Annotated in this window: 58 protein-coding genes and 2 pseudogenes (1 of these 60 running past the window's edge); 43 read left to right on the forward strand and 17 right to left on the reverse strand. The window is 63.0% G+C overall.

All coding sequences use genetic code 11. The annotated features are described in order from the left end of the window. Nucleotides 1–1779, reverse strand: partial view of an FdhF/YdeP family oxidoreductase gene (locus X265_RS16490; protein WP_128965750.1) — the 5' portion only. 516 nt of this gene lie to the left of the window's left edge; 1779 of the gene's 2295 nt are visible here — the first part of the coding sequence; the start codon lies at nucleotides 1777–1779; the stop codon falls past the left edge of the window. A 294-nt stretch (nucleotides 1780–2073) separates the two neighbouring features. Between X265_RS16490 and fdhD the strand changes: the two genes are divergently transcribed. Beyond that, nucleotides 2074–2901: a formate dehydrogenase accessory sulfurtransferase FdhD gene (gene fdhD / locus X265_RS16495; protein ID WP_128965751.1), complete on the forward strand. Its 828-nt coding sequence runs from the start codon at nucleotides 2074–2076 to the stop codon at nucleotides 2899–2901. Nucleotides 2902–3521: 620 nt separating this feature from the next. Next, nucleotides 3522–4423: pseudogene (locus X265_RS16500) on the forward strand (HNH endonuclease). Nucleotides 4424–4541: 118 nt separating this feature from the next. Here X265_RS16500 and X265_RS16505 read toward each other — a convergent pair. The 3 genes from X265_RS16505 to X265_RS16515 form a co-directional block, all read right to left on the reverse strand. Further along, entirely contained in the window at nucleotides 4542–4895 is a 354-nt protein-coding gene (locus tag X265_RS16505; RefSeq protein WP_128965752.1) for a hypothetical protein, read from the reverse strand. A 233-nt stretch (nucleotides 4896–5128) separates the two neighbouring features. Then, a complete protein-coding gene (locus tag X265_RS16510; protein WP_128965753.1) occupies nucleotides 5129–6052 on the reverse strand; it encodes a response regulator transcription factor in 924 nt (307 codons plus the stop codon). Next, nucleotides 6042–9410 (reverse strand): hybrid sensor histidine kinase/response regulator, encoded by a 3369-nt coding sequence (locus X265_RS16515; RefSeq protein ID WP_128965754.1) that lies wholly within the window; start codon nucleotides 9408–9410, stop codon nucleotides 6042–6044. Before X265_RS16515 ends, X265_RS16510 begins: the two co-directional genes overlap by 11 nt. A gap of 170 nt (nucleotides 9411–9580) precedes the next feature. Here X265_RS16515 and urtA point away from each other — a divergent pair, with 170 nt between their 5' ends. The 10 genes from urtA to X265_RS16565 all read left to right on the forward strand — a co-directional run bounded on the left by urtA (nucleotide 9581) and on the right by X265_RS16565 (nucleotide 18557). Further along, a complete protein-coding gene (gene urtA / locus X265_RS16520; protein ID WP_128965755.1) occupies nucleotides 9581–10840 on the forward strand; it encodes an urea ABC transporter substrate-binding protein in 1260 nt (419 codons plus the stop codon). Nucleotides 10841–10979: 139 nt separating this feature from the next. After that, complete coding sequence (gene urtB / locus X265_RS16525) at nucleotides 10980–11906, forward strand: urea ABC transporter permease subunit UrtB (RefSeq protein WP_128965756.1); 927 nt, start codon at nucleotides 10980–10982, stop codon at nucleotides 11904–11906. Between the two features lie 22 nt (nucleotides 11907–11928). After that, nucleotides 11929–13068: an urea ABC transporter permease subunit UrtC gene (gene urtC, locus X265_RS16530; RefSeq protein ID WP_128965757.1), complete on the forward strand. Its 1140-nt coding sequence runs from the start codon at nucleotides 11929–11931 to the stop codon at nucleotides 13066–13068. A 172-nt stretch (nucleotides 13069–13240) separates the two neighbouring features. Then, entirely contained in the window at nucleotides 13241–13996 is a 756-nt protein-coding gene (gene urtD / locus X265_RS16535) for an urea ABC transporter ATP-binding protein UrtD (RefSeq protein WP_128965758.1), read from the forward strand. An 11-nt stretch (nucleotides 13997–14007) separates the two neighbouring features. Further along, nucleotides 14008–14697: an urea ABC transporter ATP-binding subunit UrtE gene (gene urtE, locus X265_RS16540; protein WP_128965759.1), complete on the forward strand. Its 690-nt coding sequence runs from the start codon at nucleotides 14008–14010 to the stop codon at nucleotides 14695–14697. Between the two features lie 24 nt (nucleotides 14698–14721). Further along, nucleotides 14722–15951 carry a formamidase gene (gene fmdA, locus X265_RS16545; RefSeq protein WP_128965760.1) on the forward strand — a complete coding sequence of 410 codons (1230 nt, stop codon included), beginning with the start codon at nucleotides 14722–14724 and terminating at the stop codon, nucleotides 15949–15951. Nucleotides 15952–16008: 57 nt separating this feature from the next. After that, nucleotides 16009–16359, forward strand: a complete 351-nt coding sequence (locus X265_RS16550) for an FmdB family zinc ribbon protein (protein WP_128965761.1) — start codon at nucleotides 16009–16011, stop codon at nucleotides 16357–16359. Nucleotides 16360–16405: 46 nt separating this feature from the next. Continuing rightward, a complete protein-coding gene (locus X265_RS16555) occupies nucleotides 16406–17446 on the forward strand; it encodes an aliphatic amidase (protein WP_128965762.1) in 1041 nt (346 codons plus the stop codon). A 327-nt stretch (nucleotides 17447–17773) separates the two neighbouring features. Next, nucleotides 17774–18037, forward strand: a complete 264-nt coding sequence (locus X265_RS16560) for a hypothetical protein (protein WP_128965763.1) — start codon at nucleotides 17774–17776, stop codon at nucleotides 18035–18037. A 223-nt stretch (nucleotides 18038–18260) separates the two neighbouring features. After that, nucleotides 18261–18557 carry a hypothetical protein gene (locus X265_RS16565; protein WP_128965764.1) on the forward strand — a complete coding sequence of 99 codons (297 nt, stop codon included), beginning with the start codon at nucleotides 18261–18263 and terminating at the stop codon, nucleotides 18555–18557. A 200-nt stretch (nucleotides 18558–18757) separates the two neighbouring features. Here the strand turns inward: X265_RS16565 and X265_RS16570 are convergent, their stop codons facing one another. Continuing rightward, a complete protein-coding gene (locus X265_RS16570; protein ID WP_128965765.1) occupies nucleotides 18758–19723 on the reverse strand; it encodes a LysR family transcriptional regulator in 966 nt (321 codons plus the stop codon). A 127-nt stretch (nucleotides 19724–19850) separates the two neighbouring features. Here X265_RS16570 and X265_RS16575 point away from each other — a divergent pair, with 127 nt between their 5' ends. Together X265_RS16575 and X265_RS16580 are read left to right on the forward strand one after the other, a co-directional pair. Then, complete coding sequence (locus X265_RS16575) at nucleotides 19851–20258, forward strand: DUF1330 domain-containing protein (RefSeq protein WP_164938624.1); 408 nt, start codon at nucleotides 19851–19853, stop codon at nucleotides 20256–20258. 84 nt (nucleotides 20259–20342) lie between these two features. Beyond that, nucleotides 20343–20882 carry a carboxymuconolactone decarboxylase family protein gene (locus X265_RS16580; RefSeq protein WP_128965767.1) on the forward strand — a complete coding sequence of 180 codons (540 nt, stop codon included), beginning with the start codon at nucleotides 20343–20345 and terminating at the stop codon, nucleotides 20880–20882. A gap of 204 nt (nucleotides 20883–21086) precedes the next feature. On the opposite strand, the gene X265_RS16585 is transcribed toward X265_RS16580, so the two are convergent. After that, nucleotides 21087–21779, reverse strand: coding sequence for an imm11 family protein (locus X265_RS16585; RefSeq protein ID WP_208764284.1), 693 nt, complete (start codon nucleotides 21777–21779; stop codon nucleotides 21087–21089). A 403-nt stretch (nucleotides 21780–22182) separates the two neighbouring features. On the opposite strand from X265_RS16585, the gene X265_RS16590 reads away from it, so the two are divergent. The 5 genes from X265_RS16590 to X265_RS16610 all read left to right on the forward strand — a co-directional run bounded on the left by X265_RS16590 (nucleotide 22183) and on the right by X265_RS16610 (nucleotide 25099). Next, nucleotides 22183–22470 carry a hypothetical protein gene (locus X265_RS16590; RefSeq protein ID WP_128965769.1) on the forward strand — a complete coding sequence of 96 codons (288 nt, stop codon included), beginning with the start codon at nucleotides 22183–22185 and terminating at the stop codon, nucleotides 22468–22470. Continuing rightward, the gene (locus X265_RS16595; RefSeq protein ID WP_128965770.1) at nucleotides 22467–22904 is read left to right on the forward strand and encodes a PIN domain-containing protein; all 438 of its coding nucleotides are present in this window, start codon (nucleotides 22467–22469) and stop codon (nucleotides 22902–22904) included. The genes X265_RS16590 and X265_RS16595 overlap by 4 nt, the downstream gene beginning before the upstream one ends. A 100-nt stretch (nucleotides 22905–23004) precedes the next feature. Then, complete coding sequence (locus X265_RS16600) at nucleotides 23005–23886, forward strand: AraC family transcriptional regulator (RefSeq protein WP_128965771.1); 882 nt, start codon at nucleotides 23005–23007, stop codon at nucleotides 23884–23886. A gap of 188 nt (nucleotides 23887–24074) precedes the next feature. Then, nucleotides 24075–24737, forward strand: a complete 663-nt coding sequence (locus tag X265_RS16605; protein ID WP_128965772.1) for an SRPBCC family protein — start codon at nucleotides 24075–24077, stop codon at nucleotides 24735–24737. After that, entirely contained in the window at nucleotides 24737–25099 is a 363-nt protein-coding gene (locus X265_RS16610; RefSeq protein WP_128965773.1) for an ArsR/SmtB family transcription factor, read from the forward strand. The genes X265_RS16605 and X265_RS16610 overlap by 1 nt, the downstream gene beginning before the upstream one ends. A 20-nt stretch (nucleotides 25100–25119) precedes the next feature. Here X265_RS16610 and X265_RS16615 read toward each other — a convergent pair whose 3' ends face one another. Continuing rightward, nucleotides 25120–25617, reverse strand: coding sequence for a peptide deformylase (locus tag X265_RS16615; RefSeq protein ID WP_128965774.1), 498 nt, complete (start codon nucleotides 25615–25617; stop codon nucleotides 25120–25122). A 266-nt stretch (nucleotides 25618–25883) separates the two neighbouring features. On the opposite strand from X265_RS16615, the gene X265_RS16620 reads away from it, so the two are divergent. Further along, nucleotides 25884–26900, forward strand: coding sequence for an alpha/beta hydrolase (locus X265_RS16620; protein WP_128965775.1), 1017 nt, complete (start codon nucleotides 25884–25886; stop codon nucleotides 26898–26900). 310 nt (nucleotides 26901–27210) lie between these two features. Then, nucleotides 27211–28437, forward strand: coding sequence for an MFS transporter (locus X265_RS16625; protein ID WP_128965776.1), 1227 nt, complete (start codon nucleotides 27211–27213; stop codon nucleotides 28435–28437). Between the two features lie 19 nt (nucleotides 28438–28456). On the opposite strand, the gene X265_RS16630 is transcribed toward X265_RS16625, so the two are convergent. Genes X265_RS16630 through X265_RS16640 form a run of 3 tightly spaced genes read right to left on the reverse strand, consistent with a single transcriptional unit; the run spans nucleotide 28457 to nucleotide 30022 of the window. After that, nucleotides 28457–28843: an ester cyclase gene (locus X265_RS16630; protein ID WP_128965777.1), complete on the reverse strand. Its 387-nt coding sequence runs from the start codon at nucleotides 28841–28843 to the stop codon at nucleotides 28457–28459. Nucleotides 28844–28899: 56 nt separating this feature from the next. Continuing rightward, nucleotides 28900–29772, reverse strand: coding sequence for a bifunctional helix-turn-helix transcriptional regulator/GNAT family N-acetyltransferase (locus X265_RS16635; RefSeq protein WP_128965778.1), 873 nt, complete (start codon nucleotides 29770–29772; stop codon nucleotides 28900–28902). Nucleotides 29773–29809: 37 nt separating this feature from the next. Beyond that, nucleotides 29810–30022 (reverse strand): tautomerase family protein, encoded by a 213-nt coding sequence (locus X265_RS16640; RefSeq protein ID WP_128965779.1) that lies wholly within the window; start codon nucleotides 30020–30022, stop codon nucleotides 29810–29812. Between the two features lie 126 nt (nucleotides 30023–30148). Between X265_RS16640 and X265_RS16645 the strand changes: the two genes are divergently transcribed. Continuing rightward, nucleotides 30149–31042: a LysR family transcriptional regulator gene (locus X265_RS16645; protein ID WP_128965780.1), complete on the forward strand. Its 894-nt coding sequence runs from the start codon at nucleotides 30149–30151 to the stop codon at nucleotides 31040–31042. On the opposite strand, the gene X265_RS16650 is transcribed toward X265_RS16645, so the two are convergent. Next, nucleotides 31039–31392 carry an MmcQ/YjbR family DNA-binding protein gene (locus X265_RS16650; protein ID WP_128965781.1) on the reverse strand — a complete coding sequence of 118 codons (354 nt, stop codon included), beginning with the start codon at nucleotides 31390–31392 and terminating at the stop codon, nucleotides 31039–31041. The genes X265_RS16645 and X265_RS16650 overlap by 4 nt on opposite strands. 207 nt (nucleotides 31393–31599) lie before the next feature. Between X265_RS16650 and X265_RS16655 the strand changes: the two genes are divergently transcribed. From X265_RS16655 to X265_RS16670, 4 genes are all read left to right on the forward strand, one after another. After that, nucleotides 31600–33255, forward strand: coding sequence for an acetolactate synthase large subunit (locus X265_RS16655; protein ID WP_128965782.1), 1656 nt, complete (start codon nucleotides 31600–31602; stop codon nucleotides 33253–33255). 106 nt (nucleotides 33256–33361) lie between these two features. After that, nucleotides 33362–35188, forward strand: a complete 1827-nt coding sequence (locus tag X265_RS16660) for a chloride channel protein (RefSeq protein WP_128965783.1) — start codon at nucleotides 33362–33364, stop codon at nucleotides 35186–35188. A gap of 24 nt (nucleotides 35189–35212) precedes the next feature. After that, nucleotides 35213–35560, forward strand: a complete 348-nt coding sequence (locus X265_RS16665; protein WP_128965784.1) for a Lin0512 family protein — start codon at nucleotides 35213–35215, stop codon at nucleotides 35558–35560. 4 nt (nucleotides 35561–35564) lie between these two features. Further along, nucleotides 35565–36257, forward strand: a complete 693-nt coding sequence (locus X265_RS16670) for a GNAT family N-acetyltransferase (protein ID WP_128965785.1) — start codon at nucleotides 35565–35567, stop codon at nucleotides 36255–36257. A gap of 31 nt (nucleotides 36258–36288) precedes the next feature. Here X265_RS16670 and X265_RS16675 read toward each other — a convergent pair whose 3' ends face one another. Continuing rightward, a complete protein-coding gene (locus tag X265_RS16675; RefSeq protein WP_128965786.1) occupies nucleotides 36289–36837 on the reverse strand; it encodes a hypothetical protein in 549 nt (182 codons plus the stop codon). Nucleotides 36838–37084: 247 nt separating this feature from the next. On the opposite strand from X265_RS16675, the gene X265_RS16680 reads away from it, so the two are divergent. The 5 genes and pseudogenes from X265_RS16680 (at nucleotide 37085) to X265_RS16690 (ending at nucleotide 40152) form a co-directional block, all read left to right on the forward strand. Then, nucleotides 37085–38269 carry a serine hydrolase domain-containing protein gene (locus X265_RS16680; protein WP_128965787.1) on the forward strand — a complete coding sequence of 395 codons (1185 nt, stop codon included), beginning with the start codon at nucleotides 37085–37087 and terminating at the stop codon, nucleotides 38267–38269. Nucleotides 38270–38282: 13 nt separating this feature from the next. Then, nucleotides 38283–38379 (forward strand): annotated as a pseudogene (locus X265_RS42310) (carboxymuconolactone decarboxylase family protein); the annotation flags it as partial. Nucleotides 38380–38410: 31 nt separating this feature from the next. After that, nucleotides 38411–39076 carry a DUF429 domain-containing protein gene (locus X265_RS16685; RefSeq protein WP_128965788.1) on the forward strand — a complete coding sequence of 222 codons (666 nt, stop codon included), beginning with the start codon at nucleotides 38411–38413 and terminating at the stop codon, nucleotides 39074–39076. A gap of 125 nt (nucleotides 39077–39201) precedes the next feature. Continuing rightward, nucleotides 39202–39345, forward strand: a complete 144-nt coding sequence (locus tag X265_RS40505; protein ID WP_164938625.1) for a hypothetical protein — start codon at nucleotides 39202–39204, stop codon at nucleotides 39343–39345. A 102-nt stretch (nucleotides 39346–39447) separates the two neighbouring features. Continuing rightward, a complete protein-coding gene (locus X265_RS16690; protein ID WP_128965789.1) occupies nucleotides 39448–40152 on the forward strand; it encodes a glutathione S-transferase family protein in 705 nt (234 codons plus the stop codon). A gap of 1 nt (nucleotide 40153) precedes the next feature. On the opposite strand, the gene X265_RS16695 is transcribed toward X265_RS16690, so the two are convergent. From X265_RS16695 to X265_RS16705, 3 genes are all read right to left on the reverse strand, one after another. After that, complete coding sequence (locus X265_RS16695; RefSeq protein ID WP_128965790.1) at nucleotides 40154–40930, reverse strand: sulfite exporter TauE/SafE family protein; 777 nt, start codon at nucleotides 40928–40930, stop codon at nucleotides 40154–40156. 3 nt (nucleotides 40931–40933) lie between these two features. Continuing rightward, entirely contained in the window at nucleotides 40934–41566 is a 633-nt protein-coding gene (locus tag X265_RS16700) for a TetR/AcrR family transcriptional regulator (protein WP_128965791.1), read from the reverse strand. A gap of 189 nt (nucleotides 41567–41755) precedes the next feature. After that, nucleotides 41756–42127 (reverse strand): tRNA-binding protein, encoded by a 372-nt coding sequence (locus tag X265_RS16705; RefSeq protein ID WP_128965792.1) that lies wholly within the window; start codon nucleotides 42125–42127, stop codon nucleotides 41756–41758. A gap of 108 nt (nucleotides 42128–42235) precedes the next feature. Here X265_RS16705 and X265_RS16710 point away from each other — a divergent pair, with 108 nt between their 5' ends. Next, nucleotides 42236–42601 carry an ArsC family reductase gene (locus X265_RS16710; protein WP_128965793.1) on the forward strand — a complete coding sequence of 122 codons (366 nt, stop codon included), beginning with the start codon at nucleotides 42236–42238 and terminating at the stop codon, nucleotides 42599–42601. A gap of 56 nt (nucleotides 42602–42657) precedes the next feature. On the opposite strand, the gene X265_RS16715 is transcribed toward X265_RS16710, so the two are convergent. Next, on the reverse strand, nucleotides 42658–43305 hold the full coding sequence (locus tag X265_RS16715) for a PAS domain-containing protein (protein WP_128965794.1): 648 nt from the start codon (nucleotides 43303–43305) through the stop codon (nucleotides 42658–42660). A 342-nt stretch (nucleotides 43306–43647) separates the two neighbouring features. Between X265_RS16715 and X265_RS16720 the strand changes: the two genes are divergently transcribed. From X265_RS16720 to X265_RS16750, 7 genes are all read left to right on the forward strand, one after another. Further along, nucleotides 43648–44403 carry an ABC transporter ATP-binding protein gene (locus X265_RS16720; protein WP_063983735.1) on the forward strand — a complete coding sequence of 252 codons (756 nt, stop codon included), beginning with the start codon at nucleotides 43648–43650 and terminating at the stop codon, nucleotides 44401–44403. Next, complete coding sequence (locus X265_RS16725) at nucleotides 44396–45142, forward strand: ABC transporter ATP-binding protein (protein WP_128965795.1); 747 nt, start codon at nucleotides 44396–44398, stop codon at nucleotides 45140–45142. Before X265_RS16720 ends, X265_RS16725 begins: the two co-directional genes overlap by 8 nt. 36 nt (nucleotides 45143–45178) lie before the next feature. Beyond that, nucleotides 45179–46402 (forward strand): ABC transporter substrate-binding protein, encoded by a 1224-nt coding sequence (locus tag X265_RS16730; protein ID WP_128965796.1) that lies wholly within the window; start codon nucleotides 45179–45181, stop codon nucleotides 46400–46402. A 170-nt stretch (nucleotides 46403–46572) separates the two neighbouring features. Continuing rightward, nucleotides 46573–47436, forward strand: coding sequence for a branched-chain amino acid ABC transporter permease (locus tag X265_RS16735; RefSeq protein ID WP_128965797.1), 864 nt, complete (start codon nucleotides 46573–46575; stop codon nucleotides 47434–47436). Between the two features lies 1 nt (nucleotide 47437). Beyond that, nucleotides 47438–48406: a branched-chain amino acid ABC transporter permease gene (locus tag X265_RS16740; RefSeq protein ID WP_128965798.1), complete on the forward strand. Its 969-nt coding sequence runs from the start codon at nucleotides 47438–47440 to the stop codon at nucleotides 48404–48406. A gap of 157 nt (nucleotides 48407–48563) precedes the next feature. Beyond that, nucleotides 48564–49208 carry a DUF47 domain-containing protein gene (locus tag X265_RS16745; protein WP_128965799.1) on the forward strand — a complete coding sequence of 215 codons (645 nt, stop codon included), beginning with the start codon at nucleotides 48564–48566 and terminating at the stop codon, nucleotides 49206–49208. A 71-nt stretch (nucleotides 49209–49279) separates the two neighbouring features. Then, nucleotides 49280–50287 (forward strand): inorganic phosphate transporter, encoded by a 1008-nt coding sequence (locus tag X265_RS16750; protein WP_128965800.1) that lies wholly within the window; start codon nucleotides 49280–49282, stop codon nucleotides 50285–50287. Here the strand turns inward: X265_RS16750 and sugE are convergent. Further along, nucleotides 50280–50594 carry a quaternary ammonium compound efflux SMR transporter SugE gene (gene sugE / locus X265_RS16755; protein WP_128965801.1) on the reverse strand — a complete coding sequence of 105 codons (315 nt, stop codon included), beginning with the start codon at nucleotides 50592–50594 and terminating at the stop codon, nucleotides 50280–50282. The genes X265_RS16750 and sugE overlap by 8 nt on opposite strands. 160 nt (nucleotides 50595–50754) lie before the next feature. On the opposite strand from sugE, the gene X265_RS16760 reads away from it, so the two are divergent. The 4 genes from X265_RS16760 (at nucleotide 50755) to X265_RS16775 (ending at nucleotide 55521) form a co-directional block, all read left to right on the forward strand. After that, nucleotides 50755–52377, forward strand: a complete 1623-nt coding sequence (locus X265_RS16760) for a peptide chain release factor 3 (protein ID WP_128965802.1) — start codon at nucleotides 50755–50757, stop codon at nucleotides 52375–52377. Between the two features lie 248 nt (nucleotides 52378–52625). Continuing rightward, nucleotides 52626–53204 carry a hypothetical protein gene (locus X265_RS16765; RefSeq protein WP_128965803.1) on the forward strand — a complete coding sequence of 193 codons (579 nt, stop codon included), beginning with the start codon at nucleotides 52626–52628 and terminating at the stop codon, nucleotides 53202–53204. Nucleotides 53205–53276: 72 nt separating this feature from the next. Continuing rightward, a complete protein-coding gene (locus X265_RS16770) occupies nucleotides 53277–53858 on the forward strand; it encodes an NnrU family protein (RefSeq protein ID WP_128965804.1) in 582 nt (193 codons plus the stop codon). A gap of 73 nt (nucleotides 53859–53931) precedes the next feature. After that, nucleotides 53932–55521, forward strand: coding sequence for a class I adenylate-forming enzyme family protein (locus X265_RS16775; protein ID WP_128965805.1), 1590 nt, complete (start codon nucleotides 53932–53934; stop codon nucleotides 55519–55521). Nucleotides 55522–55556: the final 35 nt, after the last annotated feature.

The following is a 55556-nucleotide window of genomic DNA, read 5'->3' on the forward strand; positions in this document are numbered from 1 at the left end:
TGCGATCTCGTTGCGGATCAGATCGTAGTTGCCGACCCATTCATCCCATTTGAGTTTCGGGTTGGGGGCCAGGATCGACTGGGCGAGGCCAGCGACGATCGCGACCTCGGATTTCAGGTGTTCGCTTGCTGGCTTGCGCAGCCCAATCGAGCCCTGGATGCAACTGAAAGTGTCTTCCATGGTCACGGCTTGCTGCCCGCTAGCTTGGATATCCTCCTCCGTCCGGCCGAGGCACGGCAAGAGATAGGCGGCCTTGCCGTGCACGAGATGGCTCCTGTTGAGCTTGGTGGCGATCTGAACCGTCAGCTCCAGCCCGTGCCAAGCCTCTTCCATCTTCGATCGTTCGGGGATGGCGCGCACGAAATTTCCACCCAATCCGACGAAGGCCCTGACCTTGCCGGCGAGAACGCCTTCGCAAGTTTCGACGGTGTTCATGCCCTTCTCGCGCGGCGGCTCGAACCCGAACTGCTTGGCGTACTTGTCGAGAGGGACGAGCTTGGGCTTTTCCGAGATGCCGACCGTGCGCTGACCCTGCACATTCGAATGCCCACGCACCGGCGAGATTCCCGTGCCGTCTCGGCCGATGTTTCCCTTCAGAAGCAGCATGTTGACGAGCATGGCCACGTTTTGGAATCCGTGCACGTGCTGGGTCAGTCCCATGCCATAGATCCCGATCACGCGGTCTGCCTCGACATAGACCTGCGCGGCTCCCTCGATGACCGCTCGGCTGAGGCCAGAGGCGGCTTCGATGTCGCCCCAGGAAATCGCTCGGACCTTGGCTTCGAACTCTTCGAAGCCATGCGTGTGCTGTTCGACGAAGGGAGCATCGATGACACGTTTGCCCTGCTGCTTGGCCGCATCGTCAGCCGCAAACACATGCTTGCAGATTCCGACAATGACGGCGATGTCGCCGCCAACCTTCACCTGGTGGTACTGGCTGCTGATCTGCGTGCTTTTGCCTGTCAGCATCTCCGCCGGGTTCTGCGGATTGATGAAGACCTCAAGGCCCTTTTCGCGCACGGGATTGAAAGTAATAATCTGAACGCCGCGCTTGGCCGCATCCTGGAGTGGATGCAGAAAGCGAGGGCTGTTCGATCCGGTATTCTGCCCAAAGAAGAACATCGCGTCGCAGTTGCTGAGATCGTCGAAGACGACGGTTCCGACGCCGGCGCCAATCAGCTTCTTCAGCGCCACCGACGTGGTTTCGTGGCACATGTTCGAACTGTCGGGCAGGTTGTTGTTGCCATAGACCCGCGCGAACAGGGCATAGAGGTAGGAGGTCTCGAGGCTGGCACGGCCCGACGAATAGAACACGACCGACTTGGGATCGAGCGCCTTGAGCTGCAAACCGATCGCCTGAAAAGCTTCATCCCAGGAGCAGGGCACATATTTATCTGTGGCACTGTCGTAGCGCAGCGGATGGGTCAGTCGACCCTGCTGCTCGAGGTCGTAATCCTTCCAGCAGAGCAACTCTGTCACTGTGTGTTCGGCAAAGAATTCCGGCGTACAACGGCGGGAGGTCAGCTCCCAAAGCGTCGCCTTGGCACCGTTCTCGCAGAATTCGAAGGTGTGGTAGTCGGCCGGCTTTGCCCAGGAGCACGACACACACATGAAGCCTTTCGGCTTGTTTTGCCGACGAAGGGTGTTCAAAGCCGCGGGCGAGTCCCACTCTTTGCCGAAGATGCGCGCTATCCCTTCCAGAGAGCCCCATCCGCCAGCTGGACCGTCGTAGTGAACCGTTTCGGCGTTCTCGTCATCGGCTTCGTTTGGTCGCGCCATGATCCTGCTTCTCTTTGGGAACCCACCCAGCCATGCAGCGCCAACGTATGTTGGTCATGCAGGTTCCTCGGCGCTGCTTCGGAGGCAAATGAGATGATCGGGCGCCAAAATGCCGAGAATGCAGTGCGATGCGACGAGGTGCGGGTGGCGCGGGAGCGATAGTCTGCTCGCTAACGTACGGGGATTAAACGCCTCGCGAGATGTTGATCAGATCGCTCGCACGAGACCGTAAGATGATCGTGCAGGAACCGGGCCGGCCGGCAGAGGTTGCCAGACGCTGTTCCGGAGCTGGCCATGGATGATCGCTGCAGCCTAGACAAACCAGAACTGCTCTGGCGGGGACGAGATCCCATACCGTCCTCGCGCAGGGTCGCGGAGGAGCGCCCCATAGCGCTCACCTACAACGGCTCGACTTATGCGGTGATGATGGCCTCGCCCGTCGATCTCGTCGATTTCGGTATCGGCTTTAGCTTGAGCGAAGGTATTGTGGCGGGGCAGGATGATATCCTCGGCATTGAGGTCGTCGAACTCGAACTCGGTTGGGAGGTGCGGACTTGGCTTGAAGACGAAGATGCCGGTCGCCTCGCCAAACGGCGGAGAGCAATGGTTGGGCCGGTCGGCTGTGGTTTGTGCGGGATCGAAAGCCTCGAGCAGGCTTGCGCGCAGCCGCCGCGCATTTCCATGCGGGTCGGATTTCGGCCCTTCGATATTCTGACCGCGATGCGGTCGCTACGGTCGCTTCAGCCGCACCATCAGGCGACAGGCGCGATGCATGCTGCGGCATTCTGGGATGGCGATGGCATCCCTCTGGTCAGAGAAGACGTCGGCCGCCACAATGCGCTCGATAAACTGGCTGGTGCGGTGGCCAGGGCCGGTCTGGAGACGACGCAAGGCGCTGTCCTCATGACCAGTCGGGTCTCAGTCGAACTGGTGCAGAAGACCGCGCGAATGGGCACGCCGCTCCTCGTCGCCGTGTCGGCACCGACTTCACTGGCAATCGAGACCGCCGAGCGGGCCGGCGTCACCCTCGTGGCGGTCGCGCGGGACGATGGATACGAGATATTCAGTCACGCCAGCCGATTGATGTTCGAACAGAGAGAGCGCGTTTCCGCTCCGATGTAGCCGGCAGCTCTCGAGCCATTGTCCCGCTGTATCGGCCACGGTATGGCGCTTTCGTTCGGGCGCGGGCATCCCGGCGAGCTGATCCACTTCAAACGGGATTAGGCCCGCGGGGCAACGTGAGGGGCCACTGTGCATCGCAGATCTCCGGAAGCAGCCTGTTCATGAGGTCGGTGAGAGGCGCCGCGGCATTCAGCGCTACTTCGCAAGGCGTCGCGGGCTCTTTCTTCGGTCAGATCTCGAACAGAGCGTCGTCAATGCGCACGGCGAGCGCGTCCGTCCTATGATCGTCAGGATCTCAAAACTGATCGGCGACTTCAGGAGGAACTGCAGCTTCGACTGCACGGCAAGGGGGCTGACCGTGACGAACGCGCGCCCACCCCAGTTGGCACAGCCAATCGGTGTCGATAGCTGCTGATGCGATTGACGCTCGAGAGCGTGGGAATTTTTCTGTGGAATCAAGAGCGAGGAGTTTTGACGGACCAGCGATCGGCATTTGACCGTCGAGCTTGCTGAATGCTCCTTATAAATCAAGGTGCTAGCGACAATTTAAACAATGGAGTGAGAGTAGGGGGCTGCCTATTCAATTTCCTTCAGGCTTGAGAGGCGGCGCCGCTTAGACTATGTCATTTGGCGTATTCATCCATCGATCGGACTCGATCTACGATGACAGCCCCGCTGAACGATATCAGTTTCCCGGTCAGTATTTCCGCCGCGTTGAAGCCTGCATTGGCGATTGGACAATCTATTACGAGCCGAGCAAAGTTGCCGAGACGCGCGGCTATTTTGCGATTGCTCGGGTTCAGCAGGTTATTGCTGACCCTGGCTCTCCGGGGATGTATCTCGCTCTGATCGAGTCCGGAAGTTATCTCGATTTTGCAAATCCGGTTCCTTTCAACGGGCCGAATGGTCCCGTGGAACGCGGCGTCCTGAACGAGTAGGGGCGAATTTCGGGCGTGCTCAGTCGGCAGTTCGCCCAATCTCGCCCGACAATTTCAATAGGATACTCGAACTTGGTTTCGCAGAAGGCGCGCCGCTGCTGCCCAGGGTTGATGCCGATGTTCGGTTGGCTCAACTCGATGAGAGCGAGCAGGCGCTGTTCCTATTTGAACAGCATAGAGATCGTATCAGCCTTACCGTATCCAGAGTTCTGAGAGATCGCGTTTTCCGTCGGATCGTGCTGCGTGCCTATGATGAGCGCTGCGCCATTACCGGATTGAAGCTCATCAAGGGACTGGGGCGCGCAGAAGTTGCGGCGGCGCACATTCGGCCCGTAGAGGCAAGTGGGCCGGACATCGTGAGCAATGGGATCGGTCTGTCGGGTACGGCTCATTGGATGTTCGATCGTGGTTTGATCAGCCTGTCCGATGATATGGAAATATTGATCTCGCGTCAGACGAACGACCTGGAAGGGGTTCGATCGATCATGAACAAGTCCGGTCGTGCGATAACGCCAAGAAGGTCATCGGATCGGCCTCATCCGCATTTTCTGCAATGGCAGCGCGAGCATTGCCTTAAGCGTTAGGCGAGCCTTTGGCGCGTAGGATGAGCATGCCTAGGATGGATTTCGCTGGTGGCGAAGCTCATCGCGTTGACGTTCACCAACCCCGGCACTGGCCATAATCTCGAGGCGGCTCGACAATCTATACGGCGTCAGCCGGGACAAAACAGCTGATGATGATGCTGCCGCGGTGGTGCGCGTACCACACCACTGCCTGACCGATCGGATTGCCGTGATCGCGGATGATGGCGCGCTCGGGGACAGCCATCCACTGTCCTTCAATCGGCACCCAATAGGCGCCGTCTCGATAGTCATAGTCGGTGCGATGGCCATCGGAGATGTCGCAGCACGGCACGCCGTTCGGCGCTGTCGCGCTCTTGAACCATGCGCGGATGTCGGGCGAGACGTTGTCGTATTGTCCATGGTCGAAGCCGAGCGCCGCGCCGGTCAACGCCGAGACGAACCCCAAGAGAGCGACCTGCACGAGCCGTCGCATGCGATCCTCCACGACCCTGTCTTCTCGTGTTCTTGCTCACCTGCTGGCGAGCACGATTCGAGGTCGGCATGATTAAGCCTGAGCTCCGCCGTCGTTGCATGCTCAAAAAGTGAGCGTTTCCACTGCACTTGGAATGATGCGGCGCAAAATCGGCGCTTCGTTTCGCTCCGCCGTCGGTAAGTTCGGCCCCCGGCAGCGCCCTCAATCAGGTCCAATGCTTCAAAGAACGCGTCTTAGGTGTTGCGCCGGTTTGCGTTGACCGCGATCGCTGCCGCCGCTGTGCGGTTCTCGACGCCGAGCTTGGAATAGATCTGCTCGAGATGCTTGTCCACGGTGCGCGGCGAGAGCCCCAGGATCTGGGCGATGTCGCGATTGGTTTTGCCTTTCGCCAGCCAGGACAGCACTTCGCCCTCGCGCGCGGTCAACCCGAGTTCGCGGGGGAATTCCGCCGGCGACTCCGCGCTCGTATCTTTCGCCAGCCGCAACAGGAATTCGTTCGGGCCGAGCTTGCCGACGTATTGCAGTCGCAGCAGCTCGCTGTCTGCGGACATCGAGGCCGTCTTCGATCCGGCTTTGCCTGTTTGGACCTGATTGATCCATTGCGGGATCGGGTGGGGCAGCACCAGGTCATGATCGGCGTCGACCGCGAGCGCATCTGCGAGCAGCTTCTGCGCCTGCGGCGTGGCCCATTTGATCTTGCCGGCATCATCCACCGCGAGCAGATAGCGGCCGGAAACGTCGTGCGCTGCGCGGGCACTCTGGGTCAGTCGCGCGTTGGCAAGGTGGACGCGAATGCGCGCCAGCATCTCCTTGATCGCGATCGGCTTCGTCACATAGTCGACGCCGCCGGCTTCCAGTCCGCGCACGATGTGCTCGGTCTCGGCAAGGCCCGTCATGAAGATGATCGGCACGCCGTCGAGGCCGGCATCGCGTTTGAGCCGCTTGCAGGTCTCGAATCCGTCCATGCCGGGCATCACGGCATCGAGCAGCACGATGTCGGGCGTGATCTGGTCGACGATCCGCATTGCGGACACGCCGTCGAGTGCGACCATGACGGTCATGCCCGCGCCGTCGAGCGCATCGGTGAGGAGCCGCAGCGTCTCGGGAGAGTCGTCGACGACGAGGGCGACGTCGCGCTTCTTGGGATCAGTGATCATAGCTGTACACGGTTTTCAGCGTCGCCATGTATTGGTCGAGATCGAAGCGGTCGAGTAGCGCCCGCATGTGGGTGACGAAGTCGGCGTGCTCGGGAAGCTCGGTGCCGATTTCGTCGAGCTTGAGCTGGATCGCCCTGATATAGCCGAGCCGACCGAGCTCGATCAGCTCCTCGACATACTTCACGGGCGGCAGCGAGCCGCTCTCCGGTTTCCACAGCGGCACCGGCGCCTGGTCGGCCTCGTACTGCCATTCGAGCTTGAGCAATTGGCGGATGGTTTCCAGCAGCCGCGGGATGTCGATCGGCTTCATCAGGTAGCCGTCGTGAAATGGCTGCGCCAGCGGCGCGCCATGCGCCTCGAGCGCGCTCGCCGACACCATCAGGATGCGTGCGGTGTGATGGCCGCTGGCGCGCAAGGTCTCCGCCACCGTCCAGCCGTCCATGCCGGCCATGGAGATGTCGAGCAGGAACAGGTCGGGCCGGCAGTGCTGCGCCAGCGCGAGGCAGCCGGGACCGTCGGGGGCGCTGAGCAGGATGAAGCCGAGCGGCGCCAGCACCTCACGCAGCAGGTCGCGATGTGTCGGATCGTCGTCGGTGATCAGGATCGTCTTGCGCGGCCCGCTATAACCGTAGATCGGCGCCTCCACCGGAGCGTCACGCCGGGGATTCGTGACCTCGGAGAGCAGGAGTTTCACGCGGAAGGTCGCGCCATGGCCCACTGTGCTGGTCACCTTGATGTCGCCCCCCATCACGCCCGCGAGCAGGCGGCTGATGGTAAGGCCGAGGCCTGTACCGGTCTGCGGCTGCGCCACGCCGAGCGCGCCGCGCTCGAACGGAGCGAAGATGCGTTCGAGATCGTCCGGCTGGATACCGGGGCCGGTATCGACGACCTCGAACTCGGCGACCGGGCTGCGATAATGCACGACGAACTTGACGCTGCCGGTCTGGGTGAACTTGATCGCGTTCGACAGCAGGTTGATGAGGATCTGCCGAAGCCGTTTTTCGTCGGCATAGACCACGAGCGGCAGCACCGCCGGTCGCTTGAACACGAAGTCGATGCCCTTGGCGGCAGCTTGCAGGCGGAACATGCCGACGAGCTGATCGAGGAAATCGCTGAGACGAACCTCGTCGCGGGAGAGATAGAGCCGTCCGGCCTCGATCTTGGAGATGTCGAGGATCCCGTCGATCAATCCCGACAGATGGTCCGCGCTGCGGCGGACCACGCGCACCTGATCGCGTGGCCGCGGCGGCAAGCTGTTGTCCTGCTCGAGCAATTGCGCATAGCCGGAGATCGCGTTCAGGGGGGAGCGGAGCTCGTGGCTCAGTCCAACCACATAGCGGCTCTTGGCGAGGTTGGCGGATTCGGCGACCTCCTTGGCGCGCTGTAGTTCGGCGTCGGTGCGCTTGTGAGCGTCGATTTCCTGGATCAGGAGTGTGGTCTGCCGCCGGGTTTCTTCCTCCGCCGCCCGACGGCTCTGCTGCGCCAGCACGAACAGCCAGGCGACGACGCCGATGATGATGATCAGCGCGAAGAACACCTTCCACAGCACGTCGGCCAGCAGCGCATCGGCATGCACGGTTGCCGAGGTCTGCAGGTAGATCAGCCCGAGCACCAGGCCGATGAGGCCGGCCGAGACCGCGAACACGCCGATATACTGGCCTACTTGCGAGTTGATCCTTGTATGGATCGCCTCGGGCAAAAACTTGCCGAGCGCCGCCGAGACCTGCGCGCCGGCCCGCGCGTGCGGCTTGCAGAGATCATGGCAGCGGGCGTCGAGCGAGCAGCACAGGGAGCAGATTGGTCCGGCGTAGGCGGGGCATGAAGCCATGTCCTCCGGCTCGAAGGAGTGCTCGCAGATGCAGCACTGGATCGACTCGACATTCTGCCATGCCCGCTTCGGCTTCCGCGCGATATAGTACTTGCCGTCGGTGGCCCACGCGATCAGCGGCGCAGAGACGAAGGCAGCTGCGAGCGCGACGAAGGCCGATAGCGCCTTCGCGGTCGGTCCGAACAGTCCGTAGAATGCCGAGATCGAGACGATGGTCGCGATCGTCATGGCCCCGACGCCGACCGGGTTGATGTCGTAGAGATGGGCGCGCTTGAACTCGATCTGCGGCGGACGCAGGCCGAGCGGCTTGTTGATGACGAGATCGGCGACCAGCGCGCCGACCCATGCGATCGCGACGTTGGAGTAGAGCGCCAGCGTTTGCTCCAGCGCCTTGTAGACACCGATTTCCATCAGGAGCAGCGCCACCAGGACGTTGAACACCAGCCAGACGACGCGACCGGGATGGCTGTGCGTCAACCGCGAGAAGAAGTTCGACCAGGCGATCGAGCCGGCATAGGCGTTGGTGACGTTGATCTTGACCTGCGACAGGATCACGAAAGTGCCGGTCAGCGCCATCGCGAGATCCGGCTGCGACAACACATAGCGAAACGCTTCGAGATACATGCTGGCCGGCTCGGCGGCCTGTTCGAGTGCTACGCCATGGCTCAGGGCGAAATAGGCCAGAAAAGATCCGACCAGCAGTTTCAGCGCGCCGAAAATGATCCAGCCGGGACCGGCGCTGAGCAGCGCGATCCACCAGGAGGTTCGCGAGGTGCGGCGGTCGCGCGGCAGGAAGCGCAGGAAGTCGACCTGCTCGCCGATCTGCGCCACCAGCGAAAACACCACCGACGCGGCGGCACCGAACATCAGCAGATCGAGATGTCCGTTCGGATTGCCATGCTCGCCGGCGAACTTCCGCCACTCCGTGAACGAATGCGGATTGGCCCAGGCGATCGCCAGGAAGGGGAGCACATGCAGGACAATCCAGATCGGCTGCGTCCACAATTGGAAGCGGCTGATCAGGGTGATGCCATAGGTCACCAGGGGAATGATGACGATGGCGCTGATGAGATAGCCGAGCGGGCGGGGGATACCGAAGCATAGCTCCAGCGCGGCCGCCAGAATGACCGCCTCGAACGCGAAGAAGATGAAGGTGAAGGACGCGTAGATCAACGAGGTGATCGTCGAGCCGATGTAGCCGAAGCCAGCGCCGCGGGTCAGCAGGTCGATATCTGTGCCGCATTTTGCGGCATAGTAGGCAATCGGCAGGCCGCACAGGAAGATGATGACGCTGACGACCAGGATCGCTGCGGTCGCGTTGGCCGCGCCATAGTTCAGCGTGATGGTGCCGCCGATCGCTTCCAGCGCCAGAAACGAGATCGCGCCAAGCGCGGTGTTGGCGACGCGGGCGGCGGACCAGCGCCGCGCGCTCTTGGCGGTGAAGCGCAGCGCATAGTCTTCCAGCGTCTGGTTCGCAACCCATTGGTTGTACTGGCGCCTGACGCGGTCTATTCGCTGCCGCCCTGCCACGCTTTACCCCACTCCCGATACGGACCCGGAGCCCTCGCAAATCCCGTACCAGAAGCCTACGTCGGCATTTTGCGGTGCAGTATACGCGATCTTGCGTATGCTTGCGCTGCACAAATCCGGGCCATCCTCACGACACCAATCGCGTGTCCTCGAACAAAGGTGGGGTGCTCATGTCAGACGAAGCCAACAAGGGCCTGTTGTCGCCGCTCAGGCGCAAATTATTGATGGGAATGGCCGCCGTGCCGGCGATGACGATGCTGCCGCGCGCATCTTTTGCGCAGGCCCCTGCGACATCGGCGGTCAATACCACGGGTCTCGCGGTCACCGACACCGAGGTCACCGTCGGCATCCTGCACTCGGCCACCGGCACGATGGCGATCTCGGAGACCGGTTCGATCGAAGCCGAGAAGCTCGCCATCGAGCAGATCAACGCCGCCGGCGGCGTGCTCGGGCGCAAGATCAAGTTCATCCAGGAAGACGGCGCTTCGGACTGGCCGACCTTCGCGGAGAAGGCGAAGAAGCTGCTCGTGAACGACAAGGTTGCGGCGATCATGGGCTGCTGGACCTCGGCCTCGCGCAAGGCGGTGCTGCCGGTCGTCGAACAGTACAACGGCATGCTCTACTACCCGACCTTCTATGAAGGTCTCGAGCAGTCCAAGAACGTCATCTACACCGGCCAGGAAGCGACCCAGCAGATTCTCGCCGGCCTGAACTGGATCGCCAAGGAGAAGGGCGCGAAGACCTTCTTCTTCATCGGCTCCGACTACATCTGGCCGCGCACCTCGAACAAGATCGCGCGCAAGCACGTCGAGAACGTACTGAAGGGCAAGGTCGTCGGCGAGGAGTACTATCCGCTCGGCAACACCCAGTTCAATTCCGTCATCAACAAGATCAAGCTGACCAAGCCCGACGTGATCTTCACCGACGTCGTCGGCGGATCCAACGTCGCCTTCTACAAGCAGCTCAAGGCCGCCGGCATCGATCTCGCCAAGCAGGCGCTGCTGACGATCTCGGTCACCGAGGACGAGATCGACGGCATTGGCGGCGAAAACATCGCGGGCGCCTATGCCTGCATGAAGTATTTCCAGTCGCTCGACAATCCCAATAACAAGGCCTTCGTGCCCGCGTTCAAGAAGATGTGGGGCGAGAAGACCGTGATCGGAGACGTGACCCAGGCCGCGTATCTCGGTCCGTGGTTGTGGAAGTTGACGGTCGAGAAGGCGGGCTCTTTCGATATCGACAAGATCGCGGCGGCATCGCCCGGCGTCGAGTTCAAGGGCGCGCCGGAAGGTTATGTGCGCATCCATGAGAACCATCACCTCTGGTCGAAGACCCGCGTCGGCCGCGCCAAGCTCGATGGCCAGTTCGAGCTGATCTACGAGACCGCCGATCTCGTCGAGCCCGATCCGTTCCCGAAGGGCTACCAGTAAGCCGTCGCCACCATCCCGGCAAAGAGCTCCCTGATGCGGACCATCAATCCGCGTCTCACGACCCCGCGCCGCGATGTCGATCGCGGCGCGGGACCCTGTGCCCTCGGACGCGAGACCGCGTCCTCGACGGAGAAACCAGATGTTCGGCGACTATTCGATTGGCGACCTCGGCTCGATCTTCGTCATGCAGGGCTTTGCCGGGCTGATCCTGTTCTCCGTCTACGTGCTGATGGCGCTGGGGCTCGCGATCATCTTCGGCCAGATGGGCGTCATCAACATGGCCCATGGCGAGTTCATGATCCTCGGCGCCTACGTCACCTGGATGACGTCGAACTTCTTCCAGTCCTATCTGCCTGGTCTGTTCAGCGGCTATTTCTTCCTCGCGATGATATTGGCCTTCCTGGCGTCCGGCGCGCTCGGAATGCTGGTCGAATGGGTGCTGATCCGGCACCTCTATAAGCGCCCGCTCGACACGCTGCTGGCGACCTGGGGCCTCAGCCTGATGCTGCAGCAGGCCTATCGCTCGATCTTCGGCGCGCGCGAAGTCGGCGTCGAGCTGCCGCAATGGATGCTGGGCTCGCTCCACGTCACCGACTCGATCGAGGTGCCGATCAACGGCGTCTTCGTGATGGGCCTGACGGTGCTGATCACGATCGGCGTCGCCTACATCATGTTCCGCTCGCGCTGGGGCCGCCAGGTCCGCGCCGTCGTGCAGAACCGCATCATGGCAGGCGCCGTCGGCATCAACACCGCGAAGGTCGACCGATACACCTTCGCCCTCGGCTGCGGCATCGCCGGCGTCGCCGGCTCGGCCTTCACCATGATCGGCTCGACCGGGCCGACCTCGGGCCAGCTCTACATCGTCGATACGTTCCTGGTCGTCGTGTTCGGCGGCGCCGCAAGCCTGCTCGGCACTATCGCCTCCGCCTTCTCGATCTCGCAGACCCAGTCGACCCTCGAGTTCTTCATGTCGGGTTCGATGGCGAAGGTGCTGACGCTGCTTGCGGTGGTGGGAATTCTGATGCTGCGGCCGCAGGGCCTGTTCGCCCTCAAGGTCCGTAAATAACGAAAGTGCAGGGGGCTGACCCATGAACGATAGTCGTTTCGCCACGCGTTCGGAGTTGATCGGCATCCTGGTGCTCGCGGTCTTTCTGGTCGTGATCCTGCCGCTCTGCCTCGACGTCTTTCGCCTCAACCTGGTCGCCAAATATCTGACCTATGCCTTCGTCGCGCTGGGGCTGGTGATCTGCTGGGGTTACGGCGGCATCCTGAGCCTGGGGCAGGGCGTATTCTTCGGCCTCGGCGGCTACTGCATGGCGATGTTCCTCAAGCTCGAGGCCTCCAGCGTCGAAAACACCAAGATCCAGTCGACGCCGGGCATCCCCGACTTCATGGACTGGAACCAGATCACGGCGCTGCCGTTCTTCTGGAAGCCGTTCCACAGCCTGACCTTCACCATCGCCGCCGTCATCCTGGTGCCCGGCATCTTCGCCCTGATCATCGGTGCTGCGATGTTCAAGCGTCGGGTCGGCGGCACCTACTTCGCGATCATCACGCAGGCGGTTGCGGCGATACTGACAATCCTGATCGTCGGTCAGCAGGGCTACACCGGCGGCATCAACGGCATGACCGACCTGCGCACGCTGAAGGGGTGGGATATCCGTCCCGACCACGCCAAGGTCGTGCTCTACTTCTTCGAGGTCGGCCTGCTGTTCGGCTGCATCTTCATCGCGCAGTTCGTCCGCCATTCGAAGCTCGGCCGCATCCTGGTGGCGATGCGCGACCAGGAGGACCGGGTCCGCTTCTCCGGCTACAGCGTCGCCAACTTCAAGATCTTCGCCTTCTGCATCGCCGCGATCTTCGCCGCAATCGGCGGCGCCATGTTCGCGCTCAACGTCGGCTTCATGTCGCCGTCCTTCGTCGGCATCGTGCCCTCGATCGAGATGGTGATCTACACCGCGGTCGGCGGCCGGCTCTCGATCCTGGGTGCGGTCTACGGAACGATCCTCGTCAACTTCGCCAAGACCAGCCTCTCTGAGTCGTTTCCCGAACTCTGGCTGTTCGGCCTCGGCGGCCTGTTCATCGCCGTGGTGCTGGCATTCCCGAATGGCCTCGCCGGCATCTGGGGCGATTACGTCCAGCCGCGAGTCAGCAAGCTGATCGGCACACGCAAGGCCAAGCCCGGCTGGACCGACAACTCGGTCGCCGACGGCGCGCCGGCAGAGTGAGGAGAACGTCATGCTCGTCGGTCATCACGATGCCGATGCCACGCTGGCAGTGAGGAGATAGATCATGCTCGTCGGTCATCACGATGCCGATGCCACGCTGGCAGTGAGGAGATAGATCATGCTCGTCGGTCATCACGATGCCGATGCCACGCTGGCAGTGAGGAGATAGATCATGCTCGTCGGTCATCAGCCAAAGCCCTTCCTGCTCTCGGTCGAAGGCCTCACCGTCTCCTTCGACGGCTTCAAGGCGGTCAACGATCTCTCCTTCTACGTCGAGGAGAACGAGATTCGCGTCATCATCGGCCCCAATGGCGCCGGCAAGACCACCGTGCTCGACCTGATCTGCGGAAAGACCAAGGCCACCTCCGGTTCGATCGAATTCCGCGGCAAGGACCTGACCAAGCTGAAGGAGAACCAGATCGTCAAGGCGGGCGTCGGTCGCAAATTCCAGACGCCGTCGATCTACGACGACCTCACCGTGTTCGAGAATTTGGAGATCTCCTATCCGCGCGGCCGCACCGTGTTCGGTGCGTTGACCTTCACCCGCGATGGCGCCGTGCGCGACCGCGTCCACGAGGTCGCCGAGATGATCTTCCTCAAGGACCGCCTCGACATGAGCGCAGCCCTGCTCAGCCACGGCCAGAAGCAGTGGCTCGAGATCGGCATGCTGCTGATCCAGGATCCGGACCTGTTGATGCTCGACGAGCCCGTGGCGGGAATGAGCGTTTCCGAACGTGCGAAGACCGCCGAGCTGCTCAACCGCATCATCAAGGACCGCTCGGTGCTCGTCATCGAGCACGACATGAAATTCGTCGAGGACATCGCCCACAAGGTCACGGTGCTGCACCAGGGCCAGATCCTCTCCGAAGGCACCATGGAGAAGGTGAAGAACGATCCGAAAGTGATCGAAGTTTACCTCGGCCATTAAGGAGCACGCTCATGCTGGCAATCAATGATCTTCACGTCGCCTACGGCCAGAGCGAGGTGCTGCACGGCCTCAACGTGTCGGTCGCGCCCAACGAGATCGTCGCGATCATGGGCCGCAACGGCATGGGCAAGACCACGCTGATGAAGTCGCTGATGGGGATCGTGCCGACCCGGAGCGGCTCGGTGGTCATGGACGGCACCGAGCTCGGATCGCTGCCGAGCTACGACCGCGTCGCCAAGGGGCTCGCCTATGTCCCGCAGGGGCGGATGATCTTCTCGACCATGACGGTCAAGGAGAACATCGAGACGGGGCTGGTGGTGTCCGGCGGCGCGGAAGTTCCTGCTGATATCTACGAGCTGTTTCCGGTGCTGCTGGAGATGAAGGGACGCCGCGGGGGCAATCTGTCGGGCGGGCAGCAGCAGCAGCTGGCGATCGCGCGGGCGCTCGCGACCAAGCCGAAAGTGCTGCTGCTGGATGAGCCGACCGAAGGTATCCAGCCCTCGATCATCAAGGAGATGGCGCGCACCTTGAAGCGAATTCGCGACGAGCGGGGCCTGTCGATCGTCGTCTCCGAGCAGGTGCTGAGCTTCGCGCTCGACATCGCCGACCGCGTGCTCGTGATCGAGAACGGCGAGATCGTGCGCGACGATCCGCGCGACAGCGTCGATGCCGCGCAGATCTCAAAATTCCTGTCCGTCTAACCAGTAACCAAGGGGAGCATCTCGATGCCAGACACGCTGATCAAGGTCGATCTCACGAAATCGGCCTATGAAAACGACAAGATCCACAACCGCTGGCATCCGGAGGTTCCGATCGTGGAGTGGGTCAGCCCGGGCGACGATTTCATCATCGAGACCGTCGATTGGACCGGCGGCTTCATCAAGAACAACGACTCGGCGGACGACGTGCGCGATATCGACCTATCGATCGTGCACTTCCTGTCCGGTCCGATCGGCGTCAAGGGCGCCGAGCCCGGCGATCTCCTGGTCGTCGACCTGCTCGACGTCGGTCCGCTCAAGGAGAGCCTGTGGGGCTTCAACGGCTTTTTCTCCAAGCAGAACGGCGGCGGCTTCCTGACCGATCACTTCCCGCTGGCGCAGAAGTCGATCTGGGACATCAAGGGCCTCTACACCTCGTCGCGCCACGTGCCCGGCGTCAACTTCGCCGGCCTGATCCATCCCGGCCTGATCGGCTGTCTGCCTGATGCCAAGATGCTCGCGGCCTGGAACGCGCGCGAAGCCGAACTGATCGCGACCAATCCGGACCGTGTTCCGGGCCTTGCCAATCCGCCGTTCGCGCCGACCGCCCACGCCGGCCGGGCCAAGGGCGACGTCAAGGCCAAGATCGGTCTCGAGGGCGCCCGCACGGTGCCGCCGCGCGAGCATGGCGGCAATTGCGACATCAAGGATCTGTCGCGCGGCTCGAAGATCTACTTCCCGGTCTATGTGCCCGGCGGCGGCCTCTCGATGGGCGATCTGCATTTCAGCCAGGGCGACGGCGAGATCACCTTCTGCGGCGCGATCGAGATGGCCGGCTGGCTGCACATCAAGGTCGACGTCATCAAGGACGGCGTGGCGAAATACGGCATCAAGAACCCCGTGTTCAAGCCGTCGCCGATCACGCCGAACTACAAGGATTATCTGATCTTCGAGGGCATCTCGGTCGACGAGGCCGGCAAGCAGCATTACCTCGACGTTCACATCGCCTACCGCCAGGCCTGCCTGAACGCGATCGAGTATCTGAAGAAGTTCGGCTATTCCGGCGCCCAGGCCTATTCGATCCTCGGCACCGCGCCGTGCCAGGGCCACATCTCCGGCGTGGTCGACGTGCCCAACGCCTGCGCCACGCTGTGGCTGCCGACGGAGATCTTCGACTTCGACGTGATGCCGTCGGCGGCGGGTCCCGTGAAGCACATCACGGGCGATATCCAGATGCCGATCTCGCCCGACAAATAGTCTCCATGCGCGGCGCGTGAGCCCCGCATCCGGCGTGCGACAGCGAAGGGAGCGACGATGCCCGTCTATGAATATCTCTGCCATGATTGCGGACCGTTCACCGACATGCGGCCGATGGCCGAATGCGACGAGCCGCAAGCCTGCCCGCGCTGCGAGATCGAATCGCCGCGCGTGATCCTCACCGCGCCGGCGTTCTCCTGCATGCCCGCGGACAGGCGCAAGGCGCACGCCACCAACGAGCAGAGCCGGCATGCGCCGAAGACGCTCGACCAGTACAAGGCCGCGCACGGTCCGGGCTGCGGCTGCTGCGGATCGGGTCCGAAGAAGAAGCCCGGGCGGCTCGTGACCAAAAGCAGGAGCGGCGCGGTCGGCTTTCCGACCGCGCGGCCCTGGATGATCAGCCACTGACGCTGCGGACCGAAGAAACTCGAACCAGAACAGAAGGGCGTTTCAAATGCTTCACGGTGACATCTCTTCCAGCAACGACGTGGTCGGCGTGGCCGTCGTCAATTACAAGATGCCGCGGCTGCACACCAAGGCCGAGGTGCTCGACAACGCCCGCAAGATCGCCGACATGGTCGTGGGCATGAAGCTCGGCCTGCCGGGCATGGACCTCGTCATCTTCCCGGAATACTCCACCCACGGCATCATGTACGATGCCAAGGAGATGTACGAGACCGCCTCGCAGGTGCCGGGTGAGGAGACCGCGATCTTTGCCGCGGCCTGCCGCAAGGCGAAGGTCTGGGGTGTGTTCTCGCTGACCGGCGAGCGCCACGAGGAACATCCGGACAAGGCGCCCTACAACACGCTGATCCTGATGAACGACAAGGGCGAGATCGTGCAGAAATATCGCAAGATCATGCCCTGGGTGCCGATCGAAGGCTGGTATCCCGGCAATTGCACCTATGTCTCCGACGGCCCGAAGGGGCTGAAGGTCAGCCTGATCATCTGCGACGACGGCAATTACCCGGAGATCTGGCGCGATTGCGCGATGAAAGGCGCGGAACTGATCGTGCGCTGCCAGGGCTACATGTATCCGGCCAAGGAGCAGCAGGTGATGATCTCCAAGGCGATGGCCTGGGCCAACAACGTCTATGTCGCGGTGGCCAATGCCGCGGGGTTCGACGGCGTCTATTCCTATTTCGGCCACTCCGCGATCGTCGGCTTCGACGGCCGAACGCTGGGTGAGACCGGCGAGGAGGAATACGGCATCCAGTACGCGGGCCTCTCGAAGACCTTGATCCGCGATGCACGCCGCAACAACCAGTCGCAGAACCATCTCTTCAAGCTGCTGCATCGCGGCTACACCGGCATGATCAATTCCGGCGAAAGCGCGAAAGGTTTGGCCGCCTGTCCCTATGACTTCTATTCGAAATGGATCGCCGATCCCGAAGGCACGCGCGACATGGTCGAGGCGATGACACGTCCGACAGTCGGCACGGAGGAATGCCCGATCGACGGCATTCCCAACGAGAAGTCCGCGACGAACTACTAGGGCGTGTACTCATAAAATTGAGAGAACCGCTCATCCGAGCCGCGTCGTCGGATTTACCTCCGAAAGCTGACGTTCGCCGGGGCGGTCGGCAGGTCAGCTAAGGGCCAGAAGCAGACCATCCTAGCTCGCCGCCGATACAAATTGCGAAGCTCGAAATGAACTAATGATCAGTGAACCCAAAAATGAAAATAGCCGCGATAGGACGATGCCTTCGGCAATTTTCGGTTGCTATTGCAATCCCCCAATATCCAGACAAATTCGACGTCGCAAATGCCCCCACGAACCGGAATGTCGCCGAGAAAAGCCGTCCTCATTGGATGTATGCTTATGCTTGGTTTTGGCGTGCTGTTCGTGGGGTTCTGGGGTCACTTCTTATATCTTTGGTATCTCACGGACGAGGTGCAGGTGATCTCGATGAGAGCCGGACGTGCTCTTGGCCACGCGACTTATCGCGAAGCCCCAATGATTTTCATCTACCAATTCGGTAGACAGGCCGCCTTTTGCGCGCTGGGACTTTTTCTTGTTGCGGTGGCGGTCATTATCCCGATCTATCATCGCAAGCGGCTGTTTTGGCCAGATGGCGACAGATGATCTTGATCATGATGGCTGGTCCGCTGCGGGTCAGCAGCGCCGGCTTCATCGCCAACCGGTGAGTTCCGGTCTGCCCTCAACTTCGGACAAGCTCCTCCGGGGTGCATAGTGTGCGAAGGGCAGGCGACCCTATCGATGAGTACCTTCACCGTTACTTACCTCGGTCGCAGGACAATAACGCGATTTCGCGGTCCAATCGTCGGTGGCGTGATATCATACTCGTATGACTGCATTCACCGGATTAGTCTTTGAATTCATCGTTTGGGTGTTGCTCGACCTCATCGGATGCAGCGTCGCGCACATTGTTCTGCCCTTCATTACCGATGGCAAGGTTGTTGTTCGGCCCTTGACGTATAATCCGCTGCGGACTTCTCAGGAGGAATTTCTGAGCCGCTACTCGGTCAGAAACGGCCGCATTGAACTGGACCGGGGCCTTGCCACGCTTTTTGGCCTGATCTTTTCTTTTCTGGTGGCGGCTGCTGGCTTTCTGGCGACATTCGCCGTCGCGTCTCTAATCTAGTTGTACCGTGAGCGGCGCCAGCATCTGAACAAAGATCATTCAGATCAACAGCGACTTCAGCCTCGGGTCACAAGCGGCGGTCGAAGTCAGCACGGCCCCGCGTCCGGTCCACCGTCGATAGCCGACGTCGTAATGGCCTGAGCCTTGTTCGGCTGAGGGCCAGATCCGGAAAATCATGCGGGCTCAACATTATCTGCCAGTCAGCGCGAGGCCCTGCGAAGCTCCTTGGTGACGGCGCGCACGTGATCAATAAACAACGCCGCCACCGGACTAAGCGTGCGTTGTTTAAGAGTGACGACCACGACGGGTGGCGGCTTTCCGATTGCAACTGGAAGCGCGCACAACGACCAGCGTTCGGCGTTATAGTGCAAAAGCGATGCTGGTACGGGAGAAACATAGTTGCCCGTCGTCAAAAGCTGCATGCGCAATTGCATCGAATAGGTGGTCACGCTCAAGCGCGGCGGCTCCATCTTCAACGCCCGGAACGCACCGCCAACCAAGTCCCGCACAACCGTGTGGGGCGGCGCGAGAATCCAAGAATCGTCGGCGAGCTCCTCGAGACCGAGCTTGCGGCGACGCGCAAAGCGGTGGGTTCGGCCCGCCGCCACTACGATGGCTTCGTCATACAGCGGTTCGACGTGCAGGTCATCATCCCGAATCTCGCCTGCGACACGCCCCAGCATCAGATCGACCCTGCGGGCGCGCAGTTCCTGAAATTCGAGCGCCGCCGTATTGGCCTCGGAAACGTGAACGACGATGCGCGGATGTTGGCGCGCCAGGCTCGTCACGATGGCGGAGAGATAGCCACCGGAAATATAGGATTCCGAGGCCCCGACCCAGACTTCGCCCGAGCCTGGATCGGCCAGATGTTCGATGTCTCGGACGCCCTGCATCAAGGCATCAAAGGCTTCCTCGCCGCGCCTCAACAGAACTTCGCCGAATAGCGTTGCCGTAACGCCACGCGGACCGCGGTCGAGCAGTCGCACGCCTAGCGTCGTCTCTAGGTCGCCCATCGCCTGCGAGATGGCGGGCTGGGTGATGCCGAGATGTGCCGCCGCTTTCGCCATGCTACCGGCCCGCACCACCGCAAAAAGGATCCGGAGATCGCGCAACCTGAGGCGCTGACTGATGCGAGTTTCCCAATCGATCGAACGGGGCCGGGTCATTAGCTCAACTTATACCTATATCACGACTTTTGCTATTCTGATTATACATCAGCCGCGGGCATGAAAAGGGGCGTCCGTGGACCGAGAGGCGGTCGCACGCGCCAGACGACCAAACCGGAGAGACAACGTGAAACCAACCATTAAACTGACCGCAATCGCGCTGGCCGCGGCGAGCTTCGTCACAGCCCCCCTCCACGCCATTCGGGCCGAGCCCGTCCGGCCGGCACCGGCCTACGTCGTCAACGAGATTGAGGTGACCGACCAGGCCGGATTCGCCACCTATGCGAAGCGCCAGGGCGAGTTGATCGAAAAGTTCGGCGGCCATTTCCTCGCGCGGGGCGGCGCGACCGAGATGATCGCAGGCGCGCCGACGAAAGCGCGGGTCGCGATCTACGTATTCGACAGCGTCGCAAAGGCTAACGCCTGGCACAACGCGCCGGAGCAGGCGGAGCTGGCCGCGCTGCGCGATAAGTCGTCGACCTTCCGTTCGTACATCGTCGAGGGCTGCGCCGCCTGCAGTCCGCCGGCTAGATAAAAAGGCGTCACTCTCGGATCAAACGCAGAGGCTGCCGCGCGCAGCTGCCTCGTGCGATTGCGGCAATCAGAATGGAGACCTCAAATGCCCCGCCTCAAACCGCTTGATCATCCCGCCGGCCAGAGCAGGGCATTGCTCGACCAGGTTCGAACTGCGATGGGGTCTGTGCCGACTTTGATGCGGGTACTGGCGCATTCGCCCGCCGCGCTCAGGGGCTACCTTTCCCTGCGCGATGCGCTCACTTCGGCAACTCTGCCATTACGCTTGCGGGAGCAGATCGCCATCGCCGTTGCGGCCACGAACGACTGTAATGCCTGCCTTGTCAGCCATCATCGGTACGGACGCGACGCCGGCCTCGCCGTCGAAGAAATCGCGAATGCCCAGCACGCGACGTCGGCCGATCCGACAAGCGCCGCCGCGTTGGCGTTTGCACGGATCCTGCTAGACCGGCGCGGCCATGTGTCAGATGCGGAAATGGGGGCCGTGCGCACGGCCGGTTTCGACAATGCCGCGATTGTCGAGATCGCGGCCGCGGTAGCCCTGAACACGTTCGCCAACCTGGTCAACAATCTTGCCCACAATCCGCCCGATACCACGCAGCTGTGCATGCCTCGCACTGAGTGATTCCGATCGCCGCACCCGGCAGAACCTCGCCGGCCGAGGTCCGATATGGGTCAAAATGCGAACAGCTCTGCCTGACCAACTCTAGTCCGCTCTGATCCGCTGACCGGACTTCAATAGAGGCAGTCGTCAGTTCGCCGATGGGCCAACAGCAGAAGTTGTGGCCAAAGGCAATCCGTCAATCATGGCTGCGCGAGTTGTCGCATTTTATACTTCGTCGAAATGTTCGAAGTGCGCGCCGTAAAGATCCATTTCGCGCAAGGCGCCTCCCAGCGCATCCGACATGAACGGATGCTGGCCTTTTGTGAAATTGCGATCGACCCACAAATGGCGGCCGGCGACGGCTCCACGGTCGAAAATGACCGGCGCGTCACTTTTCGGTTGCTTGGTCAGGACGCCAGAGAAATCCCACAGGCCCGGCTCGGTTCTCCCGTCCGGATGTGTGATGACTGTGCGCGGCTGGTGAGTATGTTCCGCGCTCACCGCGTCGAAATATTGCCCGACGACGAGCCAATAACTTCGGGCAGCAGGAACATCGCCAGCTTCAAAAGGAGTGAGATAGATATCAACCGGCAGGAACTGATGAATGCCGGGCTCGAAACGCTCCATGACATCGCGTACACGCTCGGAAATCAATAATGTGCCGGCACACAAATTGACATCTGGAAGACGATCCATCTCTTTGTAGCGCCACCGCACCATGCGCGGGATGGTGTCCGGATCCACGGCGCAGCCAACCGTCATCGGATTGGAAGCGCGCTTGGCCCGCCAATCGACCTCGTCAGGGTGTAGAAATTTGACCGATGGCTCTTGTAAGCCGAACGCCCCAGGCAGCATTGGGCGATCTGGATCGCTGATCTCGTAGGCGTGCAAGCGACTGTCCGTAAGCCTGTAAACCATGCTGTCGCTCCCGCGGATCATGATGGTCGTTGCAGAATAATTATGCGCGGAACGGCTTTGCTGGTCACTGGATAACATGGCCGCTGTTCATGCCAACCTTGTCCGGAACGGGTCAAAAGCTGAAATACTCGCTATGAGCCCATCTGGTCCGCTTTGCCCCGGACGGCGGACCTCGATCCAGCCATTTATGAGTACACGCCCTAGTTCGTGCGGCGGCGGGCGGCGTTGATAGGCATGCAGGCCGGGGGCGGGGGCGCACCCGATGGCGCCGCTCCACCGGGACTGGACTGACGGGCGGTGGCCAAGGAACTGGCGACGGGTACGAGCTGCAAGGCATGGGCTGTTGTTTCGCTCTAGCCTCCCCACTCTTGTCGAGTGTTACATATGGGTGTATGTAATTGCCATGAGTCACATCAGTATCCGCGATTTGCAGAAGATTTCTGGCGAGGCGATCGGCGCTTTGCCCGGTCCTACGCCGGTCAAGTCTGGAGAGCGGACGGTTGGCCTCCTTATCCCGCTCAAGGCGGCAGACCCGGACCGGCTCGCGGCGGTTCTGGCGCGTGCCGAGAGGCTCGCGAAGCGACGGGACGTCGCCGCGGACGACGCGGCGCTCGCTGAGTTCGGTGAGGTCGATCCGGTCGATTGGTCCGTCTCGGCCGTGAGGGCTCTGACGGCCAAGTCGAAAGCATGAGGCGCCCGTCGACCACGATTGTCATCGATGCTGCCATTCTGATCGCTGCAGTTCGGGGCCGAAGCTCCGGCGCCCTCTTGGCGGCCGCCGCCAGAGTGATCCTGGTGACGACGGACCGCGTTATCCAGGAAGCGAGGCGGCGTATCCTGCTGGGATTGCGGCGACCGGAGTTGATCGAGGTGCTCGACGCGTTGGCGGAATCGATGACGATCGTGCCGGTAGCCGCATTGGAGCCCATGCTCGCCAGATGTGAGGAGACGCTGCGAGACGCCGTGCCGAGCCGCAACGGATCCGAGCGCGATGCGCATGTGCTGGCGCTTGCCTGGAGTGTCGATGCTGATGTCTGGACGACAGATCGCGATTTCGCCGGTACGGGTGTCGCGACCTGGTCGACGCCGAACCTCCTGCGTGCGTTTGCGGAGACCGCTACGTAGCGCGGCCGGAGTAGCACTCCGAATTTATCCCAAACCGCAAGATCGGTCGAGCGCACCCTGGCCATCGCGGCCTAGCTGCATCCGCCACGGAGGAGGGACGATGACGGCGGCACTGCAAAACTATCGGGCCCGGATGCGGCGGGTGCTGGATCATATCGATCGGCATCTCGACGATGATCTGGACCTCGACAGCTTGAGCGGCGTTGCGGCCTTTTCGAAATTCCATTTCCACCGGCAGTTCACCGCGACCTTCGGGCTGTCGGTGCATCGTTATGTCCAGCTGGCCCGCATGAAACGCGCGTCCCACCAGCTGGCCTATGACGACGCCCTTGATGTCACCGAGATCGCGATGGAGGCCGGTTACGACGCACCCGATGCCTTCGCCCGCGCCTTTCGGCAACGGTTCGGGCAATCGCCGTCGTCCTTCCGGAAATCGCCGGATTGGGAGCCGTGGCTTGCGGCCTTCGGGCCTCTCGAAGATGCGAGGAGCAAGCTCATGCAGACGACCTTTACCAAAGACGACGTGACGATCCGCGATATGCCGACCACTGAGGTGGCGATCATGGAGCATCGGGGTAGCCCGGCGACGCTTCCTGCCACCATCCAGCGCTTCATCGCCTGGCGCAAGGCGGCCGGACTGCACCCCAGTGCTCATCCGACCTTCACCGTCTGGCGCTCCGAGCGGCGGCCCGCGCAGCCTGCCGATTACAGCATCGACCTCTGCGTCGGCACCGACCGGCCGATCGCCGCAAGCGGTGAAGATATCAAGGCCGGCGAGATTCCCGGCGGCCGCTGCGCCGTGCTGCGCGTCGTCGGCTACACCGACAATCTCGAGCCCGCCGCGCTGTTTCTATATCGCGAGTGGCTGCCGGCCAGTGGCGAGGAAGCGCGCGACTTCCCGATCTATTGCCGGCGGCTGAGCTTCTTCCCTGACGTGCCGGAGCATGAGACGGTCGCCGAGTTGTTCCTGCCGCTGAAATAGTGCGCCGCATGGCGCAAAAATCAGGCTGCGGCTGCGCGAGGTGCAGTCGCAGCTTGTCGTGACTTCGCGCTCGAGCATCTGAGGCTCCGCTGCCGCGGCGTGCGGTGCTACGGCATGAATATAAGGGTTGACTTATATTAGCCATCACCGATATTCTCATCCCACGCCTGGAAATAGGGAGGATCAAGATGGAGATCGACGTCGCCAGGGTATTGGGGCTTGTGACGCGTTCGGTGCGGAACTTCGAGAAGGACGGCAAAGCGGCCAGCGCGGTGATCCTGACGCGGCTGTACGATACGGATGTCGACGATCTCTGGGACGCGGTGACGAGCAAGCAGCGCATTCCGCGCTGGTTCTTGCCGGTCGAAGGAGACTTGCAGCTCGGCGGACGCTACCAGCTCAAGGGAAATGCGGGCGGCACGGTCACGGCCTGTACGCCACCGACCCATTTTGCTGCGACATGGGAATTCGGCGGCGCGGTGAGCTGGATCGAGGTGACGCTTGCGGCAGAACGCAATCAGGCGCGTCTGACGCTGGAGCATACCGCTGTTATCGAGGATCATTGGAAACAGTTCGGTCCAGGCGCGGTGGGGATCGGGTGGGATCTCGCCATCACAGGACTTGAGCGATATCTTGCGACCGGGGCATCGGTCGATCACGAGATCGCCGAGGCGTGGATGGTCTCCGCGGAGGGCAAGGACTTCATGACGAGATGCGGCGAGTGTTGGTGTGCAGCGCATGTTGCGAGCGGGGTCGATCCCGCCTCGGCGAAGCAGCGCTCGGACCGCACCATCGCCTTCTATCGCGGCGAGATGCCGCCTGAGATCGCCCATCCGGGCACGGGAAGCTGATGCACGCCTTCGAGGTCCTCGCCGATCCCGTCCGCCGCCGCATTCTCGAATTGCTGGCGCCAGGTGAGATGGCGTCCGGCGAGGTCGTAGAAGTGATCGGTGCCGAGTTCGGCATCACCCAGGCGGCCGTGTCGCAGCACCTCAAGGTGCTGCGCGAAAGCGGCTTTGCAACAGTCCGCGCGGAGGCGCAGAGGCGCCTCTATTCGGTCGACGTCGCGGGCCTCCGCGCAGTGGATGCGTGGATTGGCCAGTTCAGAAATTTCTGGGAGCCGAAGCTGGACGCGCTGGCAACGGAGATCGCGCGCGGCAAGCGGGAGCGGAGTCGTGGTCCCATCGTCAAGCGTGGCGGCAAGAGAGCCTGACCGTCTCCGGGTTCGATCCGTCATTCCCGCGCCATCTTCTCGAACTTCTTCACCAGCCGCTCGCGCTTCAGCCGCGACAGCCGCTGGATCCAGAACACGCCGTCGAGCTGATCGATCTCGTGCTGGTGGCAGACGGCGCGTAAGCCGTCGGATTCCTCGGTCTGCGTGTTGTCGTCGAGGTCCTGATAGCTGATCCGCACCCGGGCGTGGCGCTGCACCTCGTCGGTGACGCCGGGCATCGAGACGCTGCCTTCCTTGTGCAGGATCATCTCGGGCGAGGCCCACTCGATTTGAGGATTGACGTAGGTCTGCGGCCCCGCGACGGGATCGAGCTCGAGCACGACGAGCCGCAAGGGCACGCCGATATGCGGCGCCGTGATGCCGATCCCGGGCGCAGCGCGCATCGTCTCCAGCAAATCGGCCGCAAGCTCGCGCAAGCCGTCGTCGAAGGCGGTGACGGGCCGGGCTGGCACGGCAAGGCGGCGGTCGGGATAGCGGACGATCGGGCGAATGGTCATGAGCTCGGGGCGGCCAAGGCGAAGAGTGATCGAACTGTCGGGATGACGACATCGTGCCGGTGTTTTGCCCGACGTGTCAAATCTCTATGCGCCAGCACGGCTGAGAGACACCGGACGTGACCGGTGGGGTAAGCCATTGATCCGCTACTGTCGGCTTCTATGCGCGGGTTTCGGCTTTCTGTTGGCAGGGCGCCTGCGAATTTGCCACGCATCGATGTCTGGCCTAACGTTACCACCAACAACAAGCATTCGGGAGGACCAACTTCATGCGCACGATCGTGATCGCACTGGCAACGGCCCTTGCAGCGGCGACGCCCGCCGCGGCCGACTATCTCGTCAAGGAGGTCGGCAGCTTCCACGTCGGCGGCCGCACCGAGACCCTCAACGGGCTTCCGTCCAAGGAGATCGTGTTTTCGCCCGGTGCGCCGCCGATCAAGGTCGATCCCAACGGCGAGTTCGCGGTCGAGCAAATGTACGTCCAGTTCGTCAAGCTCGCGCAGCCAAAGTCGAAACTGCCGCTGCTGCTCTGGCACGGCGGCGGGCTGTCGGGTGTGACCTGGGAGACCAAGCCCGACGGCAAGCCGGGCTGGCAGCAATTCTTCCTCAATGCCGGCTATGACGTCTACGTCTCGGATGCGGTCGAGCGCGGCCGCGCCTCCTGGGCGCGCTATCCCGAGATATTCAAGAGCGAGCCGTTCTTCCGGCCCAAGAAAGAAGCCTGGGAGCTGTTCCGGATCGGGCCTGCTTACGAGGTCGGCGGCAAGCGCGAGGCGTTCGAGGGGGAGCAATTCCCGATCGAGGCGTTCGACCAGTTCGCCAAGCAGAGCGTTCCACGCTGGGCAACAAACGATGCAGCCACGCAGAAGGCCTATGATGCCCTGGTGCAGAAAGTGTGCCCCTGTATCGTGGTGGTGCACAGTCAGGGCGGCAATTTCGGCTTCACCGCTGCACTGAACGCGCCGGACAAGGTCAAGGCGCTGATCGCGCTCGAGCCGTCCGGTGCGCCGGATCCCGCCAAGGTCGATGCGGCCAGGCTGAAGGGCGTGCCGCATCTGATCGTGTGGGGCGATTTCCTCGACAAGGTCCCGGTGTGGTCCAAGCTCGTGGTCAATCCGACCAAATGGGCTCAGGCGATCGCGGCCGCCGGTGGCAAGGTCGACACGTTCGAACTGCCCAAGATGGGACTTAGGGGCAACACCCACATGATGATGATGGACCGCAATTCCGACGATGTGGCAAAGCTGGTCAACGACTGGATCGAAAAGCAGGGCCTGACGAATTAGCCTGCGGACTCGCCGGAGATCTACACCAGTTGCTCAATGCTCATCGTCGGATCACTCGGCGGGATGATGGCATTGTGCTGGTGTTTTTGCCCGGCCAGTCAAATTGCGGCGTGGAATCCAGGCTCACGGCATCGCGATTGATCCCCGATCGCAAACCGTTGATTCCGCTGTGGGCGGCTACTGTGCATGGGGTTGTTTTCGGCGTTTTGTTGGGGGCGCGAATGCTTGCCCCAAAAAAGGTTGGAAGACCTGTCTGCTTGCGCGGTTCCCATTCGTCTTGCAGGTGAGACAGACCTGACGGGAGACAAAAATGCCTGCTTCCAGATATCGCTGGGTGATCGTCGCCGCCGGCGGCCTGCTCGGCTGCGTCGCCATCGGCGGCATGTTTTCGCTGCCGGTGTTCCTCCAGCCGATCGCCAAGGACACCGGCTGGTCGGTGACCGGCATCTCCAGCGCGATGACGATCGGCTTTCTTGCGATGGCCTTCACCAGCATGGCGTGGGGCACGCTAACGGACAAGTTTGGGCCGCTGCCGGTGGTGCTGACGGGATCGAGCGTGCTGGCGCTCAGCCTGTTCGCCGCGAGCCATGCGACCTCGCTGCTCGCGTTCCAGGTCGTGTTCGGCCTTCTGGTCGGCGCCTCCTGCGCTGCGATCTTCGCGCCGATGATGGCGACCGTCACCGGCTGGTTCGACACCCATCGCGGCCTTGCGGTCTCCCTGGTGTCGGCCGGCATGGGCGTGGCGCCGATGACGATGGCGCCGTTTGCGGCCTGGCTGGTCTCGCATCATGACTGGCGCACCGCGATGCAGATCGTGGCGCTGGTCGTTGCGATCATCATGATCCCGGTCGCGCTGCTGGTCCGCCGTCCCCCGGGGCTTTCGCATCCGCCGGCCCCGACGATGGGCGGGGGCGGGGCGCCAGCCGAGATGTCGCGGAGCGAAGCGCTGCGCTCGCCGCAATTCCTGATCCTGCTCGCCACCAATTTCTTCTGCTGCGCCACCCATTCCGGCCCGATCATCCACACCGTCAGCTATGCCGTGAGCTGCGGCATCCCGCTGATCTCGGCGGTGACGATCTACAGCGTCGAGGGCCTCGCCGGTCTCGGTGGCCGCATCGCCTTCGGCCTGATGGGCGATCGTCTCGGCGCCAAGCGCGTGCTGGTCTCGGGCCTGCTCGCGCAAGCCTTCGGCGCGCTCGCTTATGCGTTCGCCCATCAGCTCACGACCTTCTATGCGGTCGCAGCCGTGTTCGGCTTCATCTATGCCGGCACCATGCCGCTCTATGCGGTGATCATCCGCGAGAATTTTCCGCTGCGCATGATGGGCACCGTGATCGGCGGCACGGCGATGGCCGGCAGCCTCGGCATGGCGACCGGTCCGCTCGCCGGTGGCCTGATCTACGACGCGTTCTCCAGCTATGCCTGGCTCTATATCGGCTCCTGGGCGATGGGCCTCGGCGCCTTCCTGATGGCGATGACGTTCCGTCCGTTCCCGAAGCCGCAAGGCGAGGCGGCGCCGGCCCCGGTGGCGGCGTGATCTTCGCGAGGCGCAGCAGCTAGAGCTGCGCCTCGATCGCGGCCTTGTCGATCACCGACCACACCTGCCGGATCTTGGCGCCATCGAATTCATAGATCACGTTTTCGCAGAAGCTCACGCGCCGGCCGTTCACGGCAAGCCCTAGGAACGTGCCGGCCGGCGTGCAATCGAATTTCAGCCGTGCCGCAACACGCGGCGGCTCGGAAATCAGCAGTTCGATGTCGAAGCGCAGATCCGGAATCTCGCGAAAATCCCGCTCCAGCATCGCGCGATAGCCGGTCAGCCCGAACGACTGCGAATTGTGCACGACCTCGTCATGCACGAATTTCCCCAGCGCCGGCCAATCCTGCCGGTTGAGGCAGGCGATATAGTCACGATAGATGTCGGTGAGTTCGGCTGGCGTCATGGCGATGCTCCTGCGGCTCCGGGCCTAACGCGGAAAGCAGGGAGTCGGCGCGCCGATCACAGCCTTTTTTCGAAGAACAGATCCGGATAGGGATCGTCGTTGAAGCGCGGGATTTCGCGCCAGCCGGTGCTGCGGTAGAGCTGGCCTGCCTCGGGCAGGGCGCTGTTGGTATCCAGCCGCAGCAGCGCGATGCCGAGCGAACGCGCGGCATGTTCGGCCGCGTCCATCAGGCGCCGGCCGAGCCCCAATCCGCGGGCGGACGGTGCGACCCAGAGGCGCTTGATCTCGGCGTAGCCGTGGTTCGTTCCCTTCAGGCCGACGCAGCCGACCGGCAGCGTGTCCGAGATCGCGACGATGAAGCTGCCTCGCGGCCGGCGCATGTCCTTGGCATCGGGGTCGCGCGACAGCGACACATCAAAGCCCTGTTTGAAGCGGCGGCCGAGCTCGGCATAGTACTCGCCGAGGCAATGGCGGGCCTCATCGCTTCGCGGTTCCATTTCGACGAGCGCGATCCGCCCGCGTGTCAGCGCCGAGGCGATCAGATCCATTGCCGCCAGCAGCGCTTCGCGTTGCGCGTTGCGGGCGAGGAAACCTTCCGCCTGCGTGTTCGACAGCGCTTCATAGGCCGCGAACTCGCGCTTGCCGGCGCGTGTCAGGCTTGCCACCCGGCGCCGGGCATCGTCCTCATGCGCGCTCGTCTCGATCAGGCCTTCATCTTCAAGACTGCGCAACAGCCGGCTCATCAGCCCGGAATCGAGACCGAGATAATCGCGGATCTCGCCGACGTCGGAGCGGCCGTGTCCGATCGCATTGAGCACGCGCGCCGCGCCAAGCGGGCGGCCGCGCCCGAGGAAGGACGTATCGAGCGCACCGACGGCGGAGGTCACGGCACGGTTGAAGCGGCGGACGCGGGAGACCGGATCAAGCATTACCTGACTTTAGTCAGAGATGCTTTGGCCGTCAATCTCAGCCCTTCGCCCGGTATGCCGGAGGGATCACGAACACTTCATCGGCGCGGCCATAGCCGCCATCAGGAACTTCCTCGATCAGCACCATGGTATGCGGACGCGCCGCTTCGCTGAAATAGTCGACGAACATCGCGGTCACGCGATGCACGATCTCCTCCTTTTGCGCGGTCGACAGCGCCGCTTGCGGCACCTTGATGTTGGCAAAGGGCATGGTCGGTCTCCATATTTGCGACGCCGGATCATCCGCCATCATGTGCGCGAGAACTAGCCGATCGCATGCGTGGGATCATCCGGCTGCTCTTGCCATCACTTGTCGGCTATGTTGAACAATCGGACCATGGACCGCTTCGAGACCATGCGCCTGTTCGTTCGCCTCGTGGAAAGGCGCAGCTTCACTGCGGCTGCGGCCGATCTCGGCTTGCCGCGCTCGACGGCGAGCGAAGTCCTGCGCGGCCTCGAAGCCCATCTCGGCGTGCGCCTGCTCGAACGCACCACGCGGCATGTCACGCCGACGCTCGATGGCGAAGAGTATTACCGCCGCTGCATAGCGATCCTGGCCGAGGTCGAGGAGGCGGAGAGCGCGATGCGCGACGCCCAGCCGCGTGGGCTGTTGCGCTTCGATGCGCATCCACTGCTGACGCGCACGTTCATTCTGCCGAAGCTGCCCGAGTTCCTGGCGCGCCATCCGCTGATCGAGCTGCAGATCGGGCAGGGCGACCGCCTCGTCGATCTCGTGCGCGAGGGCGTCGATTGCGTCATCCGCGCCGGCGAGCCCGAGGATAGCGGCATGATCCAGCGTCGTCTCGGCTCGATAGAGGAGATCACGGTGGCAAGTCCGGCCTATCTCGCCGCGCACGGCACGCCCGTGTCGCCCGATGAACTCGACGGCCACCAGATGGTCGGCTTCATCTCGTCACGAACCGGCGACGTGTTGCCGCTGGAGTTTTCGGTCGGAGGGCGATTGCGGGAGGTCGTGCTGCCGAGCCGGATCAGGGTGAACAATTCCGACACGATGGCTGATCTGGCGCGGCTCGGCTTCGGCCTGGTGCAGGCGCCGCGCTATCGTTTTGCGAACGACCTCGCCAGCGGTGCGCTGGTCGAAATCCTGCGCGACCATCCGCCGTCGCCGACGCCCCTGTCGGCGCTCTATCCGCAAAATCGCCAGCTCACGTTGCGGTTGCGCGTCTTCCTCGACTGGATCGGTCGCATCTTCGGTGAGGCGAAGCTCTAGCCGAGCCCAAGGGTTTTCCGTGATTTGCGCGTGAGCTTTGCCACGATCAGTGCGTGCGCCTGAACGAGATAGGCCGTCAGCTCCGCATCCGGCAGCGCGTTGTTGCTGACAAGCTGCACCCACTTGGCCCGCGCGAGATAGGGGGCAGGCCGGGCGAGGCCGTGCTCGATGAGCATGGAATACGCCATGTTGGAGACCTTGAACATGTAGCCGCCCGAGCTCGCCGTATAGCCGCCGCTGATGGCGAACATCTTGCCGCCGACCTTGAACACCGAGGTGCCTTCCCATTGCACCACCTTGGTGGCGGCGGGCAGGCGCAGGCAGCGTGTCTCGAATGTCTTAGGGGTCATGCGCTTGCGAGCACCAGGCAGGAGAAGCCAGTCACTAGGGCAGCGCGCGTCAACTAACAAGGGATGAGCCGCGCGCGGGTTCTGAGGTGTTTCGCTGCGTTCGCAATGGCGAAGGGGAGCAGATGCGCCGCTTTGTGAGTTGTGCAGGCCGCCAAGTCAGCTACCATGCATCGCCTGCTTCATACCCGGGCGGCAAGTGGAGGCGACATGAGCGCGCAGGAACGGAAAGTCAAGGGATCGGACCTGTTCGTCGCGGCGCTCGAGAACGAAGGCGTCGATCGCATCTTCGGCGTGCCCGGCGAGGAAAATCTCGACCTCGTCGAATCGCTGCGCACGTCGAAAATCGAGCTGGTCCTGACCCGCCACGAGCAGGCCGCGGCCTTCATGGCGGCGACCCATGGCAGGCTGACCGGCAAGCCCGGCGTGTGCCTCTCCACGCTCGGGCCCGGCGCGCTCAATCTGTCGACCGGTGCCGCCTATGCGCATCTCGGCGCGATGCCGATGATCCTGATCACCGGCCAGAAGCCGATCATGAGCAGCCGGCAGGCGCGATTCCAGATCGTGGACGTGGTCGCGACCATGAAGCCGCTGACGAAATTGTCGCGGCAGATCGTCAGCGCCTCCTCGATCCCGACCGTGGTGCGCGATGCCTTCCGCGTCGCGATGGAGGAGCGGCCGGGACCGGTGCATCTCGAACTGCCCGAGGACATCGCCGGCGACGAAGTCGAGGCCGTTCCCGTGATCCCGATCCATCCCATCGAGATCCCCGTCGCGCATCGCGCCGCGCTCGACCGTGCTGCCGAGATGATCCTGGCCGCGAAGCGTCCGTTGGTGATGATGGGGGCGGCGACCAGCCGGCCGCGCTCCACCCACGGCATCGCGAGCTTCGTGCGGCGGACCGGCATTCCGTTCTTCACCACGCAGATGGGCAAGGGCACCGTGCCCGGCGGCACCAATCTCTATATGGGCACCGCGGCCTTGTCCGAACGCGACTATGTCCACGATGCCATCGACGCTGCCGACCTGATCGTCGCGATCGGCCATGACCCGATCGAGAAGCCGCCCTTCATCATGGGGCCATCGGGGCCGAAGGTCATTCACGTCAGCTACACTTCGGCCAGCGTCGAGTTGGTCTATTTCCCTGACGCCGAGGTCGTCGGAGACGTCGGCCCCAGCCTGGAGCTTCTGGCCGACCGGCTCGAAGGCAAGCTGCCGCAGGCGGCGGCGTTGCTGCCCTTGCGCGAAGACATCCTCAGCCACATTGCCGACCGCGCAACCGAGACGCGCTGGCCGCCGACCCCGCAGCGCATCGTGCACGATATCCGTCAGGTCATCCCGGAGAACGGCATCGTCGCGCTCGACAACGGCATGTACAAGATCTGGTTTGCGCGCAACTACCGCACCCGTGTCGCCAATACGCTGCTGCTCGACAATGCGCTGGCGACGATGGGCGCGGGCCTGCCGTCGGCGATGATGGCCGCGATGCTCTATCCTGATCGCCGCGTGCTCGCGGTGGCCGGCGACGGCGGCTTCATGATGAACAGCCAGGAGATGGAGACCGCGGTTCGCCTCAAGCTCAATCTCGTCGTGCTGGTGCTGGAGGACAATGCCTACGGCATGATCCGCTGGAAGCAGGCCGTCGACCATTTTGCCGACTACGGCATGACCTTCGGCAATCCCGACTTTGCGCTCTATGCCAAAGCCTATGGCGCCAAGGGCCACCGCATCGAAAGCATCGACAGTTTCGGTCCGACGCTGGAGACGGCCTTTAGGGAGGGCGGCGTGCACCTGGTCTCGATTCCGATCGACTATTCGGAAAACGTCCGGGTGCTCGTGGACGAGCTGCGGGCGCGGCAAAAGTAGCGCCCGGTTTACCATCTTGCTGCGAGGATCATAGCTGCCATTCCTTGATATATATCGCATTGCGATATAATGCGGGCGCGAAGAATCCTCCCGACAAGAGACGTCCATGCGCCAGACCCCCGACATCACCGGCGGCCTCCCGCGTCCTCGCGGCAAACCCGGAGATTTTACCGCCGACCGCCGCGTGCTGGTCCTGATCGGGATGGCGCTGCTGGTCGGCAGCATCAGTGCCGGGGCGGCCTGGGTGCTGCTGAAGCTGATCGCGCTGGTGACCAATCTGGTGTGGTTCGGTCATTTCAGCACTGAGAACGTCTCGCTTGCGAATGCCCATCCCGGAATCTGGATGGTGCTGGCGCCGGCGCTCGGGGGGCTCGTGATCGGGCTGATGGCGCGGTTCGGATCGGAGAAGATTCGCGGCCACGGCATTCCCGAAGCGATCGAGGCGATCCTGATCGGTGGCAGCCGGATGCAGCCGAAGGTCGCGATCCTGAAGCCGCTGTCCTCGGCGGTGTCGATCGGAAGCGGCGGCCCGTTCGGCGCGGAAGGACCGATCATCATGACGGGCGGCGCGATCGGATCGATCTTCGCCCAGTGCTTCCATCTGACCGCGGCCGAGCGCAAGACGCTGCTTGTCGCGGGCGCGGCTGCGGGCATGACAGCGATCTTCGGTACGCCGATTGCCGCGGTGCTGCTCGCGGTCGAGCTGCTACTGTTCGAATGGAAGCCGCGCAGCTTCCTGCCCGTGGTGACGGGAGCGGTGATCTCGGCGGCCTGGCGCCCGCTGCTGTTCGGGACCGGGCCGTTGTTTCCGTTCACGGAACGGCCGGACCTGCCCTGGTGGGGCCTAGCGGCTGCGATCGGCGTCGGCATTGCCGCCGGCCTGCAATCCGGGCTGATGACGCGGCTGCTCTACGCGATCGAAGACCTGTTCGAACATCTGCCGGTGCACTGGATGTGGTGGCCGATGCTCGGCGGCCTCGTTGTCGGTCTCGGCGGCCTGATTGATCCCCGCGCGCTCGGTGTCGGTTACGACGTCATTGCGGATCTGTTGTCTGGCCACATGGCGCGTGACGAGGCGATCCGCATGCTGCTGGTGAAGTCTGCAATCTGGGTGGTCGCGCTGAGTTCGGGCACATCGGGCGGCGTGCTGGCGCCATTGCTGATTCTCGGCGGCACGGCCGGCTGGATGGAAGGACTGATCTTGCCTGGCGGCACATCATTCTGGGCGCTGGTCGGCATGGCCGCGATGATGGGCGGCACGATGCGCTCGCCGCTGACAGGCGTGATGTTCGCGATCGAGCTCACCGGCAACATCGACATGCTGCTGCCGCTGCTGGCGGCGACCGGCGCGGCGCATGCCGTCACCGTACTGTTGCTCAAGCGCTCGATCCTGACCGAGAAGATCGCACGGCGCGGCCAGCACATCACGCGCGAATACGCGGTCGATCCGTTCGAACTGCTACGAGCGGCCGACGTCATGGTGACTGATGTCGACACTCTGCCGGTCGACATGTCCATTGACGCGGCGGTCGCGTTCTTCACCTCGGAGCAGCGCCGTCACAAATCCTATCCCGTCGTAGCAAGCGATGGGCGGCTGACCGGCATGGTGACCCGCGCCGACGTGCTGCGCTGGCGCACCGAGGGCGATCATCAGGCGGCGACGCTCGATGATGTCGTGTCGGACACGTCCAGCATCGTCGCGTATCAGGATGACGTGCTGGGGCGGGTCGCCGATCTCATGGTCGCCTCCGATCTCGGACGGCTGCCGGTGGTCGATCGTGGCAGCCATCGCGTGGTCGGCCTCGTCGCTCGCAAGGATTTGCTGCGAATTCGCGCAGTCGTGAACGCGCAGGAGGAGGACCGCGACGCATATTTCCTGCGCGAAAAGGCGCTTGTGCCGGAGCCGCGGATCGCGGAAGGTCAGCCGCTCTGAATTCCAGCACTGACAGGAATGAACATGACACGTGTTCGCTGCGTTACCGAGATGGGCATGGGCGTCGACGTCCACGGCCGGGACGCCACCAAGGCGGCCAAGCGCGCGGTGTCGGATGCCATCAGGCATTCGAGTCTCGGTTTCTTTCGGATGATCGGCAAGACCGCAAGCGACATGTTCGTCGACGTTACCATCGGCGTGCCCAACCCTGAGGCCGTCGACAAGGAGGCGGTTGCCAAGGAGCTTCCTTACGGCACCGTGACCGTCACCGCGGTCAAAGGTGGGCTGGAAATCCCCTCGGCCACGGAAGTGGCCAATGATCCCATCCTCATCGCCAATGCGGCCGTGATCGTCAGCTTCGAGAAGGACTAGGCCGGTGTCCGACAGCGATGAGGCATTGCTGGATCGTCCGATCTGGAGCGCGCTGACGACGAGCCAGAAGCACCTGGCCGAGGGAGGCTCGCGCGCGCGACGCTATCCCGTGGACATGACGCCGTTCGCTGACATGGTCGACATGTCTGAGGCGAGCTTTGCCGCGCTCGGCGATCTCCTGCCGCCCTCGCAGGTCACGGCGTTGTTCACGCCCGAGCCGGTCGACGTCCCCTCGGGCTTCAAGGTCGTGCTATCGGAAACCGGCGAGCAGATGATCGGCTCGCCCGCGGACAGCTCGTTGCGTGACGCCGAGATCGTGAGGCTGGGTGCGGCCGATGTTCCCGCGATGATGGCGCTGACGGCGTTGACCAAGCCCGGTCCGTTCGCCGCGCGGACGCACGAGCTCGGCACGTTCCTCGGCATCCGCGCTGGCGGCGAGCTGGTCGCGATGACCGGCGAGCGCATGAAGCCGGGCAAATTCACCGAGATGACGGCGGTCTGTGTCCATCCCGATTATCGCGGACGCGGCTATGCGCAGGCTCTGCTCGCAGCCGTCGCGCGCCAAATCGAGGCGCGCGGCGAAATTCCATTCCTGCACGTGTTTTCGAACAACAATTCGGCCATCGCGCTCTATCAGCGCCAGGGCATGCGCATCCGCCGGCGTCTGCACGTGACGGCGTTCACGAAGCAGGCGTGACGGCCCGGCGGGGTGCGCCGGGCCGTCGATTTCAAGTCTTGTAGTCGACCAGCAGCGCGCTGGATGCATTGGAGGACGCCGAGTTGCCGCTGGAGCTGTAGGAGGTCGACTGGCTGGTCGCGTTCTGAAGCAGCGAGATCAGCTCCTTCATCAGCTCCGCGGTGGCGGCAGACGACGAGCTCGACGAGGAATCGGACGACGAAGTCGAGTCCGTGCTGGTCGTGCCCGACGCATCGCTGCTGCCGTCCGGCGGCGGCGGGCCGCCGGCGCTGCCGGAGAAAGTGTTGGCGAATACGTTCTTCAACTCGCTGGCCTGATCGCTGGTCAGCTTGCCGTTCGACACTTCGTTCTGGATCAGGTCGTCGATCTTGGACTGCATCTTGTCAGCCGAAGGCGGCGATGAGGAGCTTGCGCTGGATGCGCCGCTCTTCATCGTCGAATCGATGTCGTCGAGCGCCGACGACAGTGCGGACTGGTCGCTCGACGAGATGGTCCCTGCCGAGACTTCCTTGGTGAGCTCGCTCTTGAGGCGGTCAAGGGGGGAGTAGGAATTGGTGGTCGTTGCAGAGATCGAGGTCATTGCCGGTCACTCCTGGTGAGCATGAAGATACGCTGAACATGACCGTGAGGCTAAAGGTCGCGCGCTTAACGAGATCTTGCCGCAGGGATTGCTGACGTTTTCGTTGTGTTGCTCGGGCGGGTAGGAACATGCGGCGAAACAAAAAGGCTGAGATGACCAGCGTCGTCCGCGCCTCACGCGAACGGGCTTCCCCGCGAACGATTCGTTGCTATATCCATCGCAGACCAATTCAGGGAGGAGCGCATTTATGGACGCCAGGACGCCAGATTTTTCCGCCGCGCGGACGGCGATGCAACGCTACGTCGATCAGGAGATCATCCCCGGCGTGTCCTGGGCGGTGCTGCGCGGGCGCGAGGTGGTCGACCAGCAATGCGTCGGCTTTGCCGATCGCGAGGCGAAGACCCAACTCCGACCCGACCATATTTTCCGCGCGTTCTCCAACACCAAGATCTTCGTCAACTCCGCGATCATGCTGATGGTCGAGGAGGGCCGCATCGGACTCGATGACCCCATTGAAAAATTCCTGCCGCAACTCGGCCATCGCAAGGTGCTGAAGCAGGGTGCTTCGAGTCTCGCCGATGTCGAACCGGCGAAGAGCCCGATCACGATCCGGCATTTGCTGACCCATACGTCCGGTCTCAGCTACGGCATCTTTGATCCCGGCACGGTGCTGTTCAAAGGATACAACGACGCGGGCGTGCTCAATCCGCTGACGCCGCTGACCGACATGATCGACAAGCTCGCCGACCTGCCGCTGTCCTATCATCCCGGCACATCCTGGGAATATTCGGTGGCGACCGACGTGCTTGGCCGCGTGGTCGAGGTGGTCTCGGGCAAGCCGCTCGATGTGTTCCTGAAGATGCGCATCTTCGATCCGCTCGGCATGACCGACACCGGCTTCTTTGTACCTGAAGCGCAGCAAGGCAGGCTGGTTGCGCATTACACCGGCGCCGACGTGCTCGATCCGATGAAGCCGGGCCTGACGCGCGCCGATAATCTGCCGTATCCCCAGGCCTATCGACGGCCGTTCCCGCGGCTGTCGGGGGGCGGCGGTCTGGTCTCGACCCTGCCTGACATGCTCGCTCTGGTGCGGGCTCTGCTACCCGGTCCGGATGCGCTGTTGAAGCCGGACACGCTGCGGCAGATGATGATCAATCAGTTGCCTGAGGGCCAGACCATCCGCTTCGCCAATCTCGGGCCGATGCCGGGCAAGGGCTTTGGCCTCGGCGGCGCCGTGACCTTCGCGCCGACCCAGTTCGATCCGCCGAATTCCACGGGCGAATTCCAATGGGGCGGCCTGGCCGGCACCCATTGGTGGATCTGCCCCGGGGCCAATACCGCAGGTGTTCTGATGGCCCAGCGTCATCTGGGCTTCTGGAATCCGTTCTTCTTCGAGTTCAAGCGCCTGGCCTACCAGGCGGTCGGGAGCTGATTGCGAAAAGATTGCTGCATTGATTGCAGGAGCCGTTGCGCGCCGGCGGTACGCTCGGCCATGCATTGTCGGCGCAGAGGCTGTTTGACCGCCATAGGGATGAGGGATGAGAGAGCCTTGGTTCGAGGCGGGACCATGCGCGTGAACAACTATCTAGGTCTCGATGGATTTCGTTTCGGCTGGGTAGCTGCGTGGATCGACGAACGCGGCGATCACGGCTTCGACTATTCGACGGGCCTGACGCGCCTGCTCGCAATGCCGCACACGCGCGCGATGATCGACATGCCGATCGGATTGAAGCCTGGCGGCTACCGCGCATGCGACCTGCGTGGGCGCGACTTGGTGGGGCCTGCGGTGTTTCTCGGCGCCCGCCGCGACCTCTGGACATTTCCGGACATGGCCGCGGCCAACAGGCATTACTGGAAGCGGGAAGGCAGGGGCAGGGGCGTCTCGGCGCAGCTTTGGAACATCAGGGACAAGATCAGGGACGTCGACGCGATCATGACGCCGGAGCGTCAGGCGACAATCGGCGAAGCGCATCCGGAATTGATCTTCTGGAATCTTGCAGGGAGGAGCCGGCTTGCGAAGAAGACCTCGGCGGAAGGCCGTGAGCAGCGCATTGCGCTGCTCACGCAACGCGGCTTCACGCGTTTGCGGCAATGGCTGACGCTGCGCCATGGCACCGGCATCGGCTGCGACGATCTCGTCGATGCCTGCGCCTGTGCGGTCGCGGCGCGCAACAGCACGCAGCGTATCGGCGGGGACGAGATCGATCCGCGCGGTTTGCGGATGGAGATCAACTACTGAACCGGTCCCGCGGAGCGGCTCCGGCCACCCGGGAAAAACAGGCAATTTTTTTGGACCCTACCGGAACCGGCGGTGGTGGGCTCGCGTTCCCCATGCGGACAGAATTGGAAGAAGCTCGTACTACGATGCATGATGCCAGTCAGTTAGCGACCGCGATGCTCGCGCTCATTTTTGCCGGAGCGCTGCTCGTCACGGGGCAGCTCTTCATCGAGCAGCGCGCCCAGCACGATGTGGTGTACGCCACCAATCATCTGCTAAAGCCACTATGATCGGAATTCGCGGCAGACATCCGGCGTGACACGTCCCGGCCTTGCGCCATATCCCGGCTCGCCTAGATTAGACGGAATCTCACGCAAGCCGCCGGGGTCCCCATGTCCGATCTGTCCGCCTTTCCGATCACCAAGCGCTGGCCTGCCAAGCATCCCGAACTGCTTCAGCTCTATTCGCTGCCGACCCCGAACGGCGTCAAGGTCTCCATCATGCTGGAGGAGGTCGGACTGCCTTACGAAGTTCATCTCGTCGATTTCGGCAAGGACGACCAGAAGACGCCGGAATTCCTCTCGCTTAATCCGAACGGCAAGATTCCGGCGATCCTCGATCCCAACGGTCCCGGCGGCAAACCGTTGCCGCTGTTCGAGTCCGGCGCGATCCTGCAATATCTCGCGGAGAAGACCGGCAAGCTGCTGCCGCAGGATGCGGCGCGGCGCTACCAGACCATCCAGTGGGTGCATTTCCAGATGGGCGGCGTCGGGCCGATGTTCGGCCAGGTCGGCTTCTTCCACAAATTCGCCGGCAAGGATTTCGAGGACAAGCGCCCGCTGGAGCGTTACGTCGGCGAGTCCAAACGGCTGCTTGGGGTGATGGAGGCGCATCTCTCCGGCCGGCAATGGTTCATGGATGACGACTACACCATCGCCGACATCTCCATGCTCGGCTGGGTTCGCAACCTCATCGGCTTCTACGGCGCCGGCGATCTCGTGGCGTTCAGCCAGTTCAAGTCGGTCGCTGCCTGGCTCGAACTCGGACTGGCGCGTCCGGCCGTGGAACGTGGGCTCAACATCCCCAAGCGCCCGTGAACTAGCTCAGCGCCTTGTAGCTCATATAGAGCGCCATGACGGCCACGAGGGCGATCATGCTCCGGCGCAGCACCGCTTTGCTGACACGGTTGGCCGCGCGGGCGCCGAGATCGGTGCCGATCCAGAGGCCGGCGATGATGCCGAGGATGGCGGGCCAGCCCACCATCAGGCCCTTGCTCCAGTAGATCCAGGCTGCCGGGATGTTGGTCGGGATCACCGAGAAGATCAGGCTGACGAGCTGCGCCTGATGCTGCGGCACGCGCAAACCGGCGGCGAGACCAACCGTGATCGCGAGGCCGCCGCCGATGCCCATGAAACCGGAGGAGAAGCCCGCCAGCATGCCGATGAGGAGCAGGGGGAGCCAAGGCAGTTGGTCGCGGTCATCGGCGCCGCTGTCCTTGCGGTCGCGACGCAGGATCAGCAGAGCGATCAGCGCGACGAGATAGCCGACGTAGGTCCATTGCAGCACCGCGTCGGACACGGCCGCCGCGGCATAGCCGCCGCCCGCGCCGCCCAGGAGAAATCCGATGCCGATCCAGATGATCCATGGCAGCGGGCTGCGGTTGCCGCTCTGCCAGTAGCGGCGCACGCCGGCGAGTCCGGTCGGCGGGACCTGCGTGATCAGCGAAGTCCCCTGGGCGACGTGTTGCTCCGCGCCGAGCAGCAGCACGCTGAAGATGACGAGTCCGCCGCCGGGGCTCGTTCCCATGAAGCCCGACGTCAGTCCGCTGACGAGACCGACGCCGATGCCGGCAAGGACCTCGTGCATCCAGGGCATGATTTACGTCCTGGCCCGTCGCTTGATGTCGGGCCGGGTCGTGCGAAACCCGTCGATCACTCCGGTCACGGCTGCCATGCAGGCCGTGACATCAAGATCCTCGCCCCAGCTTTTTTGCAGCACGAAGCCCTGAAAGATCGCGATCAGCACGCGCGCGATCGCGTCCGCGCCGACGTCGCGCCTGATCAGGCCGTCGTGCTGACCGCGTTCGACCAGCGCCACGATCAGCGCGCGCGGCATGGCGATGCCTTCGACGACGCTGGAGCGGACGCGGCGGTTGCGAAGCGCCTCGGCCCAGCCGTGGATGCCGACGCGGCGCCGCGCTTCGCCCGCAGGATCGGTCAGCCATTGCGCGTAGACGCGAACCAGCGCGTGCAGTCCCTCGACGGGATGACCGGAGCCTTGCGCAACCGAGTTGAGCACCGCCTCGCGGCGATGCCGGTCGTCGGCGAGCGCCTCGATCAGCTCGTCCTTGCTCTGGAAGTAGAGATAGACCGCGCCATGGCTGAGGCCCGACCGCTTCACGATGTCGGCCATGCCGGTCTGGTGAAACCCGTCTTCGGAGAAGCAGGCGAGCGCCGCTTCGAGAATCTGCTGGCGCCTGTCTTCACGCTTCTTGTCGCTGATCTTGGGCATCCGTCCCGTCCGCAAATAACTGACAGATCGATCACTTTAGAAATTCCGCAAAGACTGGCCTTCAGAGCGACGTCCCATATAAAAAGCGATCAGTCAGTCAGTTTTATTGTCGAACCAGCTTCAGGTCAAGTCCGAGCACGATGGCGCGAAGCAACAGGATCAGCGATGGGTGATCAGCCTGTGAGAGCGCTAGAACAGCCGCCCGCCGTTCGGCACCGGCTTGCTCGGCTGCATCAGCACGACCTTGCCGTCCGCATCGGGAAAGCCGAGCGTGAGGACTTCCGACACGACAGATCCGATCTGGCGCGGCGGGAAATTGACGACGGCCGCGACCTGCTGTCCCACCAGCGTCTCGAGCGGGTGGTTCTCGGTGATCTGCGCCGAGCTCTTGCGCACGCCGATGACGGGGCCGAAATCAATCCATAGCCGCCAGGCCGGCTTGCGCGCCTCCGGAAACGGCTTGGCATCGACGATGGTGCCGACGCGGATATCGACCGCGAGGAACGTGTTGAAGTCGATGGTCGGCGAGGCGGATGCGGCGGGATCGTGGGTGACGTGCATAGTGTGTCCGTTCGGGAGAGGTCGAAACATCGTTCGCGATATTGTCGCGCGATCAGGAGTTTCGTACAACGCGAACAGCCCAGGCATCACGCATGCGCGAGGACCGTCTTGCCCAACATCATCTACGGCATCAAGAACTGCGACACCATGAAGAAGGCGCGGACCTGGCTCGACACCCATGGCGTCGCCTACGAGTTCCACGACTACAAGACCGCCGGCGTGGAAAAGGACAAACTGAAGCAATGGAGCGACAAGCTCGGCTGGGAGACGCTGCTCAATCGCGCGGGCACCACCTTCAAGAAGCTGCCCGAGGCCGACAAGGAAGGCCTGACGGAAAAGAAGGCGCTGGCGCTGATGCTAGCGCAACCATCGATGATCAAGCGGCCGGTGCTGGAAATCGGCGGCAAGCTCCTGGTCGGCTTCAAGCCAGATATCTACGACAAGGAAGTCGGCGCCGTCTCGCGCAAGCGCTAAAGCGTTTCAAGCGAAGTGGATTCCGGTTCGCATAAGAAAACGCGTCGAATCCAGATTCAGTTCAGCTCGATGATTTCGGCGGAAACACTCGGGCCGTCGCTCTGATCGGCGAATTCGACGATGTCGGCGGCCGCGATGCGGCCCGGCGCACGGTGAAACAGGTCACGATCGATCACCGTGCGCAGTTTCGGCCGAGGTGGCGCGTCATTTCCGCGCAGCAGATCCTTGATCTCGAAGCCGCCGTCCTCGCAGAAGGTCTTCACCGACGCGATGACGTGGCTGACCCTGTCGTCGGTGAGGAACGGCAGCAACAGCCGTTCATAGGCGACGACGCGGCCGTAGATGTCGTCGACATCGGCAACGCTGTAGACCGGGAGCCCGCGCGCCACGCATTCCTGATAGATCGGTATCACGAACGGCGCGAGCCGCGGTCCGACATAGTCGTCCAGCAGGATTCCCTTGCCGGTGTGGCCATAGGCGCTCGAGATTCGCGTGCCCTCGCTCTGAATCGTCAGGCGCGGCGGCGTCGAAGCGTCCACCGTGTAGTAGATGAGATCGGACAGCTCCTCCTCGAGCCGCGCGGGCTGATACTCCCAGATCGGCGGCGCAATCTGCTGGCGCGCATAAAGGCGCAGCCACGTGTTGAGCAGATCGCGCTGCCGGATCGACTTGACGACGGAGGGAGCTGAGCTGGCGAAATCCAAGACAATATTCCCGGCGAATGAAGCGCGTTCATGATCTCGCGTGCGGGAAAATTTTTGATGAAGGCTGGCGCGGGGCGCCAAAGACCGTTAACGACGACTTGATGACCGGTGTCTTGCGGACCGGGAGGCCGGCAGGCCACATCGCAAAGCCTGCAACTAAGGGAGCATAAGACTCCCGGTCAAAGGCCTGACCTGCTCAGCTTTCCGCCTTGCCTAACCCCCGTCACCTCCGGCATATTCCGCGCCCGGAGGCGGCGTTCCGGGACGGGCTCCAAGGCCTCCGGAAAGCCGAAGTAAACAAGGAGAGCCACGCGCGGTTCGCGCGGGCAGGGGGAAATCTGTTTGGCCGATGAGTTCATTCTCGAAACGGAAGGCTTGACCAAGGAGTTCGCGGGCTTCTTCGCCGTCCGCGACGTTGCGCTCAAGGTACGCCGTGGGAGCATTCACGCGTTGATCGGCCCGAACGGTGCCGGCAAGACGACGTGCTTCAATCTTCTGACCAAGTTCCTCAAACCGTCTGCCGGAAAAATCCTGTACAAGGGGCAGGACATCACCGCGATGGCGCCCGCCGATGTGGCGCGTTTGGGCTTGGTGCGTTCGTTCCAGATCTCGGCGGTGTTTCCGCATCTCACCGCGCTGGAGAATGTTCGTGTCGCGCTCCAGCGCCAGCATGGCAGCTCCTTTGATTTCTGGCGCTCCAAGTCCGTGCTCAACCGCTTCAACGACCGTGCGCGCGAGCTGCTGAACGATGTCGGCCTCAGCGAATTTGCCAATACGCCGGCGGTCGAGATGGCCTATGGACGCAAGCGCGCGCTCGAGATCGCAACCACGCTCGCACTCGATCCGGAGATGATGCTGCTGGACGAGCCGATGGCCGGGATGGGGCACGAGGACATCGACAAGATCGCGGCGCTGATCAAGCGCATCTCGGCGAAATACACCATCCTGATGGTCGAGCATAACTTAAGCGTCGTCGCCAATCTCTCCGACATCATCACTGTGCTGACGCGCGGGCAGGTGCTCGCGCAGGGCCATTATTCCGAACTCACCAAGGACGAGCGCGTCAAGGAAGCCTATCTGGGAGCCGGTCATGCCTGAGACTGCAATGGCCGAGGCACCGGTGAAGGCCGCAACCGGCGGCAACATCCTCCAGGTCCGCAACCTCGAGGCTTGGTACGGCGAATCCCACATCCTGCACGGGATCAATTTCGACGTGAACGCGGGCGAGGTCGTCACGCTGCTCGGGCGCAACGGTGCTGGCAAGACGACCACGCTCAAATCGATCATGGGCATCATCGGCAAGCGCGCCGGTTCGATCAAGTTCAACGAGCAGGAGATCATCCGCGCGACCTCGGACAAGATCGCGCGCATGGGCATCGCGTTCTGTCCCGAGGAACGCGGAATTTTCTCAAGCCTCGATGTGCGCGAGAATCTCTTGCTGCCTCCGGTTGTGCGCGCAGGCGGATTGCCGCTGGAGCAGATCTTCGACCTGTTTCCGAACCTGAAGGAACGGCTGAGCAGCCAGGGCACCAAGCTGTCGGGCGGCGAACAGCAGATGCTCGCGATCGCGCGTATCCTGCGCACGGGCGCGAGCTTCCTGATGCTGGACGAGCCGACCGAAGGTCTTGCGCCGGTCATCATTCAGCAGATCGGTCACACCATTGCGCGACTCAAGAAGGAGGGCTTTACGATCCTTCTGGTCGAGCAGAACTTCCGTTTCGCATCCACGGTTGCAGATCGTTATTACGTCGTCGAGCACGGCAAGATCATTGACGGATTTTCCAACTCGGAGCTTGCCGCCAATATGGACAAGCTCCACGCCTATCTCGGCGTCTAGAACGGCCAAAGAGAAGACTTCGAAAAGGAAAATTGCATGAAGACCAGGTCGATTGCATCATTGCTGCTGACCACCGCGCTCAGCTTCGCCGTGGCAGGCGCCGCGTCGGCGCAGGACAAGACCGTCAAGATCGGCGCGTTGTCCGACCAGTCCGGTCTCTATGCGGATCTCGGCGGCCCCGGGTCGACACTCGCGGCCCAAATGGCGGTTGAAGATTCCGGCCTTGCCGGCAAGGGCTGGAAGATCGACATCATTTCCGGCGACCACCAGAACAAGCCCGACATCGGCACCGCCATCGCGCGGCAATGGTTCGACGTCGACAAGGTCGACATCATCGTCGACGTGCCGAATTCCGGCGTGGCGCTTGCGGTCAACAACGTCGTCAAGGAAAAGAACGGCGTCTACATCAATTCCGGTGCGGCGACCTCGGACCTCACCAATGCGCAGTGCTCGCCCAACACCGTGCACTGGACTTACGACACCTACATGCTGGCGCACACCACGGGCCAGGCTCTGGTGAAGGCCGGTGGCGACACCTGGTTCTTCCTGACCGCCGACTACGCCTTCGGCGCGGCGCTCGAGCGCGACACCACGGCCGTCGTCACCGCCAACGGCGGCAAGGTGATCGGCGGCGTCAAGCATCCGCTCAACACGCCTGATTTCTCGTCCTTCCTGCTCCAGGCCCAGGCCTCCAAGGCCAAGATCATCGGCCTCGCCAATGCCGGCGGCGACACCACCAACACGATCAAGCAGGCCTCCGAGTTCGGCATCGGCAAGGGCGGCCAGAAGCTCGCGGCGCTGCTGTTGTTCCTCACCGACGTCAAGGCGATCGGCCTGGAGACGGCGCAGGGCCTCAACTTCACCGAGACGTTCTACTGGGACATGAACGACCAGACCCGGGCGTTCTCCAAGCGCTTCGCCGAGAAGATGAAGAACAATGCACCGCCGACCATGGTGCAGGCGGGTGTCTATGCGGGCGTGCGCCACTATCTCAAGGCGCTGGAAGCCTTGGGCGGCAATCCGCATGACGGCATCAAGGTCGTCGAGAAGATGAAGTCGATGCCGACGGATGATGATCTGTTCGGCAAGGGCGAGATCCAGCCCAACGGCCGCACCATCCATAACGCCTATCTGTTCGAGGTGAAGAAGCCGTCGGAGTCCAAGGGACCGTGGGACTTCTACAAGCTGGTCGGCACGGTGCCGGGCGATCAGGCCTTCACGCCGCTGTCCGAGAGCAAGTGCGCGCTGCTCAAGAAGTGAGACCAATAGCCCGCCGGCGCCGGCCGGCGGGCAACTCCAAAGCGTTTTCGAGCGAAGTAGATACCGGTTCGCATGAAGAAAACGCGTCAAAACAAGAATCTGGAGATTCGGTTCTGATTCCATCAGAACCGATTCTCTAGGGAACGCCGAAGGGACTGGGTGCTGGATCGATGCAGGCTCTCTACGCACAGCTATTGGTGGGACTGATCAACGGCTCGTTCTACGCGCTGCTCAGTCTCGGGCTCGCCGTGATCTTCGGCATGCTCAACATCATCAACTTCGCCCACGGCGCGCTCTACATGATGGGCGCCTTCTGCGCCTATTTCCTGCTGAATCTCGGCGGCATCAATTACTGGTGGGCGCTGCTGCTGGCGCCGATCATCGTCGGCATCTTCGGCATGATCCTGGAACGGACAATGCTGCAATGGCTCGCCGGCCTCGACCATCTCTACGGCCTGCTGCTGACCTTCGGCATCGCGCTGATCGTGCAGGGCGTGTTCCAGAACTATTTCGGCTCGTCCGGCCTGCCTTATGCCATTCCCGACCAGCTCAAGGGCGGCATGAATCTCGGCTTCATGTTCTTGCCCGTCTACCGCGGCTGGGTCGTCGTGTTCTCGCTGGTGGTGTGTCTGGCGACCTGGTTCCTGATCGAGAAGACCCGGCTCGGCGCCTATTTGCGCGCCGCCACTGAAAATCCGACGCTGGTGCGCGCCTTCGGCATCAACGTGCCGCGCATGATCACGCTCACTTACGGTCTCGGCGTCGGTCTTGCCGCGCTCGCCGGTGTGCTCTCGGCGCCGATCAACCAGGTCCGGCCGCTGATGGGCGCCGACCTCATCATCGTGGTGTTCGCGGTGGTGGTGATCGGCGGCATGGGGTCGATCATGGGCTCGATCATCACCGGCTTCGCGCTCGGCGTGATCGAGGGCCTGACCAAATATTTCTACCCCGAAGCCTCCAACACCGTCGTGTTCGTGCTGATGGTGCTGGTGCTCTTGGTGAAGCCAACGGGATTGACGGGAAGGGCAGCCTGATATGACAGCCTTGACGGACGACACGCTGCCGGTGACCCCGCGCGCGATGCGCGACGAGATGATCCTCTTCGTGGTGATGGCGCTGCTGCTGGCGTCGGTGCCCTTTACGGGGGTCTATCCGTTCTTCGTGATGCAGGCGCTGTGCTTTGCTCTGCTCGCCTGTGCCTTCAATCTCCTGATCGGCTATGGCGGCCTGTTGTCGTTCGGCCACGCGATGTTCATGGGCACCGCGGGCTATTGCAGCGGGCATGCGCTGAAGGTGTGGGGACTGCCGCCCGAGCTCGGCATCCTCGTCGGCATTGCCGCGGCGTTCGGGCTGTCGCTCATCACCGGCTATATTTCGATCCGCCGCCAGGGCATCTATTTCTCGATGATCACGCTGGCGCTGTCGCAGCTGCTGTACTTCATCTACCTGCAGGCGCCCTTCACCCACGGCGAGGACGGCATCCAGGGCATTCCGCAGGGGCATTTGTTCGGCGTGTTCGATCTGTCCAAGCCGACGGTGCTCTACTACGTCGTGCTGGTCGGCTTCCTGGCGGGCTTCCTGCTGATCTACCGGATCATCAACTCGCCCTTCGGTGAGGTCCTGAAATCGATCCGGGAGAACGAGCCGCGCGCGATCTCGCTCGGCTACCGCACCGACCAGTACAAGTTCCTGGCCTTCGTGCTGTCGGGCACGCTGGCAGGCTTTGCCGGTGCGCTGAAAGTGTTCGTGGCGCAGAATGCCTCGCTCACCGACGTGCACTGGTCGATGTCAGGCGAAGTCGTGCTGATGACGCTGGTCGGCGGACTCGGCACCATCTTTGGTCCCGTGGTCGGCGCCTTCGTGATCATCGCCATGCAGCAATATCTGGCGGGCTTCGGCCAGTGGGTCACAGTCATCCAAGGCTCGATCTTCGTGATCTGCGTGCTCACTTTCCGCCGTGGCGTCATCGGCGAAATCGCGCATTACTTCCGGCGGTCCCTGTAAGCTATTGATATATCAGGGGTTCAACTGACGGGCGAATCCGGTGGATGATCCGGCTCCGCAGGCCTGAGATGGCACGCGCGCGGAGCGAAAATGGTCTATGACGGTTTCGTGACGGCCCTGACGGGGCCGGGCCATGTCAAACCGGTAGACTAGTCCCATGATGCGTTGGTTTCGCGCTTTCCTTCCTAAGGAAGAACGGTTTTTCGACCTGTTCGACCGCCATGCCCAGACCGTGATCCAGGGCGCGATCGCGCTCCAGGGCGTGCTGAACGGCGGCGAGGAGACGCCGGTCTACTGCCAGCGCGTCAGCCAGTTCGAGAACGACGCCGACAATGTCACCCGCGAGGTGCTGACGGCGGTGCGGCGCACCTTCATCACGCCGTTCGATCGTGGTGACATCAAGAACCTCATCACCTCGCTGGACGATGCAATCGACCAGATGCAGCAGACGGCCAAGGCGGTGATGCTGTTCGAGGTCCGCAGCTTCGAGCCACCGATGCGCGAGATCGGCGCGCTCCTGATCGAATGCGCCAATCTGGTCGGACGCGCACTGCCCCTGATGCAGCAGATCGGCAAGAACGTTGCCATGCTGACCGCGATCACGGAGGAGCTGACCAAGCTGGAGGGCCGCGTCGACGATCTCCACGACATCGGCCTGAAGGAGCTGTTCCTCAAGCATCGCAACGGCAACGCGATGGATTTCATCGTCGGCGTCGAGATCTATGACCATCTGGAGAAGGTGGCCGATAGGTTCGACGACGTCGCGAACGAGATCAACAGCATCGTCATCGAGCAGGTTTAGCGCATGATCCGGAAAAGTGTGCAGCGGTTTTCCGCCCAGATCATGCGTGGATTTTAACGGAGGGCCGCGCCGTGGATGCTGCGTTGGGTCTTCCCGTTCTGGTCGGACTGATCGCCGTCGCGCTGCTGTTCGACTTCCTGAACGGCCTCCACGACGCCGCCAATTCGATCGCGACCATCGTCTCGACCCGGGTGCTACGGCCGCAATTCGCGGTGATATGGGCCGCGTTCTTCAATTTCGTCGCCTTCATGGTGTTCGGTCTGCACGTCGCGCAGACCATCGGCACGGGCATTATCGATCCCGCGATCGTCGACGCCCAGGTGATCTTCGCGGCGCTGGTCGGCGCCATCGTCTGGAATCTCGTGACCTGGGCGCTGGGCATTCCATCCTCGTCATCGCACGCGCTGATCGGCGGCCTCGTCGGCGGCGGCATGGCCAAGGCGGGAATCTCGGCGGCGGTCTGGAGCGGACTGACCAAGGCGGTGCTGGCGATCGTGCTGTCGCCGCTGGTCGGCTTTCTGCTCGCGATGATGCTGGTCGCGATCGTGTCGTGGCTTTCAGTGCGCTCGACGCCGTTCGCGGTCGACCGCGCCTTCCGCATCCTGCAATTCGCCTCGGCCTCGCTCTATTCGCTCGGCCATGGCGGCAACGACGCACAGAAGACCATGGGCATCATCGCGGTGCTGCTCTATTCGCAGGGCCATCTCGGCAGCGAGTTCTCGGTGCCGTTCTGGGTGGTGCTGTCCTGCCAGGCTGCCATGGCGCTGGGCACGCTGATGGGCGGCTGGCGCATCGTCCGCACCATGGGCCTGCGCATCACCAAGCTGACGCCGATGCAGGGGTTCTGCGCCGAGACCGGCGGTGCAGCGACCCTGTTCATGGCGACCTTCCTCGGCGTTCCCGTCTCGACCACCCACACCATCACCGGCGCCATTGTCGGCGTCGGCGCGGCCCGCCGCGTCTCGGCGGTGCGCTGGAACGTGGCGAGCTCGATCGTCTATGCCTGGGTGATCACGATCCCGGCCTCGGCCATCGTCGCAGCACTGAGCTGGTGGGCGGTCCAGATCTTCCTCAAGTAACGAGCTTCAGCCCGACGATGCCGGCCACGATCAGCCCAATGCTGGCGAGGCGAAGCGCCGTGGCCGGCTCATTGAACAGGAAGATGCCGAGCGTCGCGGTCCCGACCGCACCGATGCCGGTCCAGACCGCATAGGCGGTTCCGACGGGCAGGGACTTCAGGGCAAGTCCCAGCAGGATGACACTACCGGCCATGGCCGCGAGCGTGATCACGGAGGGAACAGGTCTGGTAAAGCCCTCGGTATATTTCAGGCCGATCGCCCAGGTGATCTCGAGAAGACCGGCGACGAACAGGACGCTCCAGGCCATGACGACCCTCCATTCACGGCAGGGTCGTCCCCGCGGGCTGATAGACGGATGAGCAGGAAGGTCGTCCTCCCCGGAAGGCCGATATGGGGCTGGCCGAAGGGCTCCGCAATCACCAAATGAAGCTTGATCAGGCCCGTTTTCCCTGCCAAACGCTCCCGCCATGTCCGACATCGCCACCACCACAGCCGAATCGCCGGCCCGTTCCCCGCTTGCCGCCGAAGTGGCGCGGCGGCGCACCTTTGCGATCATTTCGCATCCGGACGCCGGCAAGACCACGCTGACCGAAAAGCTGCTGCTGTTCGGCGGCGCCATCAACCTGGCCGGGCAGGTCAAGGCCAAGGGCGAGCGCCGCAATACCCGCTCGGACTGGATGAAGATCGAACGGGAGCGCGGCATTTCCGTCGTGACCTCGGTGATGACCTTCGAGTTCGAGGGCCTCGTGTTCAACCTCCTGGACACGCCGGGCCACGAAGACTTTTCGGAAGACACTTATCGCACGCTGACCGCGGTCGATTCCGCCGTCATGGTGATCGACGCCGCCAAGGGTATTGAGGCGCGGACCCGCAAGCTGTTCGAGGTCTGTCGGCTCCGCGACATCCCGATCATCACCTTCATCAACAAGATGGATCGCGAGAGCCGCGACGTCTTCGAGCTGCTCGACGAGATCGAGAAGACGCTGGCGCTTGACACCACGCCGATGACCTGGCCGGTCGGCCGGGGCCGCGATTTCCTCGGCACCTATGATGTCGTCAATGGCGGCGTGCGCCTGCTCGAAGGCGGCGGGGCCAAGACGGGAGCTGCGCAGCAGATCGAGATCGAGGAGCTCGCCAAGCTCAACGCCAATCTCGACGTCTCGGCGGTGAAGGACGAGCTCGAGCTCGTCACCGAGGCCTCAAAACCCTTCGAGCTCGAAGCGTTCCGCGAGGGACATTTGACGCCGGTCTATTTCGGCAGCGCGCTGCGCAATTTCGGCGTCGGCGACCTCTTGGAAGGTCTCGGCAAGTTCGCCCCCGAGCCGCGCGCGCAGGACAGTGATCAGCGCAAGGTCGAGGCCACCGATCCGCGCATGAGCGCCTTCGTGTTCAAGATCCAGGCCAACATGGATCCGAACCATCGCGACCGCATCGCGTTCGCGCGGCTCTGCTCCGGTAAGCTCAGCCGCGGCATGAAGGCCAAGCTGGTGCGCACCGGCAAGAGCATGCCGCTGTCGAGCCCGCAATTCTTCTTCGCGCAGGATCGCTCGGTGGCGGACGAAGCCTTTGCCGGCGATGTCGTCGGCATCCCCAACCACGGCACGCTGCGGATCGGCGACACGCTGACCGAAGGCGAGGATTTCAACTTCGTCGGGGTGCCGAGCTTCGCGCCGGAAATCGTCCGCCGTGTTCGTCTCACCGACGCGATGAAGGCGAAGAAGCTGAAGGAAGCGCTGCAGCAGATGTCGGAAGAGGGGGTGGTGCAGGTGTTCCGTCCGCGCGACGGTGCGCCCGCGCTCGTCGGCGTGGTCGGCGCGCTGCAGCTCGACGTGCTCAAGGCCAGACTGGAAGCCGAATATTCGCTGCCGGTCGAATTCGAGGTCAGCGAGTTCCAGCTCGCACGCTGGGTTTCCTCGGAGGACCGCAAGAAGCTCGACACCTTCATCGCCGCCAACACGTCCAGCATTGCCGACGACGTCGACGGCGATCCTGTCTATCTCGCCCGCAACGAGTTCTACCTCGGCTACACCAAGGAGCGCGCCGAGGGCATCGAGTTCACCAACGTCAAGGACGTCAAGAAGAAGGCGTAGGTGGTCGCGTTCGCGGCAATCACGCTCTCGGCGCTGCAGCCACACTCTCCACTGTCATGCCCCGGCTTGACCGGGGCATCCAGTACGCCGCGGCTCTTCGGTTCTATCGCTGCTGTCTCGGAGTACTGGGTCGCCCGGTCGAGCCGGGCGACGACACTGTGCCTCCACGCAAGCATGTGAACGGTGGCAGGCTTGACGTTGTCGATGGCGATGCCACTTTTCACGCACGTGGCATTGTGAGCTCATCCATGTGGCGCGGCATTCTCGTTTTTTTCTTGCTGGTGTTACCGTCCGCCGCCGTCGACGCGCGACCGCGCCAGATCAACCCGATCCCGTTCGCGCACGAGCCCTGCAGCGTCCTCGACGGACGCCCCTGCACGCCGTATTATTGCAGCCCGCTCGAGCCCGGCCCCTGCATCCCCGAGATCGACTATCCCTACGGCCAGAATCTCCAGCTCACGATCCAGAGCGTCCCGCCGGAGGCCGACCGCGCAAAATACCAGAAGCCTGATCACGATCTCGATACGATCGGTGACCTCTTCGCCGAACTGCGCAGCTGCTGGTCGCCGCCATCGGAGAACGCGCGTGGCGGCACGCAAATGTCGGTGCGTTTCAGTTTCAACAGGAACGGCGGCCTGATCGGCCCGCCGCGCCTGACATATGCGACCGCGGGCATTCCGGCCGATACACGGACCGCCTACCTCGACGCGATCAAGTCGTCGCTGAACGCCTGCCTGCCGCTGAAATTCACTGATGGACTCGGTGGTGCTCTGGCCGGGCGTCCCATCGCAATCCGTTATGTCGATAACCGGGACCTGGGCAAGTAGCGCGTCAGTTGCGACCGGCGGCCAATCGATGATACCTGAGGGGCGGGGGCGCTGAGCCAAGGGGAGGATGTCGTGGGTCTGCTGGTCATGATCCTGGGGCTGGTGCTGTTTTTCGCCGCCCATGTTTTCACGACGAAACGTGAGGCGCGCGCGCAGGCGATCGCGCGGCTCGGCGAGGGGACCTACAAGATCCTCTACTCGGTCGTCTCGCTTGCGGGCCTGGCGCTGATCGTCTGGGGCTTTGGCCATTATCGCAGCTCAGGTTGGATCGATGTCTGGTATCCGCCGAAAGCGATGAAGCACATCACGGTCGCGCTGATGCTGCCCGCCGTGATCCTGGTGGTCGCCTCCTACCTGCGCGGCCGCATCTATGCGACGCTGAAGCATCCGATGCTCGCGGGCGTCAAGCTGTGGGCGTTTGCGCATCTGCTTGCCAACGGCGATCTCGGCTCCATCATCCTGTTCGGCTCGTTCCTGGGCTGGGGCGTGTATGACCGCATTTCGCTGAAGCATCGCAAGGATGCCGGTGCCCCGCCGATTCCAGTGGGCGGCGTCACCAACGATGTGATTGCGATCGCGGTCGGCATCGTCGCCTATCTGGCGCTGGCCTTTGCGTTCCATCCGGTCGTGATCGGCGTGCCCGTCATGGGCTAGCCGATCGGCGCAAGACATCACCTCCGTGCCCATGCCCGGAAGGTGACAAAAGCAACGAGACGAGGGCCCACCGATGGACTGGTCGCAATCTCAGATTCCGCCGATGCGGTTCGAGGCCCGCTTTGGCGATCGGGTGGTGCCGGCTTTCACCGAGCGACCGGAAAGTCTCTGGGCGATGATCGCGCAGGCTGCCGCGCGCAACGGCGACGGCGAAGCACTCGTTTGCGGCGATATCAGGCTCAGCTGGCGGCAGGCGGCGGAGCAGGCCGCGCGGATTGCTTCGGGCTTTCGCAAGCTCGGCCTGCAGCGCGGCGACCGCGTCGCGATCCTGCTCGGCAATCGCATCGAATTTCCGCTGCTGCTGTTTGCCGCTGCGCATGAGGGCTTGGTTACGGTGCTGCTCAGCACGCGCCAGCAGAAGCCGGAGATCGCCTATGTGCTGGCCGATTGCGGCGCCAGGATCCTGATCCACGAGGCAACGCTCATCGAGCGGCTGCCCGATGCGCAGGATGTGCCCGACCTGCTTCATCGCATCGCCATCGACAACGATCCGGCGCTGTCGCGTTTCGCCGCGCTCGCCGGCAACACGCCGGCGGCGGCGCCGGTCGAGGTCAGGGAAGAGGACACTGCGATGATCCTCTACACGTCGGGCACGACAGGCAAGCCGAAGGGCGCGATGCTGGCCCATTGCAACATCGTGCATTCCTCGATGGTGTTCGTGTCCTGCCTGCAATTGACCGCGGCCGATCGCTCGATCGCAGCGGTCCCGCTCGGGCACGTCACCGGCGTCGTCGCCAACATCACGACCATGATCGGCTGCGGCGGCGCGCTGATCATCATGCCGGAGTTCAAGGCGGCCGATTATCTCAAGCTCGCCGCGCGCGAGCGCGTCACCTACACGGTGATGGTGCCGGCGATGTACAATCTCTGTCTGCTGCAGCCGGATTTCGACAGCTACGATCTCTCGAGCTGGCGTATCGGCGGCTTCGGCGGCGCACCGATGCCGGTTGCGACCATCGAGAAGCTCAAGGCGACAATTCCCGGCCTGAAGCTGATGAATTGCTACGGCGCGACCGAGACGACGTCGCCATCCACGATCATGCCGGGCGAAATGACGGCGACCCACATCGACAGCGTTGGGCTGGCGTGCCCGGGGGCGCGGATCATCGCGATGGGGACCGATGGGCGCGAGCTGCCGCGTGGGGAGATCGGCGAGCTCTGGATCCAAAGCGCCTCGGTCATCAAGGGCTACTGGAACAACCCGAAGGCCACGGCGGAGAGTTTTACCGCCGGCTTCTGGCATTCGGGCGATCTCGGCTCGGTCGACGCCGAGGGGTTCGTCCGCGTGTTCGACCGACAGAAGGACATGATCAACCGCGGCGGCCTGAAGATCTATTCGGCCGAGGTCGAATCCGTGCTGGCCGGCCATCCCGCCGTGGTCGAGAGCGCGATCATTGCAAAGCCATGCCCCGTGCTCGGCGAGCGCGTTCATGCCGTCGTGGTCACGCGCACGCAGATCGGCAGCGACGACCTGCGCGCCTGGTGCGTCGACCGGCTCTCCGATTACAAGGTGCCGGAGACGATGACCGTGACCGCCGAGCCCCTGCCGCGCAACGCCAATGGCAAGGTGGTGAAGCGGCAATTGCGGGAGCTGCTGGTCTGACCGGGGACCGGGGGGCCGGGATGCCAAGGTCCTCA

The organism is Bradyrhizobium guangdongense (assembly GCF_004114975.1).
In the GTDB taxonomy this organism is placed as follows: Bacteria; Pseudomonadota; Alphaproteobacteria; order Rhizobiales; family Xanthobacteraceae; genus Bradyrhizobium; species Bradyrhizobium guangdongense.

Coding starts and splice junctions, on each gene's coding strand:
- fdhD (WP_128965751.1), top strand. CDS start 2,074: ATGGATGATCGCTGCAGCCTAGACAAACCAGAACTGCTCTGGCGGGGA.
- X265_RS16505 (WP_128965752.1), bottom strand. CDS start 4,895: ATGCGACGGCTCGTGCAGGTCGCTCTCTTGGGGTTCGTCTCGGCGTTG.
- X265_RS16510 (WP_128965753.1), bottom strand. CDS start 6,052: ATGATCACTGATCCCAAGAAGCGCGACGTCGCCCTCGTCGTCGACGAC.
- urtA (WP_128965755.1), top strand. CDS start 9,581: ATGTCAGACGAAGCCAACAAGGGCCTGTTGTCGCCGCTCAGGCGCAAA.
- urtB (WP_128965756.1), top strand. CDS start 10,980: ATGTTCGGCGACTATTCGATTGGCGACCTCGGCTCGATCTTCGTCATG.
- urtC (WP_128965757.1), top strand. CDS start 11,929: ATGAACGATAGTCGTTTCGCCACGCGTTCGGAGTTGATCGGCATCCTG.
- urtD (WP_128965758.1), top strand. CDS start 13,241: ATGCTCGTCGGTCATCAGCCAAAGCCCTTCCTGCTCTCGGTCGAAGGC.
- urtE (WP_128965759.1), top strand. CDS start 14,008: ATGCTGGCAATCAATGATCTTCACGTCGCCTACGGCCAGAGCGAGGTG.
- fmdA (WP_128965760.1), top strand. CDS start 14,722: ATGCCAGACACGCTGATCAAGGTCGATCTCACGAAATCGGCCTATGAA.
- X265_RS16550 (WP_128965761.1), top strand. CDS start 16,009: ATGCCCGTCTATGAATATCTCTGCCATGATTGCGGACCGTTCACCGAC.
- X265_RS16555 (WP_128965762.1), top strand. CDS start 16,406: ATGCTTCACGGTGACATCTCTTCCAGCAACGACGTGGTCGGCGTGGCC.
- X265_RS16560 (WP_128965763.1), top strand. CDS start 17,774: ATGCTTGGTTTTGGCGTGCTGTTCGTGGGGTTCTGGGGTCACTTCTTA.
- X265_RS16565 (WP_128965764.1), top strand. CDS start 18,261: ATGACTGCATTCACCGGATTAGTCTTTGAATTCATCGTTTGGGTGTTG.
- X265_RS16570 (WP_128965765.1), bottom strand. CDS start 19,723: ATGACCCGGCCCCGTTCGATCGATTGGGAAACTCGCATCAGTCAGCGC.
- X265_RS16580 (WP_128965767.1), top strand. CDS start 20,343: ATGCCCCGCCTCAAACCGCTTGATCATCCCGCCGGCCAGAGCAGGGCA.
- X265_RS16585 (WP_208764284.1), bottom strand. CDS start 21,779: ATGGTTTACAGGCTTACGGACAGTCGCTTGCACGCCTACGAGATCAGC.
- X265_RS16590 (WP_128965769.1), top strand. CDS start 22,183: ATGAGTCACATCAGTATCCGCGATTTGCAGAAGATTTCTGGCGAGGCG.
- X265_RS16595 (WP_128965770.1), top strand. CDS start 22,467: ATGAGGCGCCCGTCGACCACGATTGTCATCGATGCTGCCATTCTGATC.
- X265_RS16600 (WP_128965771.1), top strand. CDS start 23,005: ATGACGGCGGCACTGCAAAACTATCGGGCCCGGATGCGGCGGGTGCTG.
- X265_RS16605 (WP_128965772.1), top strand. CDS start 24,075: ATGGAGATCGACGTCGCCAGGGTATTGGGGCTTGTGACGCGTTCGGTG.
- X265_RS16610 (WP_128965773.1), top strand. CDS start 24,737: ATGCACGCCTTCGAGGTCCTCGCCGATCCCGTCCGCCGCCGCATTCTC.
- X265_RS16615 (WP_128965774.1), bottom strand. CDS start 25,617: ATGACCATTCGCCCGATCGTCCGCTATCCCGACCGCCGCCTTGCCGTG.
- X265_RS16620 (WP_128965775.1), top strand. CDS start 25,884: ATGCGCACGATCGTGATCGCACTGGCAACGGCCCTTGCAGCGGCGACG.
- X265_RS16625 (WP_128965776.1), top strand. CDS start 27,211: ATGCCTGCTTCCAGATATCGCTGGGTGATCGTCGCCGCCGGCGGCCTG.
- X265_RS16630 (WP_128965777.1), bottom strand. CDS start 28,843: ATGACGCCAGCCGAACTCACCGACATCTATCGTGACTATATCGCCTGC.
- X265_RS16635 (WP_128965778.1), bottom strand. CDS start 29,772: ATGCTTGATCCGGTCTCCCGCGTCCGCCGCTTCAACCGTGCCGTGACC.
- X265_RS16640 (WP_128965779.1), bottom strand. CDS start 30,022: ATGCCCTTTGCCAACATCAAGGTGCCGCAAGCGGCGCTGTCGACCGCG.
- X265_RS16645 (WP_128965780.1), top strand. CDS start 30,149: ATGGACCGCTTCGAGACCATGCGCCTGTTCGTTCGCCTCGTGGAAAGG.
- X265_RS16650 (WP_128965781.1), bottom strand. CDS start 31,392: ATGACCCCTAAGACATTCGAGACACGCTGCCTGCGCCTGCCCGCCGCC.
- X265_RS16655 (WP_128965782.1), top strand. CDS start 31,600: ATGAGCGCGCAGGAACGGAAAGTCAAGGGATCGGACCTGTTCGTCGCG.
- X265_RS16660 (WP_128965783.1), top strand. CDS start 33,362: ATGCGCCAGACCCCCGACATCACCGGCGGCCTCCCGCGTCCTCGCGGC.
- X265_RS16665 (WP_128965784.1), top strand. CDS start 35,213: ATGACACGTGTTCGCTGCGTTACCGAGATGGGCATGGGCGTCGACGTC.
- X265_RS16675 (WP_128965786.1), bottom strand. CDS start 36,837: ATGACCTCGATCTCTGCAACGACCACCAATTCCTACTCCCCCCTTGAC.
- X265_RS16680 (WP_128965787.1), top strand. CDS start 37,085: ATGGACGCCAGGACGCCAGATTTTTCCGCCGCGCGGACGGCGATGCAA.
- X265_RS40505 (WP_164938625.1), top strand. CDS start 39,202: ATGCATGATGCCAGTCAGTTAGCGACCGCGATGCTCGCGCTCATTTTT.
- X265_RS16690 (WP_128965789.1), top strand. CDS start 39,448: ATGTCCGATCTGTCCGCCTTTCCGATCACCAAGCGCTGGCCTGCCAAG.
- X265_RS16695 (WP_128965790.1), bottom strand. CDS start 40,930: ATGCCCTGGATGCACGAGGTCCTTGCCGGCATCGGCGTCGGTCTCGTC.
- X265_RS16700 (WP_128965791.1), bottom strand. CDS start 41,566: ATGCCCAAGATCAGCGACAAGAAGCGTGAAGACAGGCGCCAGCAGATT.
- X265_RS16705 (WP_128965792.1), bottom strand. CDS start 42,127: ATGCACGTCACCCACGATCCCGCCGCATCCGCCTCGCCGACCATCGAC.
- X265_RS16725 (WP_128965795.1), top strand. CDS start 44,396: ATGCCTGAGACTGCAATGGCCGAGGCACCGGTGAAGGCCGCAACCGGC.
- X265_RS16730 (WP_128965796.1), top strand. CDS start 45,179: ATGAAGACCAGGTCGATTGCATCATTGCTGCTGACCACCGCGCTCAGC.
- X265_RS16735 (WP_128965797.1), top strand. CDS start 46,573: ATGCAGGCTCTCTACGCACAGCTATTGGTGGGACTGATCAACGGCTCG.
- X265_RS16740 (WP_128965798.1), top strand. CDS start 47,438: ATGACAGCCTTGACGGACGACACGCTGCCGGTGACCCCGCGCGCGATG.
- X265_RS16745 (WP_128965799.1), top strand. CDS start 48,564: ATGATGCGTTGGTTTCGCGCTTTCCTTCCTAAGGAAGAACGGTTTTTC.
- sugE (WP_128965801.1), bottom strand. CDS start 50,594: ATGGCCTGGAGCGTCCTGTTCGTCGCCGGTCTTCTCGAGATCACCTGG.
- X265_RS16760 (WP_128965802.1), top strand. CDS start 50,755: ATGTCCGACATCGCCACCACCACAGCCGAATCGCCGGCCCGTTCCCCG.
- X265_RS16765 (WP_128965803.1), top strand. CDS start 52,626: ATGTGGCGCGGCATTCTCGTTTTTTTCTTGCTGGTGTTACCGTCCGCC.
- X265_RS16775 (WP_128965805.1), top strand. CDS start 53,932: ATGGACTGGTCGCAATCTCAGATTCCGCCGATGCGGTTCGAGGCCCGC.